A 56,073-nucleotide genomic window follows, 5' to 3' on the forward strand; every position below is an offset into this window, starting at 1 on the left:
GGGCCGCCAGCCGCTGCAGGTGCAGCCGGGGGCCCGCGTCAGGCTCCTCGGGCCGGCGAACGCCTGTACTGTTGCACAAATAGCGCAAAGCTGCCCGCGACCACACCCCAAAAGGCCGACCCCACTCCGGCTATGACCACGCCGCTCAGGGTGACCAGGAAGGTGATCAACGCCGCCTCGCGGTGCTCCTCGCTGCGAACGGCCACGGCCAGGCCATTGCCGATGGTGCCGAGCAGGGCCAGGCCTGCGATGGCCACGACCAATTCCTGGGGGAAGGCCGTCAGCAAGCCGGTGATCACCGCGCCGAACAGGCCGATGGCCACGTACAGTGCGCCGCACGACACGGCTGCGGTGTAGCGACGGCGGCGGTCTTCGTGCGCCTCGGGGCCCATGCACATGGCGGCGGTGATGGCGCTGAAGTTGAGGGCAAACGCGCCAAAGGGTGCGAGCACCAGGGTGGCCACGCCGGTCAGGGTGATCAACCGGGAGATGGGCAGGTCGTAGCCCGAAGCGCGTATCACCGCCACACCCGGCAGGTTTTGCGAGGCCATGGTCACCACGAACAGCGGAAGCGCCAGGCTGATGGCCGCAGGCAGACTGAACACTGGCGCAGTAAAAACCGGCAGGGCCAGCTCCAGGTGCACCGCAGACCAGGCCATCTGCCCCTGCAGCGCCACGAAGATCACCGCGATTGCGAGCGTGATCACCACCGCATAACGCGCAGCGAACTTGCGTGCAAACAGGTAGACGACCAGCATGGTCAGCACCAGCGGCAGCGCCGTCTGCGCCGCCGCAAAGGCCTGCAGGCCGAACCGCGCCAGCACACCCGCTAGCAGCGCCGCTGCGATCTCCATAGGAATGCGGTTCATGACCCGCTCGAACCAGCCCGTCATGCCGGCCAGCGCGACCAGCGTGGCACTGACCATGAAAGCACCCACCGCCTCGCCCATGCTGAAGCCGCCTGCGAGGCCGGCGGTGGCAAGTACCGCCGCACCGGGGGTGGACCAGGCAATCATCACGGGCTTGCGCAGCAGCAGCGAAGGCACCAGCGAACACAACCCCATGCCCAGCCCCAGCGCCCACATCCAGGACGTGATCTGCGCCGGTGTGGCACCAAAAGCCTGTGCCGCCTGGAACACGATGGCGACCGAACTGGTGAACCCCACCAGCACCGCGACGAAGCCCGCGGTAAACGACGACAGGCTCAGGTCTTTGAAAAATTGCATGGACTGGATTCTGGCACCCAGCCCTGCGCAGCACGAATGCTATGTTTTATATAGCTGGTAGCGCTTGTTGGACAGGCGGTAGAGGCCTAAAAGACTGAAAACTTGGCACACATCCGGCACATATCCGGTCGCGCCGCGATCAAATCTCGATCTTCGACCCCAGCTCGACCACCGCGTTGTTGGGCAGGTGCAGAAAGTCCGCCGCGCCGCTGGCGTTGTGGTGCATCTGGGCGAACAGCTTCTCGCGCCAGGGCGCCATGCCGCTGCCGATGGTGGGGATGACGGTGTCGCGCGACAGGAAGTAGCTGGTCGTCATGGGCTCCAGCTCGCAGCCGCGGCCGCGCAGCAGCTCAAGGGCCCGCGGCAGATCGGGGTCGTTCTTGAAGCCGTAGTGGATCACCACCTGCCAGCAGTCATGTCCCAGCGACTCGACCTGCAGGCGCTTGTCCAGGCCGATCCACGGCGTTTCGTGGTTGTGCACCGTGACGAACAGGTTCTGCTGGTGCAGCACCTTGTTGTGCTTGAGGTTGTGCAAGAGCGCATTGGGCACCGCACCCACCTCCGCCGTCAGAAACACCGCCGTGCCCTCCACCCGCGTGGGCGGGCTGATGAACACCGACTCCAGAAAATCCTTGAGATCGATGGCATCGGCGCGCAGCTTGTCGTTGAGCAGGCGGCGCCCTTCCTTCCAGGTCATCATGAAGGCGAACACGATGCCGCCGATCATGAGCGGGAACCAGCCGCCCTGAAAAAGCTTGAGCAGGTTGGATGCGAAGAACGCCAGGTCCACCACGAAGAAGCAGCCCGTGGCGGCGATGCACAGCGCCAGCGGGTAGCCCCAGCCGTAGCGAATCACGAAGAAGGTCAGGATGGTGGTGATCAGCATGTCCAGCGTGACGGCAATGCCATACGCGGCGGCCAGGTTGCTCGACGAGCGGAACATCACCACCGCCAGCACGATGGCCACGAACAGCCCCCAGTTCACCAGCGGCATGTAGATCTGGCCGGTGTCGCGCACGCTGGTGTGCTGGATGTTCAGGCGCGGCAGGTATCCGAGCTGGATGGCCTGCTTGGTCACGCTGAAGGCGCCGGTGATCAGCGCCTGCGACGCGATTACCGTCGCCATGGTGGCCATGATGACCAACGGGATCAGGGCCCAGTCGGGCGCCATCATGTAGAACGGGTTCTTGACGGCCTCGGGCTCCGCCAGCAGCAGCGCGCCCTGGCCGAAGTAGTTGAGCGTGAGCGCCGGCATCGCCACGCCGAACCACGCCAGACGGATGGGCCGTTTGCCGAAGTGCCCCAGGTCGGCGTACAGCGCCTCGGCGCCGGTCACGCACAGCACCACCGCGCCCAGGATGATGAAGCTGGTGCCCGGGTTGGCCCACATGAAGCCCAGGGCATGGTGCGGGCTCAGCGCCCACAGGATCTCAGGGTGCCCCACGATGTGCGAGACGCCCAGTGCCGCAATGGTGATGAACCAGATCAGCGTGATGGGCCCGAAGAACTTGCCGATGCCGCCCGTGCCGCGCTTTTGCACGACGAACAGGCAGAACAGCACGATCAGCGTGAGCGGGATCACATACTGCTTGAAGTGGGGCGAGACGACCTCCAGCCCCTCTACCGCCGACAGCACCGAGATGGCGGGCGTGATGACCCCGTCGCCATAGAACAGGGATGTGCCGAAGATGCCCACGCCCAGCAGCACCGAGCGCAGCCGGGGCTTGTCCTTGACGGCCTGCGAGGCCAGGGCCAGCATGGCGATGAGCCCGCCTTCACCGTGGTTGTCGGCCCGCAGCACCAGCACCACGTACTTGAGCGACACGATGACCGTGAGCGTCCAGAAGAAGATGGAGAGGACACCGTAGATGTTGTCCTGGGTGAACGGCACATGGCCGGACCCGAACACCTCCTTCATGGCGTACAGCACGCTGGTGCCGATATCGCCGTACACAACACCGATGGCGCCCAGCGTGAGCGCTGCGAGCGATGATTTGGAGCTTTGCACTGACCTACCCCACGCAGAGTCTGGCGGGGTTCCGTTACTTTTGGGAACGCTATTGTGCGCCTGTGCCCCCGGCCGCGTCTGGAGGGCTTGCACTATGTTGCAGCGCAGCAACTCGGCGGTGATTCACGGCTTGGCAGCGCACCGCAGACATGGCATGGCCGCCACGGCAGCGCCACGCAAGGCTTCGACAGGCTCAGCCCGACCGGTGTGAACGGTGTGGAGTTATTGCGTGCAAATCCGTCGCAGCGATCCATTGCGTTGCGCGCGCCACCCAGGTGCATAAACTGGCGCGGCCAAGGCCAGTGCACCCGTGGAACTGGCTTTGCCAGGCCACGGGGTGCGTCCCCCGTGGGGGAAGGCGCGCAGCGCCTCAGGGGGTCCATTCACCTCAGTCGTAGATCTCGGCGTCGGGGTTGGTGGCTTCCAGTTCGTAGCTGGCGGCCAGCATGGCCAGGCGCGCCACCACGCCGTACATGTAAAAGCGGTTGGGCGCGCTCACCCCGGGACGCACGCCGGGCTGGGGCATGTGCGTGCTGTGCTCGAAGGCCAGCGGCACGAAGCTCGCGCCCGGGGCGTTCAGGTTCTCGTCCACGCCGCGCTCGGCATGCATACGGTAGAAGCCACCCACCACATAGCGGTCCATCATGTAGACCACGGGTTCGGCCACGGCTTCATGCACACGCTCCTGCGTCAGCACGCCTTCCTGGATGATGAGGTCGTTGACCGGCTGGCCATCCTTGATGACGGCCATCTTGTTCTTGGTCTTGCGGTTGACCGCGTCCAGCTCCTTGGCATCGCGCACGGTCATGATGCCCATGCCGTAGGTGCCGTTGTTGGCCTTGACGATGACGAACGGCTTTTCGTTGATGCCGTATTCCTTGTACTTGCGGCGCACCTTGGTCAGCAGCGCGTCCACCGTGGTCTGCAGCTTGTCCATGCCTTTGTCTTCGGCAAAGTCCACGCCGTCGCACTGGCTGTACATGGGGTTCACGAGCCAGGGGTCGATGCCCAGCATCTTGCCGAAGCGCTTGGCCACCTCTTCGTAGTTCTTGAAGTGGGTGCTCTTCCTGCGCACGCTCCAGCCCGCGTGCAGCGGGGGCAACAGGTACTGCTCGTGGATGTCTTCCAGGATGCCCGGGGGCCCGGCCGACAGGTCGTTGTTCAGCAAAATGGTGCACGGGTCGAAGTTCTTGAGCCCCAGCCGGCCCTTGGTGCGCACCACGGGCTCCAGCGTCACCGTGTCGCCGTTGGGCAGCTCGATCAGCGTGGGCTTCTTGATCTCGGGGCTGATGGAGCCCACGCGCACGTTCAGGCCCGCCATGTTGAAGATGCGCTGCAGCTGCACCACGTTGGCCAGGTAGAAGGTGTTGCGCGTGTGGTTTTCCGGAATGATCAGGAGGTTGCGCGCCTCGGGGCAGATCTTCTCGATGGCGGCCATGGCGGCCTGAACGGCCAGGGGCAGCATCTCCTTGGTCAGGTTGTTCCAGCCGCCGGGGTACAGGTTGGTGTCCACGGGTGCGAGCTTGAAGCCCGCATTGCGGATGTCCACCGAGGTGTAGAACGGGGGCGTGTGCTCCATCCACTCCAGCCTGAACCAGCGTTCGATGGCGGGCATCGAGTCCAGGATGCGCTGTTCAAGTTCGTTGATCGGCCCGGTGAGGGCCGTGATGAGATGCGGAACCATAGGTGCCCTTGGGGAAGCAAATTGCGACGAATTGTAGGGATTTGGGGCCGCCTTCTCTTTTCGCAAGGCGGCGCGGCAGCCCGCGGGGTCAACGGCGCCAGAAAGCGGGCGTGAGCAGGGCCATGAAACTCAGGATCTCCAGCCGGCCCAGCAGCATGCCCAGCGTACACACCCAGATCTGAAAGTCGGTCAGCACCGCGTAGTTGGACGCCGGCCCCACCATGCCCAGCCCCGGCCCCGCGCAGTTCACGCTGGCCAGCACCACCGAGAACGCGGTCACCGGGTCCAGGTCGGTCAGCAGCATCACCATTGACAGGCCAAAGACCGTGCCGCCATACACCAGCATGAAGGCCAGCACCGAGAAAATCACCCGGTTGTCCACCACCGCGTCGCCCAGCCGCACCGGCTGCACCGCACGCGGGTGCACCAGGCGGTTCATCTCGCGGCGCGCCTGCTTGACGAGGATGAGCATGCGGACCATCTTGATGCCCCCGCCCGTGGACCCGGCACTGGTGGCCACGCCCGACAGCAGCAGCATGAACACCGGCGCGAACACCGGCCAGGCCAGGTAGTCCACCGTGGCGAACCCGGTCGTCGTGGCCATGGACACCAGGTTGAACATGCCGTGGCGCAGGGCCACGAGCGGCTCGTACACCCCCTTGGCCCACAGCAGCAGCGACACCAGCAGACCGCCGCCGACCAGGGTCAGCAGCGTGGCGCGCAGCTCCGGGTCTCCCCAGAAGCCGCTCCACTGCCCCTTGCGGATCGCGATGAAGTACAGCGCGAAGTTGCAGCTGGCCACAAGCATGAAGACGATGCAGATCGCCTCCAGCAGCGGCGACTGAAAGTACCCGAAGCTCGCGTCGTGCGACGAGAGCCCGCCCAGGCTCACCGTGGCGAACATGTGCATCAGCGCATCGAGCGGGCGCATGCCCCCCAGCCAGAACGCCAGCCCGCAGGCCACCGAGAACAGCGCATACACGCCCCACAGGCCCTTGGCCGTGCCGGTCATGCGTGGCGTGAGCTTAGTGTCTTTCAGCGGCCCCGCCGCCTCGGCCTTGAAGAGCTGGCTGCCGCCCACGCCCAGCAGTGGCAGCACGGCCACGGCCAGGATCAGGATGCCCATGCCGCCCATCCACTGCAAAAAGGTGCGCCACACGTTGACCGACACCGGCAGCGTATCGAGCCCCGCCAGCACCGTGGAGCCCGTGGTGGTCAACCCCGACACGGCCTCGAAGTACGCGTAGGTGAACGACATCGGCCGCCCGATGTGGTGCCCGGCCAGCATCAGCGGCACCGCAGCCGACAGCGGCAGCAGCAGCCAGACCAGCGACACCAGCATCACGCCATGGCGCGGCTGCAGCTCCTGGCGGAACAGGCGCAACCGCCACCACAGCCACGCACCCGCGGCCAGCGTGGCGGCCATGGCCATCGGGTACACGTGCCAGACCCCGTCCCGCGTCCACAGCGACACCGCCAGCGGCACGCCCATCGACAACGAGAAGATCATGATGAGGATGCCCAGCACGCGCAGGACGGGAAACATGTCCACCATGGGAAGTGCCTGCTTGTGGGTTGAAGACGGAGAGAGGGGACGCCGCGTCAGAAGAACGTCGCGCTCACGCGGAACAGCTTTTCCACGTCGCGCACCAGCCGCTTGTGCGGCAGGAAGAACACCACGTGGTCGTTGCTCTCTATCACGGTGGAGCTGCGCGGGATGATGACCTCGGGCTCGCGCAGGTCCTGCGGCGCCCCTTCGGCGGCGTCGTGGGCGTCGGGCAGGCCGCGCACGATCAGGCCCATGTGCACGTCGCGCGGCAGCTGCAGATCGCTCACCTTGCGGCCCACCACGCGCGAGCTCTTGCGGTCGCCGCGCACCACGATCTCCAGCGCCTCGGCCACGCCCCGGCGCAGGCTGTGCACCGCCTGCACATCGCCCTGGCGCACATAGGCCAGCAGCTCGCCCAGCATGGCCTGCGCGGGCGACAGCGCGATGTCGATCTGCGTGCCGTGCATCAGGTCGGCATAGCTGCGCCGGTTGATGAGCGCCAGCACCCGGCTGGCGCCCATGCGCTTGGCCAGCAGGCAGGACATGATGTTGTCCTCGTCGTCGTCGGTGAGCGCGAGGAACAGGTCTACCTCTTCGATGCCCTCATCGCCCAGCAGGTCCTCGTCGGTGGTGTCGCCCTGCAGCACCAGCACGTTGGTGGGCAGGGACGACGCCAGCTCCACGCAGCGCTCCGCGTGGTCCTCGATGATCTTGATGTTGAAGCGCCCCGGCGCCTGCGCCAGCTGCCGCGCCAGGCGCAGCCCTACCCGGCCGCCGCCGGCGATCATGATGCGGCGCACTGGCTTGGAGGGCTGGCCCTGCGGGCGGTGCAGGGCGCCCAGCACATCGGCAATGCGCTCCTGCGCGGCCAGCACGAAGACCTCGTCGCCGGGCTCGATGCGCGTGCGGCCATCGCAGGCGATGAAGCGGTCGGGCTCGTCCGGAAAGCGGCGGTAGATGGCCACCATGCGCATGGCCAGCTCGGGCGCCTTGTCGCGCAGGTCGCCGATGGTGTGGCCCACCATGGGCGCCCCCACGCGTGCGCGCACCGACACCAGGCAGGCCCGGCCCCCGGCGAATTCACGCACCTGCATGGCCTCGGGGTAGTCGATGAGCTTGGCGATGTAACGGGTGAGCGATTCTTCGGGGCAGATGATGCGGTCCACCGCAAAGCCCTCGGGGCCCACCAGGCGCTCTTCGCCTTCGAAGCCGGTGGACCGCACGCGAGCGATGCGCTTGGGGATGTTGAACATCAGCTGCGCGATCTTGCAGCACACCAGGTTGGTCTCGTCCTGCGCAGCGCAGGCGATCAGCAGGTCGGTGTCGTGCGCGCCGGCCTCGGCCAGCACGTTGGGCTCGATGCCGCTGCCCACCACGCCGCGCAGGTCGTAGCGCGACTCCAGGTCGCGCAGGCGCTCGGCATTGGTGTCGATGACGGTGATGTCGTTGCGCTCGGACACCAGGCTGTCGGCCACGCTCTGGCCTACGCGGCCCGCTCCGAGGATGATGATTTTCATGTGTTTTTGGCTCCTACCGCTTGATCAGCAAGCGCCAGCAGCTATCAAAACAAGAGCAAATCAAACGCGGACTTCGCCATCGCCCAGCACCACGTACTTGAGCGAGGTCAGCCCCTCCAGGCCCACCGGCCCACGCGCGTGGAATTTGTCGGTGCTGATGCCGATCTCGGCCCCCAGGCCGTACTCGAAGCCGTCGGCAAAGCGCGTGCTGGCGTTCACCATCACGCTGGCCGAATCCACCTCGCGCAGGAACCGCTGGGCGTGCAGGTGGTTGGTGGTCAGGATGGCGTCGGTGTGGTGGCTCGAGTAGTGGTTGATGTGGGCGATCGCCTCGTCCACGCCCGCCACGATCTTCACGCTGATGATGGGTGCGAGGTACTCCTCGCTCCAGTCCTGCTCCGTGGCCTGGGCCAGTTGGGCGCCGGCCACGTTCTTCAAGATGGCCAGCGACTCGGGGCAGCCGCGCATCTCCACGCCCTTTGCGGCATACACCGCGCCGATCTTGGGCAGGAAGTCGGCCGCCACACCGCGCGCCACCAGCAGGCCTTCGCTCGCGTTACAGGGGCTGTACTTGTTCGTCTTGGCGTTGTCGGCCACCTTCACCGCCATGGCGATGTCGCAGGGGTCGTCCACATAGGTGTGGCAGTTGCCGTCCAGGTGCTTGATGACGGGCACCTTGGCATCGCGGCTGATGCGCTCGATCAGGCCCTTGCCGCCACGCGGGATGATCACGTCCACGAACTGCGGCATGGCGATGAGCTGGCCCACGGCCTCGCGGTCGGTGGTCTGCACCAGCTGCACCGCGTCCTGCGGCAGGCCGGCCTCGGCCAGCGCCTGCTGCACCAGCTTGGCCAGCGCCTTGTTGGAATCGATGGCTTCGGAGCCGCCGCGCAGGATGCAGGCGTTGCCGCTCTTGATGGACAGCGACGCGGCCTCGATGGTCACGTTGGGCCGGCTCTCGTAGATCATGCCGAACACGCCGATCGGCACGCGCATCTGGCCCACGCGGATGCCGCTGGGCTGCTGTTTCATGCCCAGGATCTCGCCAATGATGTCGGGCATGGCCGCCAGCTGCTCGCAGCCTTCGGCGCAGGTCTCCAGCACCTTGGGGCTGAGTTTGAGGCGGTCCACCATCGGCTCGGCCAACCCGGCGGTGCGGGCACGGTCCAGGTCCCGGGCGTTGTCGACCTGTAGCGCCTCCACGTTTTCGCGCAGCAGGCGGGCCAGCGCCTTGAGCGCATTGTTTTTGATAGCTGCCGGCGCTTTGGCCATCAGCGCCGAGGCCGTTTTGGCCTGCAGGCCGAGGGTGTGCGTGTATTCAGCGACGTTGAGGGCGTTCATCCGGCGATTTTGCCGCAGATACCCTCTGTGCGGCCCATTGAGCGCCTGTTACCCTTGCCACCCCGCCCCCATCGCCCGCATCCAGAGCCGCCCATGACCCGCGCCCACCTGCTCCAACCTGTCCACGACGCCCTGGAAGCCTTCAGCCACGGCACGCTGTCGGCGTCCGCCCTGAGCACCACCGCCCGCGCCCAGACCGACCTGCTGGCCGCCTTGCCCCCGCGCTACGCCGAGGTGCTGCACGGCCTGCTCGACCGGCTGGAATCCAGCGCGCTGTTCTCGGAAGAAAGCTGCTCCTTCAGCCAGAAAGACCTGGTGGACAGCCTGCGGATGTGGGTGGAGAAGGCGCGGGCAGCCATCGCCTGAGCGCGGCAACGCGCTAGGGCAAGCAGAACCACTCCTGCTGAAGCCCGTCTGCCAGCAGCGATCGTTCGTCGATGATGGGCGCAAAAGGCAGCGCGCCCAACGCTGCCAGCCTGTCATGCAGTTCCTGCGCAAACCGGTGCGCATAGTCCTCTTTGGTGGCTCGGGTTTTTCCCTCCCAATCGGACACGCAAGACCGGTCGTGATCCACGTGATGGCCTATCTCATGGAACAAAGTGCGATACAGCACCGTGTTGCGCAACGAGGTGGGCGTCACCCGAATCTGAATGCCCTTGCGGATACGGTGAATGCCGTGCCCATCTCGGCGCAAGCGCTCGAGCTCACGCGCCCTTTCCGGGTCGACCGATTCGCTCCAATCAATGGGCGTCAGGTCTTGCGCCTCGATAACAATGGCCCGCCCCTGGTACCGATCCATATCGAACACAAAAATGGCGCGGCCCCACACAGGGCACAAAATTCGCTGCTTGCGCGTTGGCTGCCGCAACACGATGAAATCAAAGGCGTCGAGCACATCGGCAGGGCAACGCGCCAGGACCGCGCAAATATCATCGACTGTGCACGGATAAAACCAATCGGGCCGCGTCGGCTCTACAAAAAATCGAACTTCGCGCGCCCCGACCAGCCTCGTGACGACGGTGTACGAACTCAGTCTTTCCCAATAGCACTTGGAGTCATTCCAGGACTCCGGGATGGAGAACTCATTGTCCACCCCATGCCCATGCGCCTTGGTACCTGCATTTCTGTTTCGTCGAGCGGGGTTCCAACCTGGGCGCATAGGGCCTCCCACAAAGTTTGCAATCCTGATCCGCCAGTTCTAGCCAATCAACCCGGATTCGCGGCAATCGCTCACCGCGCCGCCTGCGTCAGCCGGCACACCTGAAACGCCAGCCGCTGCAGCGCTTGCCAGCCGTTCTGCGGCCAGTCGGGTACCTTCAGGCCCTTGACGATGCCGTCCACCGTGTGGGCCGACTGCAGCAGGCGTGCCAGGGCGGCGTCGCTGGCCTTGGGCAGGATGCGCTCATACAGCTTTTCCTTGGCTCCCCAGATGCGGTTCTCGCGCAGGGCCATGGGCAGGGGGCGGCCGGCGTTCATCGCGTCCTTCACGCGCTTGAGGGCGCGGATGTCCTCGGCCAGCGCCCAGTGCACCAGCACTTCTGCCTCGCCCTCGGCCTGGAGGCCGTCGAGCATGCGCTGCACGCGCGCGGTCTGGCCCGACAGCACGGACTCGGACAGCTTGAACACGTCGTAGCGCGCCACGTTAAGCACCGCTGCCTCGACCTGGGCCTGGCTCAGTTCACCCGCCGGGTGCAGCAGCGCCAGCTTGCTGATCTCCTGATGGGCGGCCAGCAGGTTGCCCTCAACACGGTCGGCAAAGAACTGCAGCGTGCGCTGGCCCTCCTCACCCGCCACCACGCGCTGGCCCTGCGCGGCCAGGCGCTGGGCGATCCACTGCGGCAGCATGCCGCGCTCGATGGTGTCGATCTGGATCGAGGTGCCGTTGGCCTCCAGCGCGGCAAACCAGGCGCCGCTGCGGGTGGCCTTGTCCAGGCGCGGCAGCATGACGAGCGTGAGCGTGCTGTCGTTGCCGCGCGCCGCGTCGGCCACCTGCTGCAGGGCCACGCTGCCGTCCTTGCCGGGCTTGCCCGACGGGATGCGGATCTCCACGATCTGCTTGTCGGCGAACAGGCTCAGACTGCCGCCCGCCGCCAGCACCGCGCTCCAGTCGAAGTGAGCGCCCGCCACCGTGTAGCTGCTGCGCTCGGTGTAGCCCTGCGCCCGTGCCGCGGCGCGGATGCTGTCGGCCGCCTCCTGCTGCAGCAGAGGTTCGTCGCCGTGCAGCACGTACAGCGGCGACAGGCCCTTTTGGAGGTGGTTGGAGAGTTGGGCCAGGGCGAGTTGCATGCGGCAAAGTTTATCGCCTCGGCTCTATGCCACGGACTGCGGACGCCTGCCAACGCGCCCATCAGCAGGCCCACACTGCGCAGATCGCCAGCGCCAGCCCGCATATTGCACAGCGCACGCGCCCGATGGAGCAGCTGTCTGACTGTTCATTGGCGCGCGCTGCGCAGACAATCCCGCCACCACGGCGCACCCCGACCCCGGATGCACCGCCCCCTTCAGCTCCCCACAAAGGCTTTTTCCATGACTCCCTCGCCCCATCCCACGGCGCCCGCCATCAGCCTCATCGGCGCCCCCACCGACGTCGGCGCTGGCGCGCGCGGCGCCTCCATGGGGCCTGAAGCCCTGCGGGTGGCAGGCCTGCAGCCCGCGCTGGAGAGCCATGGCCTGACCGTGGTCGACCGGGGCAACCTCAACGGCCCCGCCAACCCCTGGCAGCCGCCCGACGCCGGCTACCGGCACCTGGCCGAGGTGGTGGCGTGGAACCAGCATGTGTTCGATGCGGTGTACGCCGAGCTGCAGCAGGGCCACCTGCCCATCCTGATGGGCGGTGACCACTGCCTGGGCCTGGGCAGCATCAGCGCGGTGGCGCGCCACTGCCTCGACGTGGGCAAGACCCTGCGCGTGCTGTGGCTCGACGCGCATGCCGACTTCAACACCAGCGCCCTGACCCCCAGCGGCAACGTGCACGGCATGCCGGTGGCCTGCCTGTGCGGCTTTGGCCCGGCCGAGCTGACGCAACTGGCCGGCATGCCCGGCGGGCGCCCTGCCCTCACGCCCGGCCAGATCCGCCAGATCGGCATCCGCAGCGTGGATGCGGGCGAAAAACGGTTCGTGCACGAGCAGGGCCTGGAGGTCTTCGACATGCGCTACATCGACGAGATGGGCATGCGCGCCACCATGCAGCAGGCACTGGCGGGTGTGGACGACAACACCCACTTGCACGTGAGCTTCGACGTGGACTTTCTGGACCCGGAGATCGCGCCCGGCGTGGGCACGCTGGTGCCCGGCGGCCCGACCTACCGCGAGGCGCAGCTGTGCATGGAGATGATCGCCGACAGCGGGCGCCTGGCCTCGCTGGACATCGTGGAGGTCAACCCGGCGCTCGATGTGCGCAACCGCACGGCGGTGCTGGCGGTGGACCTGGTGGAGTCGTTGTTCGGAAAAAGCACGCTCATGAGGCGATCCCCCTGAGGCGCTGCGCGCCTCGGTGCTGGCCGCCAGAGGCGGCAGCTCTTCGGGCCGTCCAAGCCTGCGCAGGCAGGCTCGGAGCCGCGGCCCTCAGCCCCTTCTCTCGAATCGCTGCGCGATTCGGGAAGGGGGACGCAGCCAGCGCGGCGGGGCGGCCCTTGCGCGGCTGCTCTAGCTTTGGGGCGCGCCAGTATTGACCTGCAGCGGGCGAAAGACAGAAATCCACCCGGCAGCGCCCAGCGGGACGCGACCGTTCAAAAATCGATCAAAGCCTGACCACAGCCAAGCGCCGCAGCAGCTGCTGCACGATGTCCGTGCGCATGTTGCGGTACAGCAGCGCTTCTTCCGCTTCCTTGGCCAGGGCGATGGTTTCGTTGTAGCTGATGTCGCGCTGCTGCAGCAGCTCGGTTTCGGGGATCAGCTCCACGCCGGCGGGGGTGCGCAGGCGGAACTTCACGCGCAGGCGCAGTTGCAACTCGCGCACCTGGCCGGACGCGTTCAGGCCCACCACCACGCGCTCCTGTTGCTCTTGCACCAGGTCCATGATGGCCTGGGCGGTGGTCAGGCCGGTGGCCTCGCGCACCACCTGCAGCTTGCCGCCCGAGCCGGCCAGCGTGCGCTGCAGTTCGCGGGCCAGGGGCGAGGCCGCGGGCGCGGCGATGTAGAGCGTCTCGAAGCCGAACTCCGGCACGCCCCGCAGGCGAAAGCCGCATCCGACCAGCAAGGCGGCGGGGGCGAAGGTCAGCAGCGTACGTCTTTGCATATCAGTCATTCATTGAGGTCGCGCGACCAGAAGCGATCCACCCGGTGCGGCCCGGGCCTGCAGATGCGATGCGCACCAGGGAGTGGTCGCTTCATGGTCCAGTCAGTCAAATCACCACGTTCACGAGGCGGCCGGGCACGATGATCACGCGCTTGGGGGCCGCGCCTGCCGCTTGTGCGGTGAAGGCTTCGCTGGCCAGGGCCACGCGCTCGATCTCGGCCTTGTCGGCCTGGGCCGGCACGCGGATGGAGCCCCGCAGCTTGCCGTTGACCTGCAGCATGAGCTCGATCTCGTCCTGCACCAGCGCGCCCGCATCGACCTGCGGCCAGGCCGCGTCGAGCAGGTCGCCCAGGTGGTTGGCGTAGCCCAGGCTGCTCCACAGGGTGTGCGCGATGTGCGGCGTGGCGGGGTACAGCACGCGCAACAGAATGCCGAAGCCTTCGATCAGCGCGACCTGGGCACCGGCGGAGTCGGCGGCCTTGAAGTCCTCCAGCGCGTTGATCATCTTCATCGCGCCCGAGACCACGGTGTTGTACTGCATGCGCTGGTAGTCGTAATCCACCTGCTTGAGCACGTTGTGGATCTCCAGGCGCAGGGCCTTGGCCTCCTTGCCGAATTCGACGTCATTCAGGCTGCTAGCGCTTGCCACGCTTGCGGTAGCAGCTCCCATATCCATAGCAGACAGCTTGACACCGAAGTTCCACACGCGGCGCAGGAAGCGGTAGCTGCCTTCCACCGCGGCGTCGTTCCACTCCAGCGTGGCCTCGGGCGGGGCGGTGAACATGGTGTACAGGCGGGCCGTGTCGGCGCCGTACTTGGCGATCAAATCCTGCGGGTCGACACCGTTGCGCTCGGTCTTGCCCATCTTGCCGACGCCGCCGTATTCCAGCTGCAGGCCTTGCGGGTACTGGCCTTCGGCCTCGGTCAGCCGGCCACCCACGATGCGGCCTTGCGCATCGAGCACCTGCGTGACGGCTTCGGGCGGGAAGTAGTTCTTGCCGCCCTTTTCATCGCGCCAGTAGTAGATGTGGTTGAGCACCATGCCCTGCGTGAGCAGCTGCGCAAACGGCTCGTCCACCGTCACCAGGCCCAGGTCGCGCATGACCTTGGTCCAGAAGCGCGCGTACAGCAGGTGCAGGATGGCGTGCTCGATGCCGCCGATGTACTGGTCCATGCCGGCGCCGCCGGTGGCGGACTTCTGGTCGCGCATCCAATAGGCCGTGCCTTCGCCCACCATGGCGTCGTTGTTCTTCGGGTCGCAGTACCGCATGAAGTACCACGAGCTGTCCACGAAGGTGTCCATGGTGTCGGTCTCGCGGCGCGCGGCCTTGCCGCACACGGGGCAGGTCACGCCGGCGTGGAAGCCTTCGTGCTTGTGCAGCGGGTTGCCGGAGCCGTCGGGGATGCAGTCCTGCGGCAGCACCACGGGCAGATCCTTCTCAGGCACCGGCACGGCGCCGTGTTCCTCGCAGTGGATGATCGGGATCGGCGTGCCCCAGTAGCGCTGGCGGCTCACACCCCAGTCGCGCAGGCGCCAGGTGGTCTTCTTCTCGCCCAGGCCCTTTTGCTCCAGGGCATGGGCGACGGCGTTCACGGCGTCCTTAAAGGACAGGCCGCTGAAGCTGTCGGAGTTGATGGTCACGCCGTTCTGCTTGTCGCCGTACCAGTCTTGCCACTGGTGGTAGTTGAAGCTCTCGCCGTCGACCAGCACGACCTGCTTGATCTCGATGTCGTACTTGAGCGCAAAGGCGAAATCGCGCTCGTCGTGCGCGGGCACGCCCATCACGGCGCCGTCGCCGTAGCTCATCAGCACGTAGTTGCCGACCCAGACCTCGACCTGCTCTTCGGTCAGCGGGTGGGTGACGAACAGGCCGGTGCGCAGGCCCTTTTTCTCTTGCGTGGCGAGCTCGGCTTCGGTGGTGCCGCCGTTCTTGCATTCTTCGATGAAGGCTGCGAGCGCGGGGTTGCTCTTGGCGGCGTGGGCGGCGAGCGGGTGCTCGGGCGCCACGGCGCAGAAGGTCACGCCCATGATGGTGTCGGCGCGCGTGGTGAACACGTACATCTTGCCGTCGCCGATCAGCGCGCCGTCGTCGCCGCGGACGTCGTGCGTGAACGCAAAGCGCACGCCTTCGCTCTTGCCGATCCAGTTCTCTTGCATCAGCTTCACGCGCTCGGGCCAGCCGGCCAGCTTGTCGCCGGTCACGAAGTCGAGCAGTTCGTCTGCGTAGTCGGTGATCTTGAGGTAATAGCCCGGGATCTCGCGCTTTTCGACCGTGGCGCCGGTGCGCCAGCCCTTGCCGTCGATCACCTGCTCATTGGCCAGCACGGTCTGGTCCACCGGGTCCCAGTTCACGACCTGGGTCTTGCGGTAGGCAATGCCCTTGTCCAGCATCTTGAGGAACAGCCACTGGTTCCACTGGTAGTACTCGGGGTCGCAGGTGGCGATCTCGCGGCTCCAGTCGATGGCCAGGCCCATGGCCTGCATCTGCTGCTTCATGTACGCGATGTTCTCGTACGTCCACTTGGCGGGCGGCACGCCGTTCTTGAGCGCCGCGTTCTCGGCCGGCAGGCCGAAAGCGTCCCAGCCCATGGGCATGAGCACGTTGTGGCCGTTCATGCGCAGGTAGCGCGCCAGCATGTCGTTGATGGTGTAGTTACGCACATGGCCCATGTGCAGCTTGCCGCTGGGGTAGGGCAGCATCGAGCAGGCGTAGAACTTCTTCTTGCTCGTATCTTCCGTCACGCGGTAGGCGTCGGTGGCGGTCCAGTGGTCGTGCGCGGCGCGTTCGACGTCTTGGGGAGAATATTTGTCTTGCATGGGGGCTCGGGGTGAGAGGGGGGTGCAGCCGCGTGCGGTGCTGCGCTGGGCGGATTTTAGGCGGTCATGCGCCTGTCATTGCAGCACGCCATGGCCAACCCGGGCCGGCACGCCGTGCCGGGCGCGATTTCAGGGCGTGCGGGGCGGCTGCGAGGCGGTCGCGGGCGTGGAGGTTGGCCCGGCAGATGTCGCGGTAGATGGCCCGGCAGGTGGCGCCGGTTCGGCCACGAAACCGATGCGCTGCAGGCCCGCCAAGTGGGCCGCGCCCATGACCTCGACCACGCGGCCATAGGGTACGGCAGCGTCGGCGCGCAGCTGCACTTCGGTGTCGGGCTGCTCGGCGCCGATGCGGCGCAGGCGCTCGGCCAGCGCGGGCTGGCTCAGGGGCTGGTCGTCCAGATAGGCCTGGCCCTTGGCGTCCACCACCAGTGTGATGGCCTGGGGTGCGGAGCCCGGCGTGGCGCCTTCGCTGCGCGGCAGGTCGAGCCGGATGGAGCTGGCCAGCAGCGGGGCGGTCAGGATGAAGATGACCACCAGCACCAGCATCACGTCGACCAGCGGCGTCATGTTGATGTCGCTCATGGGCTGCGGGCCCGTGGTGCGTTCCAGCCGTCCGAAAGCCATGGCGGGGTGTCCTGGTGAAGGTGCCGGGGAGTGGCTCAGGCCGTGCCTGCGGCGGGCGCCAAAGCCCCCCGCGCCACCGCCTGGTCGATCAGCAGTTCGCGCAGATCGCGTGCGAAGCCTTCCAAATCGGCTTCGATGCGCCCGATCAGCCGGCCGAACACGTTGTAGGCTAGCACAGCGGGAATGGCCACGGCCAGTCCGGCGGCGGTCATGATCAGGGCCTCGCCCACCGGGCCGGCCACGCGGTCGATGGTGATCTGCCCGGCCCCAGCCATGGCGGTGAGCGCATGGTAGATGCCCCACACGGTGCCCAGCAGGCCGACGAAGGGCGCGGTGGAGCCCACGGTGGCCAGCATCACCTGGCCGAACTGCAGGCGCCCCAGCACCCCGTGCAGCGCGTCGCGCAGCACGCGGGTGAGCTGCGTGGCGAGGCTGCCCTGTGTGGCCAGGCTGGCCTGTGCGGCCGTGGAAGAGTTTGCTATGGAATTTGCAGCAACCACAAGAGGCAGGACCAGCGCTTCCCGGTCAAAAGCCTGCAAACGTTGCGATGCCAGGTCGAGCGATGGCGCCTGCCAGAAGGCGGCGGTGCTGCGCGCCACGTCGGCGCTGGCGCGGCGCATGAGCCGCAGCTTCCAGACGATGACGACCCAGCTCGCGACCGACATGGCCAGCAGCAGCAAGGCGGTGACCTGCGTCACCGCATCGCCCTGGCGCCACCAGTGCAGCGCGTCCATGGATCAGTGCAGATCGAGCACGTCGAACATGTCGAACATGCCCGTCTTGCGCTCTGCCAGGAAGCGCACGGCGCGCAGGCTGCCCTGGGCATAGCCGGCGCGGTTGGAGGACTTGTGCGAGATCTCGATGCGCTCGCCGATGCCCGCGAACAGCACCGTGTGGTCGCCCACGATATCGCCGCCGCGGATGGCCGCAAAGCCGATGCTCGACGGGTCGCGCTCGCCGGTCACGCCTTCGCGGGCGTAGACGGCGCAGTCCTTGAGGTCGCGGCCCAGGGCGTCGGCGATGACTTCGCCCATCTTGAGCGCGGTGCCCGAGGGCGCGTCCACCTTGTGGCGGTGGTGGGCCTCGATGATCTCGATGTCGTAGCCGGTGGCCATGGCCTTGGCGGCCATCTGCAGCAGCTTGAGCGTGACGTTGACGCCCACGCTCATGTTGGGCGCCATCACGATGGCGGTGTTCTGCGCGTGGGCAGCGATTTCGGCCTTTTGCTCGTCGGAGAAGCCCGTGGTGCCGATGACGGCCTTCACGCCCAGGCGGCTGCACACGGCCAGGTGGGCCAGCGTGCCTTCGGGGCGGGTGAAGTCGATCAGCACGTCGGCGTTTTTGAGGCCCGTGGCGATGTCGGCCGTGATGGCCACGCCGCTGGCGTGGCCGAGGAACGCCGTGGCGTCCGAGCCGATGCCGGGACTGGCCGGCACGTCGAGGGCGCCCGCCAGCACCAGATCGTCGGTGGCGCGGATGGCTTCGATGAGCATGCGGCCCATGCGGCCGGAGGCGCCTGCCACGGCCACGCGGCACGGAGCGGTGGCAGCGGGGGTTGATGTCCCTGTCATGAAAATCCTAATCGTTGGTGCAGCGCGGGCTGTGCGCGCTGCCGGTGCCGGTCTAGAACGTGGTCACGTTCGATCTCAGCGCGCAGGCGCTTCGAGCGGCGGGTAACTGACGGAGGCGGGCTCCAGAGGGGCCGCCGTGGGTGGCGTGGTGGGCCGCGCCGAGGCCGGGAAGCGCGCCAGCTGCTCGGGCGTGGCTTCGAGCACCGGCACCTTGCTCTTGGACCCTTTGGAGCCCAGCGTGGCCACGAATTCGGTCTCGGTGGGCATGGTGTCGCCCTCGGAGCGGTCCAGCACATCACCCTTGAAGAACACGGTCAGCTTGCGGGTCTGCACTTCTTCGCCAGGACGTTTGAGCGTGAACACGTACTCCCAGCGGTCTGCGTGGAACAGGCTGGTGAGCAGCGGCGTGCCCAGGATCTCGCGCACCTGCTGGCGGCTCATGCCGGGCTGCAGGGCTTCGACCTGCTCGCGCGAGACAAAATTGCCCTGGACGACGTCGATCTTGTAGGGGGTGACGATGTTGGCGATGCGGGTGCCGGCGCCGTTGAAGCTACCGCATCCGGCCAGGGTGGCCACGCCAGCACCGATCAAAAGGACCAGGACCAGGCGGGCGCTGCAAGTGGCTTTGACGGGCATGGATAAAAGGGCTGAGGATATGATCGCCCCATTGTAGCGGCAGGCCCCCGAACCCCGGGGCCCAGGCCGGTATCCCGAAAGACCATGCCATGACCAACATCGACGAACTCAAAAGCACGGGACTCAAGGCCACGCTGCCGCGCCTGAAGATTCTGGAGATTTTCCAGAAGGGCGCGCAGCGCCACATGACCGCCGAAGACGTGTTCCGCGTGCTGCTGGAAGAGCGCTCGGACATCGGCCTGGCCACGGTCTACCGCGTGCTCACCCAGTTCGAACAGGCCAGCATCCTGATCCGCAGCAATTTTGAGAGCGGCAAGGCGGTGTACGAGCTCAACGAAGGCCAGCACCACGACCACTTCGTGTGCACCTCGTGCGGCAAGGTCGAAGAGTTCTACGACCCCGAGATCGAAAAGCGCCAGCAGGCCGTGGCCAAGGCCAAGGGCTGGATCGTGCACGACCACACGATGGCCTTGTACGGCCAGTGCGCGGCATGTGCTAGCAAATAACGCCCCCCTGAGTCGCCTTCGGCGCCTTCCCCTCAAGGGGACGCACCCGGTGGCCCGGCGGAGCCGGTTCCACGGGTGCACTGGCGTTGGGGGAGCGCCAGTATTTACGGCCTCGGGGCGCAAATGGGTTGTGACGCTTGGGCACTCTGGGTGCTCTGGTGCTGGTGTCTTCGCGCTGGGGTGGGGATGTCCTGTTTCAGCGAATCCCGGAGCAACGGCTCGGTGGGCAAAAGCACTCTGACAGGCCCGATTTGAGCCAAAACAGGCTCTACCGTTTGTCCATCCAGCGCAAACAGCTACCAAATCAATAGCAGACTGACTTAGCCGCCGGTGTCGCGTTCCATGGCGCGGCGATGGCGCTCGACGAATTCCTGGTAGGTGTCGATGCCGCGCAGGTTCAGGATGGTGTTGCGCACGGCGGCTTCGACCAGCACGGCGATGTTGCGGCCGGCGACCACCTGGATCACGACCTTGAGCACGGGCACGCCCAGCACATCCTGCGTGAGCGGCTCGTACGGCAGGCGCTCGTATTCGCGCTCCAGCGTTTCCTTGCGCACCAGGTGCACGATGAGCTTCAAACGCATCTTGCGGCGCACCGCGGTCTCGCCAAAGATGGCGCGGATGTCCAAAAGGCCGATGCCGCGCACTTCCAGCAGGTTCTGCAGCAGCTCGGGGCACTTGCCTTCGATGGTGGTCTGGTTGATGCGGTAGAAGTCGACCGCGTCATCGGCCACCAGGCCGTTGCCGCGCGAGATCAGTTCCAGGCCCAGCTCGCTTTTGCCCAGGCCCGATTCGCCGGTGATGAGCACCCCCAGCCCCAGGATGTCCATGAACACGCCGTGCATCGTAGTGCGGTCGGCAAAGTGCTTGGACAGGTAGGCGCGCAGCACGTCGATGACGAACGCCGAGGACTCGTGCGTCGAGAACATCGGGATCTGCGCGCGCTCGCACATCGAGACCAGCGCGTCGGGCGCGGTCTGGTTGTCGGCCAGTACCAGCACTGGCGGCTCCAGGGTCACGATGCGGGCGATGCGGCGCTTGCAGTCGTCGGGCGATGCGCTGCTCAGATACGCGATTTCGCGCTCGCCCAGGATCTGCACGCGGTACGGGTGGATGTAGTTCAGGTAGCCGACGAGGTCAGCCCCGGAGCGCGCGGAGCGCACGGCCACTTCGTCAAAGCGGCGCTCGGAGGCGCCGAGCCCGGCGACCCATTCCCATTTCAGGGGCGCGCGGAATTCCTCGAAGAGAACATCGGCGCTGACAACATTGGGCTTCACAAGGTGCTGGCGGAGTGTTGTGTGCAGCGAGCGCCGGTACGGCTCAGGCGGCCTGCGTGGACTGCCAGCCTGCGATCATGCCGTGCAGCTCGGCCGCGTCGGTGCAGGACTTGAGCTTTTCGCGCAGTGCGGAGTCGCTCAGCAGCTCCGCGATCTCGGACAGAATTTCGAGGTGCTTCTGCGTCGCCGCTTCGGGCACCAGCAGAAAGATCAGAAGGCCCACCGGCTGCTCGTCCGGTGCATCGAAACCGATGGGGTGCAGCAGCTGGAACACGGCAGCCATCGGGGCCTTGAGGCCCTTGATGCGGCCGTGCGGGATGGCCACGCCATGGCCCAGTCCGGTCGAGCCCAGGCGCTCGCGCGCAAACAGGCTGTCGGTGATCAGCGCGCGCGACAGGCCGTGCTGGCTCTCGAACAGGAGACCCGCTTCTTCAAAAGCACGCTTCTTGCTCGTGGCGTCAACACTCACAAGCACTTGGGCGGAGGGCAGGATGGAGGCGAGTCGATTCATGGTCAAGGTAACAATTATGCACATCTTGGCGAAAACCCTGATCGCGAGGCGTCAGGCAACAAAAAAACCGCCCAGTGGGCGGCTGCTGTGCCAAGCTCAGGGCTGGCGCATTACGCGTGCAGTTCGCGCTTGGCGGCTTCGTGGTGGTGATCCTGCAGGCGGTCCTTGTGGCGCACGACCTGGCGATCCATCTTGTCGACCAGCTCATCCACCGCAGCGTACAGGTCGGAGTGCGAACTCTCGGCGAACAGGTCGTTGCCCTTCACGTGGATGTTGCATTCCGCTCGCTGCCTCTTTTCCTTTTCCTTTTGCTTCTCTACCGTCAGCAATACTTTGACATCGACAACCTGGTCAAAGTGGCGGGTGATCCTGTCCAGCTTGTTGGTGACGTAGCTGCGCAAGGCGGGAGTAACTTCGAGATGGTGACCGCTGATCGTCAAGTTCATAGATAAGTCTCCTGTAACACTCTCGGTGAAAGAATGCCGTCCTTGATCAGGGGAGCGGCTGGGGAACGAGGATGCATCCGTTGACGTGAGTTCACTATGCCCCTGCCCTCACCGAAAAGCAATCCCATACCGCCCTTGCCTGCTGGGTTATGGCGGTGAAGGTGCCAAGCGCCTCAAAAGCGCGCACAATGATCCGGTTGCCTTGCTGGCCCCCAGCACCGCGCCCTCTACGGCCCCACGCCCCGTTGACTCAGGGCACGCTCAGCGGGCCGACGGCGTCGCGCCATGCAGCGTGAGGCGCCCCACCACCACCATCGACAGCACACTGGCGGTGATGCCCACCGCGGCGGACATCCAGTAGTTCTGCACCAGCCCCTGCGCATCGCGGCTGATCAGCAGCCCGCCCAGAAACGATGCCACGCCCATGGCCGCAGACTGCACCGAAGCGTTGAGCGTCATGAACGTGCCCCGCAGCGACGGCTGCGCCGCCGACGAGATGATGGCCATGCCCGGGATCATGCGGCCGCTCATCAGCGCGAACATCAGCGTGGACACCGTGAGCACCCCCCACAGCGGCACGCCATGTACCAGGGTGATGCCCATCAGCGGAAACGCCCCGGCCACTGCCAGGCAGCGGAACACCACCACCTTGCCCCAGCGGTCGGTCAGCACGCCGAAGAGCCGGGCGGTGAACAGCGTGACCACGCCGCCGCACAGGTACACCAGCGGGACCTGGTCGGGCCGCACGCCGGCATTGGCCTGCAGGTAGATGGTGATGTAGGGGATCACCGTGAACCCGGTGAACATGATCAGCGCAGAGAACAGGAACGCCCAGCGGTGGTTGGCATCGCCCAGCACCTGGGCAATGCCGCCGAACGTGCTGCGGCGCTGCGCGGCCTGCAGGTGCGCCGTCATCGTCGGCATGGTGCGGGCCGCAAAAATGGCCAGCACGCCGACCAGCGCCGCGATGGCGATGAACGGCAGGTGCCAGCCGCCGTATTCGGCCAGCAGCAGCCCGAGCGGCACGCCCGCCACGGTGGACAGCGAGAAGGACGTCATCACGATGCCCATGGCCCGGCCGCGCCGCTCGAACGGCACCACGTCGGCCACGATGGTCTGCGACAGCGCCGACAGCACCCCGCCGAAGGCCCCCGCCAGGATGCGCGCCACCATCAACGAGCCGTAGGTGGGCGCGAGGCCGCAGGCCAGCGTGGCCAAGCCGAACAGCACGTACAGCGTGAGCAGCAGCCGCTTGCGGCCGAAACGGTCGATGTAGGTGGAGGCCAGCAGCCCCGACGCGCCCGCCGACAAGGTATAGGCCGACACCAGCAGCCCGAACTGCGCATCGGTGATGCCAAAAAGCCGCGTGAACTGCGGCCCGAGCGGCATCATGATCATGAAGTCCAGGATGTGGGTGAACTGGATGCCGGCGAGGGTGAGCAGCAGCCAGAACTCGCGCCGCGGCGTGAGTGCAGGGGCAGCAGCAGGCGCTGCGCCAGGTGAAGCAGGTGATGTGGGTGAAGGGGGTGGGGAGGACTGCACAGGAAAGTCGCGCGCGGGCGGCCAGTGGGGGAAGATGGAGGGGCGGCAGGAAACGACCGGACGGGGGCCGCACAGTGTGCCGCAACACAGTGCAACACGCGCGACATTCGGTGCGCAGGCAACGCCGTTGCCTGCGCGCGGCGGCGCCAGCGCCACGACGAAGCAGACCCGGGCGCGGCGCCCGGCTTTGCCCTGGCGCGTAAAATCAGCAGGTTGCGTGGAATGCTCCCGCATGTGTTTCCACGTTGTACGTTCACCAGCCTGCCCGCAGCGGACGCGACCCATCGACCGCCACACCGACACCATGACCCAGCCCAGCCCCACCGCCGCCGCCCTGCACACCTCTGCCCTCACGTCGCTGCCCCTGTTGGCCCGCGGCAAGGTACGCGACAACTACGCCGTGGGCGACGACCGCATCCTGATGGTGGCCAGCGACCGCCTGTCGGCGTTCGACGTAATCATGGGCGAGCCCATCCCCGGCAAGGGCGAGCTGCTCACGCAGATGGCGCTGTTCTGGTTCGACAAGCTGGGCTACATCTGCCCCAACCACCTGACGGGCGATGCCCCCGAGAGCGTGGTCAAGCCCGACGAAGTCGCGCAGGTGCGCGGCCGCTCCATGCTGGTCCAGCGCCTCAAACCCATTCCGGTCGAAGCCGTGGTGCGCGGCTACCTGGCCGGCAGCGGCTGGAAGGAATACCAGGAATCGCGCTCGGTCTGTGGCGTTCCGCTGCCCGAGGGCCTGACCAACGCCGCCAAGCTGCCCACGCCCATCTACACGCCCGCCGCCAAGGCCGCTGCGGGCGAGCACGACGAGAACATCACCTTCGAGCGCACGGTGGAGATGATCGGGCTGGACCTCGCCACCCGCATCCGCGACCTGAGCATCGCCATCTACCAGGCGGCGGCCGAAATCTCGCTGGCCAAGGGCATGATCATTGCCGACACGAAGTTCGAGTTCGGCCTCGCGCCGGACGGCACGCTGGTGCTGATGGACGAGGTGCTCACCCCCGACAGCTCGCGCTACTGGCCTGTCGAGGGCTATGCCGACGCGCTGGCCCGCGGCGAGAACCCACCCAGCTACGACAAACAGTTCGTGCGCGACTGGCTGGAACAGGCCCAGGTCAACGGCAAGCCCTGGGACAAGACCGCCCCGGCCCCGCGCCTGCCGCGCGACGTGATCGAGAAGACCGCCGCCAAGTACCGCGAAGCGCGGGAGCGGTTGACGGCGTGACAGCGTGAGGGCGTAGCGGCATGACGAACGGCTGCACGCCTTCCGCCACGGCCGGGGGCCCCGGTGCCGACGACCCGACGGGCGACCGGGCGTGCGGCCTACCGCTTCCAGCGCCTATTCCAGCAGCGTCTCGGCGGCCTCGAAGCCGAGCAGCGGCTTGCCCTGCGCGTCGCGCAACTGCAGGTGCGTGCCCTGCTGGCGAAAGCTCGCCACGCCTTCCAGGGCATTGAAGAACCGCGTCTCCAGCGCGCCGCGGTCCAGGCACAGGGCGATGTTGGACACCACCCGGCCGAAGAACAGCTGCGCGCCGTTGAGGTGGTAGTCGGTCAGGTACCGGTTGCAGCCGCCCGAGCCTGTGGCCCGCGCCTCGTCGGACTGCAGCACCAGGTGCGGCGGCGTGCCGCCCTGCGCGGGGCGGGGCACGGCCTCCTCCTCGATCGACACCAGGCGCCAGTACGTCAGCAGCAGCGGCACGCCGGCCTCCACCACGGCCGCCAGCGGGGGCTGGCGCCGCAGCTGCACGTCCACATGGCGGTAGGCCGCATCCTGCGGGACGGCGTGGCGCGCCTCGGAGGCCAGCAGCAGCCGGCCTTCCAGGGTGACGGCGGCGCGCACCTCGTAGCGCCCCTTGGGCACGAACCGCGAGGACGGGTACGCAATGGCCACTGCATAGGGCGGCTGGCCCGCCGGCTCGCGGCGCTGGCGCCCCAGGACCACCGGGGGCGCGTCGGGCTGGCTCACATCCAGCAGCGTGGCCTCGAAGACGGCCTCGGGGGGCAGCACGACGCGCTCTCGGGACAAGGCCACGCCCGTCACCACCGCATCCGGTGCCGGCGGCCGCGTGCCGCAGCCCGCAGCGAGCAGGCAAGCGGCCATGCACGCCAACAGGCGGCCCCGGCCTGCCCGGAGGCTGCGGTGGTGCCCCTGCCCGGCGCGCTGCACCGCCATCACCCCCGACCCGCCGCGTCCAGCCACCTGGCCGGAATCAGCTGAGCACCACGCTCGACAAACGGCGGCGGTAGGTGGCCACCACCGGGTCGTCGGGCGGGATCTGGCCGTCGGCCACCTTCACCTTGGGCGGCTCGATGATTTCAAGGATGGCGACATAGGTCTTGCGGGCGGCTTCTTCGCCCCAGGCCTTGTCGCGCATGAGGATTTCGAGCAATTCGTCCATCGCGTCGGTCCAGCGCTGGCGGGCCATGAGCCAGCGGGCGCGCGCGTAGCGGGTGTCGAAGTCGCGCTTGCTGGCGGCGATCTTGGCATCAAAATCGGCTCCAGCGCTCTCCCCATAAGCGCTCAAAGCTACGAAATCAATAGCATCCATCCAGGTCTTGAGGGCACCGAGCTTGCGCGAACCCGGGGCCTTGGCGATCACCGGGGCAAAGGCGACCTTGGCGTCGTCTTCGCGGCCCAGCTGCAGCAGCAGCTTGACGTAGTCGAAGCGGGCGTCGTCGTTGGCGGGGTCGGTCACGACGGCATGCTGCAGCTTCTCGAGCGCCGTGTCGGTGTCGCCTTCGGCCAGGGCTTCGAAGGCTTCTTCCTCTTCGGCTTCGGCCGTGAGCTGGTCTTCGGTGGGCACGTGCTTGTCGAGGAAGGCACGCACCTGACCCTCGGGCAATGCGCCCATGAAGCCGTCCACGGGCTGGCCGTTCATGAGCAGCACGCAGGTGGGAATGCTGCGGATGCCGAACATGCCCGCGAGCTGCTGCTCCTGGTCGGAGTCGATCTTGGCGAGCTTGAAGCGGCCGGCGTATTCGGTCTCGAGCTTTTCCAGCACCGGCCCGAGCGACTTGCAGGGGCCGCACCAGGGCGCCCAGAAGTCCACCAGGACGGGCACATCCATGGAGGCGGCAACCACCTCGGCTTCAAAGTTTTCTACGGTGACGTCAATCATGATGGGGGGCCGGGAGAGGCCGGCGCAGCTGGTGGGTTCGCGCTATTTTGGCCCATCGACATGCCCGGGCTCCGTGGAGGGAGGCGCAAAAAGTAAAATCGCGGGTTCTACCTACAGCCGAGCACCGGGCACCCGCCGCTGCCGCGCACCCCCTACCACCATGAAATCCATCCAGATCGGTGTGGTCATGGGCTCCAGCAGTGACTGGGACACCATGCAGCACGCAGTGCAGATTCTTGAACAGTTCGGCATCGAACACGAGGCCCGCGTGGTCTCGGCCCACCGCATGCCCGACGACATGTTCGCCTATGCCGAAGCCGCCGTGGGCCGGGGCCTCAAGGCCATCATCGCCGGTGCGGGCGGCGCAGCCCACCTGCCCGGCATGATCGCGGCCAAGACCACCGTGCCCGTGCTGGGCGTGCCGGTGGCCAGCCGCCACCTGCAGGGCGTGGATTCGCTGCACAGCATCGTGCAGATGCCCAAGGGCATCCCGGTGGCCACATTCGCCATCGGCACGGCCGGGGCCGCCAACGCGGCGCTGTTCGCCGTGGCGCTGCTGGCCAGCGAGAACTCCGAGCTGCGTGCGCGCCTGGAAGCCTTCCGCGCCGAGCAGACGGAGGTGGCGCGCAACATGACCCTGCCGCCTGCCGCATGACCGCTTCTACAACGCCTTTACTTCCTGGCGCGACTCTGGGCGTGCTGGGCGGTGGCCAGCTGGGCCGCATGTTCGTGCACGCGGCGCAGGCCATGGGCTACTTCACGGCCGTGCTCGATGCCGACCCCGACAGCCCCGCCGGCCTGGTGAGCCACCACCACATCCAGACCGGCTACGAAGACCCGGCGGGCTTGGCCGAGCTGGCCCGCGTGTCCGACGCGGTGACCACCGAGTTCGAGAACGTGCCCGCTGCCGCCCTGGCCACGCTGGCCGCGCAGCGCCCGGTGTCGCCCGCAGCCAGCGCCGTGTCGGTGGCGCAGGACCGGGCCCGTGAGAAGGCGCACTTCGTGGGCTGCGGCGTGCCCTGCGCGCCGTATGCGGTGATCGAGACGGCCGAGCAACTGGGCGCCGTGTCCGAAGACCTGCTTCCAGGAATTCTCAAAACCGCCCGCATGGGCTACGACGGCAAGGGCCAGGTGCGTGTGAAGACCGCCGCCGAGCTGGCCGCCGCCTGGGATGCCGTGGGCAAGGTCCCGTGCGTGCTGGAGAAGATGCTGCCGCTGGCGCTCGAATGCTCGGTGATCGTGGCGCGCGGGGCCGACGGCGCCATGGTGCACCTGCCGGTGCAGCGCAACCTGCACCGTGACGGCATCCTGGCTGTGACCGAGGTTCATGCACAGAATCTGCCCCCACCGCTTGCTGCACAAGCGGTAGCAGCTGCAAAATCTGTAGCAGAAGGCCTGCAGTACGTGGGCGTGCTGTGTGTCGAGTTCTTCGTGCTGCAGGACGGCAGCCTGGTGGTCAACGAGATCGCCCCGCGCCCGCACAACAGCGGCCACTACAGCCAGAACGCCTGTGACGTGTCGCAGTTCGAGCTGCAGGTGCGCACCATGGCGGGCCTGCCGCTGACCCCGCCGCGCCAGCACAGCCCCGCCGTGATGCTGAACCTGCTGGGCGACCTGTGGTTCGCGCACGGCGACGCCGCGCAGACCCCGCCCTGGGCCGAGGTGCTGGCCCTGCCCGGCACCCATCTGCACCTGTACGGCAAGCGCGACGCCAAGCGCGGCCGCAAGATGGGCCACCTGAACGTGACCGGCGCCACGCCCGAGGCCGCACGCGCCACGGCGCTGCAGGCGGCTGCACTTTTGGGCATAGGCCCGTTCTGACCACCATGATTCTTGACGGCAACGACCCCCTGGCAATCGCCACTGCGGCCCGCGCGGTGCGCAGTGGCGCGCTGCTCGGCCTGCCCACTGAAACCGTGTACGGCCTGGCCGCAGATGCGAGCAGCGATGCCGCCGTGGCGCAGATCTTTGCCGCCAAGGGTCGGCCCAGCGACCACCCGCTGATCGTGCACGTGGCCAATGCAGAGGGCATACGCCACTTTGCCAGCAGCGTGCCCCCGTTCGCCCAGGCGCTGGTCAACGCTTTCTGGCCCGGCCCGCTCACGCTCATCCTGCCGCGCCTGCCCGGCGTGGCCACCGCCGCCACCGGCGGCCAGGACAGCGTGGGGCTGCGCTGCCCGGCACACCCGGTAGCGCACGCCCTGCTCGTGGCCTGCGCGGCCCCGGGCGACGACGCCCAGGCCGGTGGACCGCCGGTGTGGGGGGTGGCGGCCCCCAGCGCCAACCGCTTTGGCCGCGTGAGTCCCACCACCGCACAGCATGTGCAGGACGAGCTGGGTGCCGACCTGCTGGTGCTCGACGGCGGCGCGTGCGCCGTGGGCATCGAGAGCACCATCGTGGACTGCACCCGCGGCGTGCCCGTGCTGCTGCGCCCCGGCGCCATCACCCGCGAGCAGATCGCCGCGGCCTGCGGCATGGCGCCCCTGTCCAAGGAAGACCTGCCCGACCACACGCCCCGCGCCTCCGGCACGCTGGAGGCCCACTACGCGCCCAACGCCAAGGTGCGCCTGATGGATGCCAAGGCGCTGCAGACCGGCCTGGACCTGCTGGGCGCCGAGGCCGCCAACATCGCGGTGTATGCCCGCGCGGTGCTGCGCACCAAGTCGTCGCGGCTGGTGATGCGCCGCATGCCCGCCGACGCCGCCGCCACCGCCCAGCAGCTGTTTGCCGTGCTGCGCGGCTTCGACGATGACGGCGTGAAGCTGATCTGGATCGAAACCCCGCCCCCCAGCCCCGACTGGGAAGGCGTGCGCGACCGCCTGCAGCGGGCTGCGGCTGCTTAGGCCGAGGACCTGGCCGCCAGCCACAGTCCTTGGCCGCTCCCGTGGCCTGGCACGCAAGAGTCCCACGCGCACCTTGAAACCATGTTCCGGCCAGCGCTTTACATGGTTTGACATTGCGCCGCTAAACTACCCCCCACTTTTCTGGAGAAATACATGGCAGCAAATTGGATGCGCCGCACCGTCATGGTCGCCGCATGTGCGTCGGCGGCGTTGCTCGCGGCCTGCGGTTCGAGTACCACCGAGTCGGCCATCACGCCCGAGCGCTTCATCGCGTTCGGCGATGCCTACAGCGACATCGGGCAAAAGGGTACGCGCTACACCGTCAATGACGGCAGCGTGAACAACTGGACCCTGCAGGTGGCGGCCAACTACGGCAAGCCCCTCACGGCCGCATCGGCAGGCGGCAAGAGCTACGCCGTGGGCAATGCCCGCGTCAAGGCCAAGCCCGACGCCGCCGGCAACGCCAGCACCCCGACCATCACCGAGCAGATCGACACCTTCCTGGCAGGCAATACCTTTGGCGCCAGCGATGTCGTGTTCGTGAGCGGCGGCGTGAGCGACGTGATCGCGGGCATGGCCGCCGTGCAGGCCGGCACCCAGACCGAAGCCGCCATGGTCGCAGCCGCCCGCAAGGCCGGTGAAGACCAGGCCGCGCAGGTGCGCCGCCTGGTCACGGCCGGTGCCAAGTACGTGGTGGTGACCGGCACCTACGACCTGAGCAAGACGCCCTGGGCCAAGTCCATCAACCGCGAAGCCCTGCTGGCTGACGCGAGCACCCGCTTCAACGACGGCCTGCTCGTGAACATCGTCGACCTGGGCGCCAACGTGCTCTACGTCGATTCGGCCTACTACGTGAACCTGTACACCGGCGTCCCTGCCAACTACGGCTTCAACAACGCCGTCGCGCCGATATGCACATCGGTGGATGCCAACAACGGCATCGGCATCGGCACGGGCAAGGTCAACTCCTCGCTGTGCAACACCTCCACGCTGGTGGCGGGCGCGAGCCAGGACTCCTTCGTGTTCGCGGACCAGGTGTACCTCACGCCGTCGGCGCAGCGCCAGTTCGGCACTTACGCGTACGACCGCCTGCGCGCACGCTGGTAATCGGTTCGTCCAACAGGACCGCGCACAAACACAAAGGCCGCCCTCGGGCGGCCTTTGTCATGGTGGCGGGCGGGACTCCGCCCTTCTTCAGAACTGGTAGCCCAGGCCCACGGCGATCACATCGGGGTTCAGTCGCTTGGAGATCGACTGGCCCGACGAGAGGTGCGAGGTGGTCTTGAGGAAGCTCTTGTAGTAGGCCGCGTCCACGAACCAGCGGTCGTTGATCTTCCACACGAAGCCGACCTGGGGCGTGACGCCCCACTTGTTGTCGACCGATGCCGTGGTCGGGTTCGCCGGCGTGCCGCCCGTCAGGCCGCTGAGCGTGGCCGTGGTGCGGGTCTTGAAGAACCGGCCGTAGGTCACGCCCAGGCCCACGTAGGGGCGAAACCGCGCCTCGGCCTCGCCAAAGCGGTACTGCGCAAACATCGTGACGGGCAGCACCTTGGTTTCGCCCAGCTTGCCCACGCCGGCGATGGCGCCGTCACCCACGATGTCGTGCTTGAACGGCAAGGCCAGCGGCACGTCCACCGCCCAGTGGTCGGTCACCATGTAGTTCACGCCGCCCGACAGCGACGTGGCGGCGTCCACGTCCACCTTGGTATTGGGGAACGCCGGGGCGCTGAGGTTGCCGCTCTTGACCTGTGGAGCGATGTGGGTGAGGCCCGCGCGGACGCTCAATGTACCGGCGACCTGCGCCATGGCGCCCGTGCCGATGAACAGCGCCGCTGCCGCCAGGCCAGCCTTGGAAAATGCGTGCATGAAGAACTCCTTGAATGGAAGCGAATGCAGCCGGCTTACAGCCAGCCAGCGCGGGACAGCGAGCGCGACACCAGTTGGCCCACCAGCTGGTGGCCGTACGGCGTGGGGTGGAAGCTGTCGGCAAAGCCATAGCTCTTCCACCAGTCGGCGCCGCCCGTAGCGCCTGCAGGTGGGGTCATGGCCGACAGCGCCGTGGCGGTGCAGGTGGGGAAGGTGTAGGTCGGCAGTCCATCCGCGCCCACGCCCGTGGCCGGGCAGGCCGGCGTGGTGGCGTTGGTGAGCTGGTACTGCGCAGGGTTGGTCGCCTGGTCCTTGAAGGAGGTGTAGAAGTCCACCAGCGCGATGCGGTTGTCGCCGGCCAGGCTGGTCGCCAACTGCGCGTTGTACGCCTGGATCCAGCCATCGAACAACGCCTCGGCCTGCGTGGCAGCGGCTGCGCCGCGGGTGGCGCTGATGGACGCCAGCACCAGGCGGAAGCGCGGCGTGAGCGTGACGCCGGGGGCATTGAGCACGGCCACGCGCGGTGCGTTCTTGGCGACCGTGTTGGCCTTGATGGTGTCGGCAAAGTTGCGGGCCAGGGCCTGCATGTAGGCGCCGCCCACTTGCGCGAGGCCATTGGCCCCGCCCGCCAGCGCGGCGCTGACGGTGGCCTGGGGCAGCACGCTGCTCAAGAGGGCCGCATAGGCCTGGCCGCTGTCGGTGGAGGCGCGCAAGTACGCGCCGATCAGGTCGGCCGCGTCGTTGCCGCCGCCGTCGATCAGCACCAGGTCGTTGGCGCTGTAGCCCCGCGCGCCCATGTCCTTGAGCTGCTGGGTGATCGACACTGGCGACGTGGGTGCGGTGGGGTTGTTGATGCGCCCGCCGCCAACCGCGTAGCTGGTACAGGCCGCATTGGTGCCGAAGGCCGAGCCATTGAACGCGTAGTGCGCGCACAGCGACTGGCCGTAGCTGGTGGCCACGCGCTCGGGCCAGATGGGCGTGGAGCCCACGCCGGTGGCGGCCGAGCCCTGGACGGTGAATTTATAGCCAAACGTTCCGCTGTCGGCGAGGCTGTCACCGGCCACCTTGACCGAGGTGACGGCTGCCGATGGTGCGGTGTCGGAACCACCGCCGCCACAGGCGGCCAGGAGGCAGGCCGCGACCAGGGCCGACAGGGAGGCTTTGCATTGTTGTGAATTCAAGGGATTCTCCAATGGGAAGTTGCAAAAACGAACGACCGTGCTTTTTTTCGCAACTCCATGGTACCCCTGAGTTCCCGCCTTGACCGCCCGGGAAACTACCGAGCCCCCGCCCCCTTTACAAGCACGCAAGAAAAAGCCGACCCGCAGGTCGGCTTGTGGAGGAGCGCAGGGTCTGCCTGCAGCGGCGGACGTTGGCCGCCTGCGCAGACCTGCGCTCATCCAGGCATCTACGTGTCGACGTGTCTACTTGACGGTATCGAACACCGCCCGCGCCTGCGCGTGGCAGAACGGTGGCTCGTACGTGCCGTGGTAGGAACCGTAGTAGGTGGCAAAGGCCGCAGACGCGGGGTCCGTGGGCGCCTTGCCGCCGATGCCGAAGGTGGCCTGGACGGCAGCATCCACATCCACCGACACCACATTGGTCACGCCACGGCTGTCGAAGTCGGCCTTCATGACCTGCTGGTGAACGGAGGGCGGCACCGTGGGGTCGCCCGCGCCGCCGCACAGCAGCACGCGCGCCTTGGGCGTCCAGCCCAGCAGGTCGTTCTTCTTGGCGGCCAGGTACAGCGGATGGGTGGTGCTGGTCTGCGAGCCCTTGATGAAGTCGGGCTGGAACAGCGCGTCGCGGGCCTGGTTGGGCGTGCCCGCCGGCAGCGTGCCGGAGGTGACCAAGGTGGTGTAGTTCATCGTGGGGTTGGGCAGCAGGGTCTCGATGTAGCCCGAGTACGGCGCCTTGAAGACCTGTTTCACGTCGGTGTAGACATCGCCGTAGACCTTCTGCCAGGCGGTGACGAGGTACGGCACGAAGAACTGCACGCCCGCGATCGCATCCGGAATGCGCAGCGAGCCGGACAGGTTGTACGGCCCGGCCAGGTGCGCGCCCGCGACGACGTTGAATTCGCTGCCGTAGTCGCGCTCTGCGCTGCGCTGCGCGGCCATCGACGAATGCCCGCCCTGCGAGTAGCCGGTGAACATGACCTTGCCCGACAGGTTGGCGCCCACTGTGCCTGCGGCGTTGCGCGCTGCGCGCACCGAATCGATCACCGAGGTGGCTTCCGAATCGGCATGCAGGTAGGGGTGGTAGCTGTAGCCCGACTTGGCAAAGCCCAGGTAGTCGGTGGCGACCACCGCATAGCCCTGCGCGGCGTACATCGCGGCGAGCAGGAAGGTCTCGCTGTCCTGCGGGTTGGCCAGGGTGCGGGGCTTTTGCACGTCGGTGCCCTTGGCATACGCCAGCAGCGGCGCCGCCGCGGTGCAGCTGCCGGCGGGCACCAGCATGACGCCCGAGGCGTTGGTCATCTCGCCGCCCTTGGCGCCTGCGGTGGCGTAGTTGAGCGACACCACCTTCACGTCGCACTTGGCCTTGCCGCTGATGGGCTGCAGGCCGCTGCTGGTCGTGCCGGCATCGATCTGCGCGGCCGTGAGCGTGGCGAGCACCGCCGGTGGGTCGATCAGGGCGCCGCGGGCGGGGTCGTCCGAGCCCCCGCAGGCCACAAGCAGGACCGCCGCAGCGGCAACACAGGTCAAGCGAAAATACGTCATGGGTGGAGACCTCCGGTGGGTAAGGAACGACGGATCGTGCGCTTACCTGCACTGCAGCAGCATCCGGGTTAACGAGAGCCCGGCGGGGCAGATTTGACACCTGGGCGACAGTGGCGACGGGCCCGCTCACAGCGGTAGTGCCCTGGGCGGGGCACTGCCGGATGCTCAGCGCCCGCCGCGGGTCCCGTACACCATCTTCATGCCCAGGATGGTGCCGGCCAGCGCGAGCGTGATCGCATTGGCCACCACGATGGGCCAGGCCCCGAGCACCAGCCCGTAGACCAGCCACAGCGCCACGCCCGCGGTGAACACGCTGTACATGCCCAGCGAAATGCCGCCCACATCCCGCGTGCGAAAAGTGTGCAAGGCCTGCGGCACGAAGCTGCAGGTGGTGAGGAACGCGGCCAGGTAGCCGATGAGCTCGGAGAGGGGCATGGTCAAAAGCGGCAGTGTCAGAAGGGCTGAGCCTTCCGGATTATTCATTGATCGCGCGCCGCCCAGTCCACCAGGCTGTCCAGCACCGGCCGGGCTGCTCCTGCGTTGGCATGGTTGACCACCGCCACCAGCACATAGCGCCGGCCGCTGGCGGCGTGCACGTAGCCCGCCACCGCCATCACGTCGCGCAGGCTGCCCGTCTTGAGGTGGGCGGACGCGCGGCTCTGGCTGCGGCGCAGCGTGCCGTCCACGCCCGATATTGGCAGCGACGCCACCAGGTCCGGCATGACGGGCGACTGCCAGGCCACCTGCAGCATGCGGGCCAGGGCCTGGGCCGTGAGGCGCGCGTCGCGGCTGAGCCCTGCGCCGTTGTCGGCCTGGGGCAGCTCGGCATCGCCCACACGCGCCTGCCACCACTGGCGCAGGGCCTCGCGCGCGCCGTCGAAGGTGGCCACGCCGTTCTTCTGCAGCGCCATCGTCAAAAACACATGCTGGGCCATCACGTTGTTGCTGTATTTGTTCACGTCGCGCACCACCTCGCCCAGCGCGGGCGATGTGGACACGAACGCGGGCTTGAGCCCCGCGGGTACTTTGCCGTCGCGCACGCTGCCGGTGAGCTTGCCGCCCAGCTCGCGCCACATGCCCTCCACGGCCCGCGCCGCAAAGCCGCGCGGGTCGGCCGCCGCCACGGGCCACACCCGCTCGCCACACGCGGCCGGGTACACGCCCTGGAATACCACCTTGGCCGGGTCGGCCAGCTCGGCCCGCAGCGCGCCGCGCCAGTCGCCGCAGTCGGCACCCGCCGCCGCCAGCGCCACGGTGGGCTGGCGCTGCACGCCGGCCAGGGGCGGGTCGTACTGGATGCGCGCCAGGCCCGCCGGTACGTCGGGCACAAACGTCATCACCGACGATTTGTAGTTGACCAGCAGCGCATCGGGCGACGCGTTGTAGGGCCGCAGCGGCTCGCCGTCGAAGCGGGCCGGATCGTGCTCGGGCACGTCGAACGCGGTGCGGTCCAGCACGATGTCGCCCACGATCACCTGGATGCCCTGGGCCTGCAGGCGCCGCATGAGCAGCCACAGGCGCTCCATCACCAGCTTAGGGTCGCCCTGGCCCTGGATGTAGACATTGCCGCGCAGGCTGCCGTCCTGCACGGTGCCCTGCACATACACCGGCGTGTTCCACACGTAGGCGGGGCCCAGTTGCTCCAGCGCCGCGTAAGTGGTCACCAGCTTCATGACCGAGGCGGGGTTCACGGCGACCTGCGCGCGGTGCGCTAGGCGGGGCTGCGTGCGCGCAGCGCCCTGGGCCTCGGTCACTACCACGCTGAGGGATTCGCGCGGCAGCTTGGCGCGGGCCAGCGCGGCTTCGACCTCGGGGGGCAGGGCCACAACAGGCGCTGGCGTGGTCTGGGCCTGCACGGGGATGGCAGCGACAGCGGCAGCGCACAACGCACCCGCCAGCCACACGGCCCGCCCCCATCGCAGGGGCAGGGGATTTGTCGATCGGTTCTTCATGCCGGAAGTCTAGAGGACGGCCGCACAGTTGCCGGCTCGCATCATTGGGCGGCTGGCGCACCTGCCGCGTGCGCACTCTGCAGCTTGCGTACTTACACTATGCAACATTGAACCCACGCACCGGGACAGTGCGGGCGCACCCCCAACGCGCTGAGGCACCGAGGATCTGCGCGGCAGGGCGGCCATCGCGGCCACGGTTGCCACCACAACGCTACACAACAAGGCATTTTTCTTATGAGCCGACTCTCCGATCTCTCCGTTGCCAAGCGCCTCGCGCTGGGATTTGCCCTGGTGCTCCTGCTGTTGATCGGCGCCATTGCGCTGAGCATCTCGCGCCTGAACGCGGTGGCCGATGCCACGCTGGAGATGGTGCAAAACCCCATCAAGACCGAGCGCCTGGTGAGTGACTGGTCCCGCAACCTGCGCACCGGCATCACGCGCACCGCTGCCGTGGCCCGCAGCAGCGACCCGGCGCTGGCGGACTTTTTTGCCGAGGACAGCAAGGCCTCGTCCAAGAGTTCGGGCGAGCTGCAAAAGGCCGTCGAGGCGCTGATGATCCTCGACTCCGAGAAAAAGACCTTTGCGGAAATCGGCGCGCTGCGCACGATCTACCTCAAGAACCGCGACGACATCTTTGCGCTCAAGAAAGAGGGCAAGGTGGACGAAGCGAATGCCATGCTGGTCAAGCAGTTCATGCCCGAGGCGGCCAACTACGCCGCCAAGATGGACGAGCTGCTGCGCAACCAGCGCGAGCAGGTGGATGCGCTGGGGCGGTCCGTGGAACAGAACCGCCAGACCAGCCGGCAATTGCTGCTGGCCCTGGGCGCACTGAGTGTGGCGGTGGCCGTGCTCTTTTCGTGGATCCTGGCCCGCTCCATCACCGTGCCGCTGTCGCAGGCCTCCGACCTTGCCAAGCAGGTGGCCGCCGGCAACCTGACCGCCACCGTGCCGCAGCATGGCAAGGATGAAGTGGGCGAGCTCATGTCGTCCCTCGCGCTCATGCAGACCAACCTGGCCAGCGTGGTGAACAACGTCCGGCACGGCGCCGAGTCCGTCTCCAATGCCAGCTCCGAGATCGCCCAGGGCAATACGGACCTGAGCTCCCGCACCGAACACCAGGCGAGCGCGCTGCAGCAGACAGCCGCCAGCATGGAACAGCTGAACTCCGCCGTGCGCAACAACGCCGACAACGCCCGCCAGGCCAACCAGCTGGCGATGACGGCCTCCAGCGTGGCCGCCCAGGGCGGCGCTGTGGTGGGCGACGTGGTCGAGACCATGAAGGGCATCAACGACGCCAGCCGCAAGATCAGCGACATCATCAGCGTGATCGACGGCATTGCCTTCCAGACCAACATCCTCGCGCTGAACGCCGCGGTGGAAGCCGCCCGCGCGGGCGAACAGGGCCGCGGGTTTGCCGTGGTGGCATCGGAAGTGCGCAGCCTGGCCGGCCGCAGCGCCGAGGCCGCCAAGGAGATCAAGAACCTCATCCAGGCCAGCGTGGACCGTGTGGAGCACGGCACGGCGCTGGTCGACAAGGCGGGCGAGACCATGAGCGAAGTGGTGAGCAGCATCCGCCGCGTCACGGACATCATGGGCGAGATCAGCGCGGCCAGCGGTGAGCAGAGCGCCGGGGTCGCCCAGGTGGGCGAGGCCGTCACCTCCATGGACCAGGCCACGCAACAAAACGCCGCGCTGGTCGAAGAAATGGCCGCAGCCGCCAGCAGCCTGCGCAACCAGGCGCACGACCTGGTGCAGGTGGTGGCGGTGTTCAAGCTCTCTGGCGACCAGACCCGCCCTGCTGCAGCGCCCGCACGTGCGCCCGCCCCCATCCCGCAAAGCCGCCCCGCGCCTGCACGGCCTGTGGCCCTGGCCAAACCCGCCAACCCGGCAAAACCCGCCATCGCCCGGGCCCCATCGTCCACGCCCACGCCCACGCCTGCAGCGCGCAAGCCTGCGGCCCCGGCCCCTGCCCTGGCGCCATCCGCCGCCCCGCGGCCCGATCCGCGCAGCGCGCAAAAGGGCGGCGATGACGACTGGGAATCCTTCTGAGCACCTGGGGCGACGGTCGGATGCGCTGACCGGCGGCACACGCGCCGTGGGCTGAACCTGGCCCGGGCCCGCGCCGCCGGATAATCCCCACCATGCGCTTTTCTCCCCGTGCCATGGGCCTGCTGGCGGCTGTCGTGACGGTCACCATCTGGACGGGCTTCATCGTCATCGCCCGAGCGTCGGCACAGCGCACCCTCACACCCTTCGACATCGCTCTCCTGCGCATCGCGGGCGCCAGCCTGATCCTGCTGCCCTGGGGCTGGTGGATGGTACGGCGGCGCAAAGCCGCTCTGGGCAGCGCAGCACCACCATCGAGCCTCGCGAGCATCTCCCCCCTGCCCCTGCGCACCACGGTACTGCTGGGCACGCTGGGCGGGCTGCTGTACGCCATGCTGGCGTATGCGGGCTTCTTCCACGCACCGGCCACGCATGCGGCGGTGCTCATGCCCGGCAGCCTGCCGCTGTGGACGGCCCTGCTGGCCGCCGTGGTGCTGCGCGACCGCATCACGCCGCAGCGCGCCGCGGGGCTCGCGCTGATCGTGGCAGGCGACCTGCTGGTGGGTGGCAGCAGCCTGCTGGCCGCCTTTGCGGGCGGAGACGTCTGGAAGGGCGACCTGCTGTTCATGTCCGCCGCTGCCTGCTGGGCCGCCTACAGCGTGATGGCGCGGCGCCACGCGGTGGACGCAGTGCAGGCCACCATCGCCATCACCGCCTTTGCCTGCCTGGTGTACGTGCCGTCGTATGCGCTGCTGGTGGGCCTGGGCGCGGTCGCCAGCCGCTTGGCACAGGCGCCGTGGAGCGAGATCCTGTTCCAGCTGGCGTTCCAGGGCGGGGGCTCGGTGGTGATCTCGGGCATTGCCTTCACGCGCATGATCCAGCACTTCGGCCCGGTGCGCTCGACGATGATCACGGCGTTGGTGCCGGGGCTGTCGGCCATCGGCGCGGTGATGTTCCTGGGCGAGCCCCTGCACTGGAACCTGGTGACCGGGCTGCTGCTGGTGACCGGGGGTATCCTGCTGGGGGTGCTGCGCCGGGCCCCGCCAGCGGCGGCGGCCTCACCGGTACCCTCCACTGCTTCCGCACCGGGCCGAACGGCCCCGTAACCCGATTTTTATCCCCTCGCGCGACCGGCCCCAGCTCCATGAATTTGCTTGCTTTCGACACCAGCACCGACGTCATCTCCATCGCCGTGCAGCACGGCGATGCCGTGTGGCTGCACCACGGTCCGGGCGGCCCGCAGGCCTCGGCCACGCTGATCCCTGCCGTTCGCAGCCTGCTGGCGCAGGCGGGCCTGACGTTCGACACGCTGGACGCGCTGGTCTTCAGCCGCGGGCCGGGCTCGTTCACTGGCCTGCGCACGGCGTGTGCCGTGGCCCAGGGGCTGGCCTTTGGCGCACGCGGCGGCCAGGGGATTCCGGTGCTGCCGGTGGACACACTGCTGGCTGTGGCCGAGGAGGCCCGGGCGCAGCACGGCTGCACCCAGGTGGTGGCCGTGCTGGATGCGCGCATGGACGAGGTCTACCACGCCCGCTGCGAGTGGCTGGCCGCCGAAGGCCGCTGGCACGCCGACGCCGACTTCGGCCTGGGCGCGCCCGAAACCGTGCAGGCCCCGCCTGGCTGGACCGTGGCGGGCAACGCCCGGGCCCCCTACGGCGAGCGCCTGGCACCAGGCGCACCGCACGTCGCGGCCCTGCCCACCGCCGCCGCCCTGCTGCGCCTGGCCCCTGCCCTGCTGGCCGCTGGCGGCGCGGTGCCCGCCAGCGATGCCCTGCCGCGCTACATCCGCGATAAAGTGGCAAAAACCACGGCCGAACGCGCTGCAGAGCGCGTGGCGGCCACCCCGACCACCACGCCACCATGAGCGCCCTGCCCACCCCCCCTACATCCGCGCTGGAGGCGCGCTTTGAAAACCTCACGCTCGCGCGGCTGGACGCCGTGCTGGCGGTGGAGGCGCGCGCGTACACCCACCCCTGGACGCGCGGCAATTTCACCGACGCCCTGGCCTCGGGCTACCAGGCCCAGGTGCTGATGGCCGGCGACCACCTGCTGGGCTACTTTGTCGCCATGCTGGGGGTGGACGAAGTGCACCTGCTGAACATCACCGTCGCGCCCGAATACCAGCGCCAGGGCTGGGCGCGCGTGCTGCTCGATGCGCTGGCCCTGTGGTCGCGCGGGCGCGGCGCGCAGTGGCTGTGGCTGGAGGTGCGCACCAGCAACCTGCGCGCCCACGGCATCTATCTGGCCTATGGCTTTCGCCGCGTGGGCGAACGCAAGCGCTACTACCCCGCCTTCGACGGCCAACGCGAAGACGCGGTGGTCATGAGCTTTGCGCTATGAACATGGGCACCTTGCGCCTTTACTTCTTATGAGTCTTCACCTCGATGCGCGCCAGCGCGCCATGCTGCAGGAAATGGGCGTCACCGTGTGGGGCCGGTCCGAAGCGGCCGATACGGCACCCGCGCGCGCAGGGGCTGCGGCAGCCGTGCCTGCACCCGTCGCGCCATCCTCTGAGGCGTCGGCACTGCAGCCGCCAGCCCCGCGGGCCGCGCCTGCAGCCGTTGCACCGCCCTTGGCGGCGCCGACGGCAGCGCCGGTCTCTTCACGTGCGGCTGTAGCTGCACCCGCACCTGCGTCGGCGATGCCCAGCCCGGCGTCTCCGGGCGGCGCAGGCGCCCCGGCGCTGCGGCTGCATGCAGCGCAGGCGCTCTACCCGCAGGCCGACCCCGCCCAGGCCCCCGCCGAGCTGGGCGCGGGCTGGCTCATCGTGACCGAGAGCACCACCCCCACTGACCCGCTGGCAGGCGACGCGGGCAAGCTGCTCGACAACATGCTGCGGGCCATGCAGTTGCACAAGCACCCCCGCGTGTTCATCGCCGCGCTGGAACGCTCTGCCGCCGGCGCCCCCGGCACCGACGCCATCCCTGACGCCCTAGCCGACACGGTGGCCCGGCTGCAGCCCGCCATGGTGCTCGTGCTGGGCCATGTGGCCGCCCGCGCAGCCCTGGGCCGCACCGAGCCCCTGGGCCGTCTGCGCGCCGAGCTGCACCAGCTGGCGGGCTGCCCGGCGGTGGTGTCGTACGACCCGGCCTTTTTGCTGCGCTCGCAGGAGCCCAAGGCGGCGGCCTGGGCAGACCTGTGCCGGGCACTGGCCACCGTGCGGGCCCGCCTGAACGGCTGAGCGTTCCTCCCTGGCCCGCTGGACGCGTCCCCGCCGCCCCTCGGGGTCTCCGTCGTCATCGACCTCCTTGCAGGGACGCGAGCTTTCTGGCGTGGCATTCAAGCGGTCTTGGGGGCCGTCCTTCGGGGGAACTCGGCCGTGCTGCACGGAGTCTTCCCACAGGCGCTGCACAGCGCCTCACACAAAGCGCGCAACGAACGCATTCAGCCCCGCCACGGCCCGGACAGGCACAAGGTCCGGTGCCATAATCCGCCGCTTGTCCATTTCTTACTGATTGACGGAGAAAGCTCCTTGGAAACCTACCCCAGTTGGTAGCTTTCAGCTCCCCGGCCTGCTGCCGTGGGGTCTGAAAGCACCCCATGACCCCCCACCGCCGCAGATGCCACATAACAAGGGAGTGAGCCCATGCTCAACATCTTTTCGCTCGCCAATGGCCGGCTCGTTCAGGAAGAAATCGAATCCCTGGAAGAGCTGACCCGCTTCCAGCCGATCTGGGTGGACCTGGAAGCCCCCACCCTCGAAGAAAAGCGCTGGATCAAGCAGCACTACGGCCTGTCCATCCCCGAGGATGCGATGGACGAGGACATCGAGGAATCCGCCCGCTTCTACGAAGAAGACAACGGCGAGCTGCACATCCGCAGCGACTTCTTGATCGACGACGATGAAGACCCCCGCTCGGTGCGCGTGGCCTTCATCCTGAACCAGCACAACGCCAACCTCAAGAGCCGGGGCGTGCTGTTTTCCATCCACGACGAAGACGTGCCGGTGTTCCGCCTGCTGCGCATGCGCGCACGCCGTGCACCGGGGCTGATCGAAGACGCCAAGGAAGTGCTGCTCAAGCTGTTCGACGCCGACGCCGAATACTCGGCCGACACGCTCGAGAACATCTATGACGAGCTCGAAAAGGTGAGCAAGCAGGTGCTGGCCGGCGACGTGACCGACGCCTTGGCTGGTGAAGTGCTGGGCGCCATCGCGCGCCAGGAAGACTTGAACGGGCGTATCCGCCGCAACGTGATGGACACCCGCCGCGCGGTGAGCTTCATGATGCGCAGCAAGATGCTCAACTCCGACCAGTTCGAAGAGGCCCGCCAGATCCTGCGCGACATCGAGTCGCTGGACAACCACACGGCGTTCCTGTTCGACAAGATCAACTTCTTGATGGACGCCACGGTCGGTTTCATCAACATCAACCAGAACAAGATCATCAAGATCTTCTCGGTGGCCAGCGTGGCCCTGCTGCCGCCGACGCTGATCGCCAGCGTCTACGGCATGAACATGAAGTTCCCTGAGCTGGAGCTGCTGGGGCCGGCGGCCTATCCGTATGTGATCGGGCTCATGCTGGCGAGTGCGCTCGGGCCCATGTGGTACTTCCGCAAACGAGGCTGGTTGAAGTAGCCCCCCTGTGGCGCTGCGCGCCTTCCCCCCTAGGGGGGGACGCCTCCGGTGGACCGGCGAAGGTTCTATGGTTCGAGTCAAGCGCTTGGGGTGATGCGATGAGCATCAAACGGCTTGCCCGATCGCCACACAGCAAAGGCAATGCGCAGCAGCTTGCGCGCCAGCACGACCAGAGCCTCGGTGCTCTTGAGCCCCCGGGCGCGCAACGCCTGGTAGGTCGCCGCAAACGTGACCGTGTGGCACGCCGACATCGCCGCCATGAACATCTGGTGGCGCAGCGCCGGATTCCCTCGCTTGGACAAGTGCCTGCGCCCCCTGCTACGCCCAGAGTCGTGGGCCCGGGGATCCAGCCCGCTGTAGGCCACCAGCGCATCACAGCTGCAAAACGCCACGCGATCGAGCACGGTGACCAGCAACGCGCTCGATTGGGGACCGATGCCCACGATGCTTTGCAGCAACGTGCGAGCGCGGTGCAACTGCTCTTGCTCTTTGATCAACTGCGTAATGCGCCCATCGATGGTGTGCAGCAAGGTGCCAAAGGCGTCCTCCAGCCCCGCGGCCGCCTGCGCGATGCTCGTGCTGCAGCCGCGCAGCGACTGACGCAGCGCGGTGCGCTTGGTCACCGCCGTCCAGCGCTGGCCCAGCAACTGCTCCAGTTCGGCCTGACAGGCGCTGGGGACACGGTGCGGGTGCAGCCGCTCGTGGTGCTCGGCCAGGTAGCGGGCAATGATCCGGGCATCCACCCGGTCGGTCTTGCCGCGCGCGCCCAGGCCCTTGGCGTAGAAGTACACATCGCGGGCGTTGAGCACGAACACCGTCAAACCCATGCCGGCGGCCAGGGTGGCCAGCAGCTGGTGAAAGCGGCCGGTGGACTCCATGGCCAGGAGCGCGCCAGGGGGCAGGGTGTGCAACCACTGCACGATGGCAGTGGACTCGTTAGCGACGGCAAGGCAAGCGTCCTGGCCGTGGGTGGCCACGACCAGCTCAGCCTTGGAGACGTCCACGCCGATGAAACAAAGGGGTACTTGCATGATGAGATTCCTCCAATGAACAATGACGATCGTTGGGGTGGAATCCCGCCACAGGCGTTAGCTTGCTTACAGATCGGCGCTGAGGTGCGGCTCAGTTCCTTATCGACGCTCAGGGGCGGGGTGGGGGCTATCTTTGCCAGTCGGTCAAAGCCGATAGCCGGTACTCAGGCCCTCCACCCCAACACCTCCACCATACAAGCCGGATCCACGGTGGCGCTGGCGTTGAGGGCGGGGGGTGATTGGTGGCGCGCCCTTTGTCAGCGGAGCGCCATTCGCTACGCTCTGGCTGGGGTACCGGCGCTAGGGCACCTTCTGCGGGCGGGCTAACTGTGGTCTTGGGTGAGCTGGGTCGGAGGCTACTGGATGGAGGCGGCGGCGCACCCCTCATGAAAATACTCAGCTTCTAAGCCAAAACACCCTCTACCGCTTTTCTATAAAGCGCCAGTAGCTAGATATTTCATAGCAACTGCAACAACTTGCCGACGATGCCCTCTGCGTACCGGCTCGCCACGGTTTGGATGAACTGGGGGAAGTCGACGTGGGCGGTGTCGTCGGCGCGGTCGGAGATGGTGCGCATGGCGGCGAAGGGCACGTTGTAGTCCAGGCAGACCTGGGCCACGGCGGCGCCTTCCATTTCGACGGCGAGGACCTGGTGGCCGGCGGCGCGCAGGGCGTCGCGCAGGCGCTGCGACTCCTGGGCGCTGGAGACGAAGCGGTCGCCGCTGGCGATCAGGCCCTGGTGCACGCTGCGGACCTCGGATTGCGAAGAAAAATGGCCGCTACCGCCCATCAGGCAATCGCGAGCAGCTATCAAAAGCAGAGCAGACAATGGTGCATCGCACTCCAGCACCGCGCGTGCATAGCCGGGCAGCTCCCAGCGCGGGAACAACGGGGATGCGTCCATGTCGTGCTGCAGGTAGCTCTGCGCCACCACCACGTCGCCCACGTTCACGCCGTCACCCAGGCCGCCCGCCACGCCGGTGAACACGATGCGCGCGACGCCGAAGTGCTCGATGAGCGCCGTGGCCGTGGTGGCCGCCGCCACCTTGCCGATGCCCGAGAGCGCCAGCACGACAGACCGCCCGTGCAGTTCACCGCGCCAGAACGCGCGGCCAGCGTGGGTGATGCGCTGGGGACGCTCGAGCGCGTGGACCAGGCCGGCCTGTTCTTCGGGGAGGGCGCTGAGGATGGCGGTGGTCATGCGGTGTGAGAAATGACAGAAGAACTCAAGAACGATGGACGGACGCCAGTGGCACCCTAGCTGCCCTAGCTGCCCTAGCAGGCAGCACCGCCGGGAGCACGCGCGCCAAGGACGGCCGCTGGGGGCATGGAGACGGGACGATTATCCCGCCGCACAGACCGCCAGGCTGTGGTGGCCGGCAGCGGCCATGGTGGTGACGGGATGCGGCAGCAGCGTGATCGGCGCCCAATCGCGCAGCACATCGGCCGCATGCTCCCCTTGCCCGAGCGCGCCGGACTCGACGCGGCCAAAACCGTGCACCCCGCCCGCTGCGTCCAGCGCGAAGCCATGGCGGTCGCCGAGGAAAAAGTCCACGAACAGGTCGAGGTCCGTTTGGCGGCGCGGCACGCGGGGCGGCTCTCCGACGCTGCCAGGGTACATGTCGCGCAGCCCCACGCCGCAAGCCCAGGTGGAGCCGTCGTCCAGCCGATACACGGCCACGCCATGGCCCACCCAGACGCTGCGCACGGGGCCCGGCAACCCACCCACGGGCACAGGTGCCATCACCCGCCAGGTGTTCTTGCGCAGGGCTTCAAAACCAAGCCCGCTTTCGGTAGAGCCCCAGCCGAACACCCGACCATCGGTCAGAACCGCCAGGGCGGCAAAGCCCAGCGCGTGGATGGAGCGCACCGGCGCCAGCCCGGTGATGGGCGCAGGCACCGGGTCCGTGCGCCGCTTTCCCTGGTCCAACTCGCCTTCGTATCCATTGCCCCAAGACCACACCACACCCTGCGCATCCAGCGCATACACGGCGTCGCCTGTGGGGTGTGCGACTATGGCCAGCACCGGCGGCAAGCCAGCCACCTGCACCGGCGTTGGTGCCGGCTCTGGCAGCGCCAGGCCCTTGGGCACAGGAGTGCCCATGCGCCCGCCAGCGCCCCAGGCCCAGACGGCACCGTTGTCGTCCAGGGCAAAACCGTTGTCACTGCCCATTGCGATTTGGCGCACCGGCGGCAAGCCGGAGAGCAGCCCGGGAGTGCACACGCCCTCCATCACGGGCACAGGCGAGATGTGGACTGGAATGCTGGCCAGGAAGGCCTGCAGCTCCGCGTCGAACGCAGCGTCAGTGCCCTCGTCGGCGCCCCCGTCGGCACCCTCTTCCGCGCTCTCACAGTGCTCTTGTGCCGGTGTGAGGGTCAAGCCCGGCGTGTTGGGCGGGTTGCCTGCGGGGGCGATGCCGGGGTGGCCCCTGTCACGCAGCGCGGTGGGGAGCCAGTGGGCTTTCTCGTCCGCCGGGCGACCGCGGCCCAGCATGCCGCCCGTGTTCCAACCCCAACTCCAGACGCGACACTGCCCATCCAGCGCCAGCACGGCGGATGCGTTGGCGCACACGGACCGCACCTGGGGCACGCCGGGCACGGGCTGGGGCGTCCACTGGTCAGGGCCCGGGCCGCACCCCATCTGCCCGAGATGGTTGGCACCCCAGGCCCACAGCGTGCCGGGCTGCGCCGCGGGGACCGGGACGGTCACTTCTTGTCGCGCAGCTCGCGTCGCAGGATCTTGCCCACGGGGGTCTTGGGCAGCTCGGTGCGGAACTCGATCACGCGGGGCTGCTTGTAGCCGGTGAGCTCGGCGCGGCAGAACTCCTTGACCTGGGCTTCGGTGAGCGTGGGGTCGCGCTTGACGATGACGAGCTTGACGGCTTCGCCGGTCTTCTCGTCGGGCACGCCCACCACCGCGCATTCGAGCACGCCGGGCATCTGCGCGACCACGTCCTCGACCTCGTTGGGGTACACGTTGAAGCCCGAGACCAGCACCATGTCCTTCTTGCGGTCCACGACCTTGAAGTAGCCGCGGGCGTCCATCACGCCGATGTCGCCGGACTTGAAGTAGCCATCCTCGGTCATGACCTTGGCCGTCTCGTCCGGGCGCTGCCAGTAGCCGGCCATCACCTGCGGGCCCTTGATGGCGATCTCGCCGGGCTGGCCGAGCGTGGTGACCTCGCGGCCTTCGTCGTCCAGCAGCTTCATCCAGGTGCCGGGGATGGGCACGCCGATGGTGCCGGTGTACTCGGTGCTGGTGGTCGGGTTGCAGCTGGCCGATGGGCTGGTCTCCGACAGGCCGTAGCCTTCGCAGATGGGGCAGCCGGTCTTCTCCAGCCACAGCTTGGCCACGGCGCCCTGCACGGCCATGCCGCCGCCCACGGACACCTTGAGGTTCTTCCAGTTGACGGTGTTGAAGTCCGGGTGGTTGGCCAGGCCGTTGAACAGCGTGTTCACGGCCGGGAAGCTGTGGAACGTGTGCTTGGACAGCTCCTTGAGCACCGCGGGCAGGTCGCGTGGGTTCGGGATCAGGATGGTCTTGCCGCCCGTGCGCATGCTCAGCATCATGTTCACGGTGAACGCGAAGATGTGGTACAGCGGCAGCGCGCAGATGCTGGTGGGCTGCTCGCCGGCCGGCACCTTTTTCATGACCGGGTCGTTCCAGGCCTCGGACTGCAGCACGTTGGCGATCACGTTGCGCTGCAGCAGCACCGCGCCCTTGCTCACGCCCGTGGTGCCACCGGTGTACTGCAGCAGTGCGATGTCGTCGGGCTTGATGTCGGGCTTCTTCAGCGTGCCGCGCGTGCCCTGGGCCACCGCGTCATTGAAGCGCACGGCACCAGGCAGGTTGTAGGCGGGCACCATCTTCTTGACGTTGCGCACCACGTAGTTGACCAGCGCGCCCTTGAGCAGGCCCAGCTGGTCGCCCATGGCGCACAGCACCACGTGCTTGACGGGGGTGTTGGCAATGCAGTTCTGCAGCGTGGTCGCAAAGTTCTCGATGATGACGATGGCCTTGGAGCCGGAGTCCTTGAGCTGGTGCTCCAGCTCGCGCGGGGTGTACAGCGGGTTCACGTTGACCACCACGAAGCCGGCGCGCAGGATGGCCGCCACGGTGACGGGGTACTGCGGCACGTTGGGCATCATGATGGCCACACGGTCGCCCTTGACCAGGCCCAGGCCCTGCAGGTAGGCCGCAAACGCGCTCGACAGAGAGTCGGTCTGGGCATAGGTCACGTCCTTGCCCATGAAGCTGTAGGCCACGCGGTCGGCGTACTTGGAGAACGCTTCGTCCATGAGCGCCACGAGGGACGGGTATTGCGAGGGGTCGATATCTGCAGGCACGCCTTGCGGATAGGCGGCCAGCCAGGGGCGGTCGGTCATGGTGTCTGTCTCTCCAAACTCTTTTGAAACTGAATGCAATGAAACCCCGGCATTGTCCCTGCCGGTGCGGGTTTCGGGGGTGTGTGGTTTCCCTAGGCGCAAAGGGCTTTGCGGGTCGCCCTGCCGCCAGGGGCGCGGGAAACCGCGCGGGGTCTATTCGATGGCCTTGCCGATGTCCTCGACCACCTTCTTGGCGTCGCCAAAGACCATCATGGTCTTGTCCATGTAGAACAGTTCGTTGTCCAGGCCCGCGTAGCCCGCGGCCATGGAGCGCTTGTTCACGATCACCGTCTTGGCCTTGTAGGCCTCCAGGATGGGCATGCCGTAGATGGGGCTGCCCTTGGTGTGCGCGGCGGGGTTCACCACGTCGTTGGCACCGAGGATGATGGCCACGTCGGCCTGGCCGAACTCGCCGTTGATGTCTTCCATCTCGAACACCTGGTCGTAGGGCACCTCGGCCTCGGCCAGCAGCACGTTCATGTGGCCGGGCATGCGGCCCGCCACGGGGTGGATGGCGTACTTGACGGTGATGCCCTTTTCGGTGAGCTTGGCGGCCAGCTCCTTGACCGCATGCTGGGCGCGCGCCACGGCCAGGCCGTAGCCGGGCACGATGACCACGGTCTCGGCATTGCCCAGCACGAAGGCCGCATCGTCCGAGCTGCCGGTCTTGACGGGCCGCTGCTCCTTGGCGCCCGAAGCGGCGCTTGTCGCCTCGCCGCCGAAGCCGCCCAGGATCACGTTGAAGAACGAGCGGTTCATGGCCTTGCACATGATGTAGCTCAGGATCGCACCCGAGCTGCCCACCAGCGACCCGGCAATGATCAGCATGCTGTTGTTGAGCGAAAAGCCGATGCCCGCCGCGGCCCAGCCCGAGTAGCTGTTGAGCATGGACACCACCACCGGCATGTCGGCCCCGCCGATGGGAATGATGATGAGCACGCCCAGCACGAACGACAGCGCCAGCATGGCGAAGAAGGCCGTCCAGTTCTCGGTGAACATGAACACCAGGCCCAGCCCCACGGTGGCCAGACCCAGCACGAGGTTAAGCATGTGCTGGCCCGCGAACTGCACCGGCGCGCCCTGGAACAGGCGGAACTTGTACTTGCCCGACAGCTTGCCGAACGCGATGACCGAGCCGCTGAACGTGATGGCACCGATGGCCGCGCCCAGGAACAGCTCGAGCCGGTTGCCCGCCGGGATGGGCTGGCCCTTGGCCACGATCTGGAACGCCCAGGGTTCGGCCACGGCCGCGACCGCGATGAACACGGCGGCCAGGCCGATCATGCTGTGCATGAAGGCCACGAGCTCGGGCATCTTGGTCATCTCGACCCGCTGGGCCATGAAGGCGCCTGCAGCGCCGCCCACCACCAGCGCCCCCAGCACGTACACCATGCCCTGGGCCTTGCCGCCCGACAGCTCGACGATGAGCGCAGCGGTGGTCAGGATGGCGATCGCCATGCCCGCCATGCCGAACGCATTGCCGCGGATGGAGGTGGTGGGATGCGAGAGCCCCTTGAGCGCCTGGATGAAGCAGACGCTGGCCACCAGGTACAGCAGCGTGACGAGGTTCATGCTCATGCCTGGCCTCCTTCAGCCTTGGGGGCAGCAACCTTCTTTTCTTTTTTCTTGAACATCTCCAGCATGCGCCGCGTGACGAGGAAGCCCCCGAATACGTTGACCGCCGCCAGCGCCACCGCCAGCACCCCCATGCTCTTGCCCAGCGTGGTCTCGGTGAGCGCGGCGGCCAGCATGGCCCCCACGATCACGATGGCCGAGATGGCGTTCGTCACCGCCATCAGCGGCGTGTGCAACGCGGGCGTCACCGTCCAGACCACGTGGTAGCCCACGTAGATGGCCAGCACGAAGATAATGAGGTTGATGAGGGTGGGCGAGACGGCGTCCATGGAGAGTCCTTCGTTCAGTGCGTTTTCAGGAAGACCAGGGGCCAGAAGACGCTTTCTTCTTGGCAAAGTAAGCATCCACCGCGTCGATGAGCTGCTGCTGTGCAGCGTTGGCGGGCGGCTCGATCTGTGCGGCCGCGCGCATCACGGCCTGCAGTGTCTGCACGTGGTAGTCGGTGAACTTGTCGGCGCTGCGTTCGAACAGCACCGGCAGCTCGCGCACCTCCAGAGCCCGGCTGCGCAGCAGATGCGCGCTGGCCACCCAGAGGTTGGCGGCATCCGATTCACTGAGCTGCAGGTGTTCGCGCAGCAGGGCCTGTACGCCGGCCTTTTGCTGCACCGTGATCGCGCCGGTGGTCTGCACCGTGGCCAGGGCCATCACGGCGACGACGTCCACCGGGTGGTCCAGCGCATACAGCGGCGGCGTCTGCACTTTCTTGCGCCAGGCGCGGCGGTGAAAAAAGGTCAACGGATTGAGCCAGCCCACATCGATGCCGAAGCGGCGCAAGGCCTCCATCGCCATGGTGAACGTGATGACCAGGCCCAGAATCTGCAGAACGACACCCATGTTGAGAACTCCAGTCGGTGGGCGGTGGGAAGGCGGTAAGTGGGGGCTTGCTGCGTGCTCAGTTCGGCACGGCAAAGGGAAACGGCGGCACGGGGAAGAAGCCATCGGCCATGCCGGTGCTCACGCGAGCGGCCTCGGCCACCTTGTGGCTCCATTCCTGGGCCGGGTAGCCCGCGCGCAGGAACTCTTCGTTGTTGCTCGTCTTCGGCCGCAGCAGGCGCTGGTCGACCATCGCGTTGATCTCGACATACGAGCCGCCTTGCGTTGCAAAGCGGTAGTTCAGGTGCGAATACGGCTGCAGCGGCGTGGCCTTGTGCTCAGCCATCCAGCGCACCACACCAGGGTGGTTCTTGTCCATCCAGTCGGCATTGTTGGCCCACCGCTTGAAGCGCAGGCAGTCGATGCGCACGGGGCTGCCCTTGGCGGCGTCTTCCACGGTCATGCCTTGCTGCAGGGGGCAGCTGCCCGTCCAGAGCGTAGCGTCGCGCGGGATGTCCGTGCGGTTGGTCTGCACCAGCATCACGGCCAGCAGCTCACGGTTGGCGCCGCGCAGCGCCACAGCGCGCGTCTGCAGCGGAAACGCGCCGGGCAGCGGGTGCAGCGGGAAGGCCTCGTTCGTGGCGCCCAGGTCTTCCCACGCCACAGACGGCAGCACCACGCGCGTTCGGCCGGCGCTGTACTCGGTGGGGCCCGCGGGTATGGGTGCACAGCCGCTCACGGCCAGCACGCCACAGGCGGCCAGCAGCCAGCCACTGCGGCGGGGCGTGGCGGACAACATCTCTTGCAAATTCTTCAGCAGGCTCATGCGCGCTTTACCGTGCCCTCGTGTGCCATGAGGCAGGCGGCAACAATGTCGTCCTGCAAGTCCATGTGCAGAGCACCTTCCTTGTTGATGATGAGTTTGAGAAAGTCGAGCACGTTGCGCGCATAGAGCGCGGACGCATCGGCGGCGACGAGCGCCGGCAGATTCGTCTCGCCCACCAGCGTGACGCCGTGCTTGACCACTGTCTGGCCCGCTTCGGTGAGCGGGCAGTTGCCGCCCTGGGGGGCGGCCAAATCCACGATGACGGAACCGGCCTTCATCGACCGGACCATGTCTTCGGTCACCAGGACCGGCGCGGCGCGGCCCGGGATCAGCGCGGTGGTGATGACCACATCGGCCTGGGCCACGCGCTTGGCCACTTCGGCCTTCTGGCGGTCGAGCCAGCTTTGCGGCATGGGCCGCGCATAGCCGCCCACACCCTCGGCCGCGTCTTTTTCTTCCTGCGTCTCGTAGGGCACGTCGATGAACTTGGCGCCCAGCGATTCGACCTGTTCCTTCACGCTGGGGCGAACGTCCGATGCCTCGATGACAGCCCCCAACCGCTTGGCGGTGGCGATCGCCTGCAAGCCCGCCACGCCCACGCCCAGGATCACGACACGCGCGGCCTTGACGGTGCCAGCCGCGGTCATGAGCATGGGGAAGAAGCGCTGGTAGCGGTCGGCCGCAATGATCACGGCCTTGTAGCCGGCGATGTTGGCCTGGGAGGACAACACGTCCATGCTTTGCGCCCGGGTGGTGCGCGGTGCGGCCTCCAGGGCGTAGGCGGTGACGCCCGCGCTGGCCAGCCGCTGCAGGCCCGCGGCGTCGAAGGGGTTGAGCATGCCCACCACGGTGGCGCCCGCACGCAGGCGGGGAGCTTCGGCGTCCGAGGGGGTGCGCACCTTGAGCACCAGGTCGGCGCCCCAGGCGCCAGCCGCGTCGGAGATTTCAGCGCCGGCGGCTTCGTAGGCGGCGTCCGTGACGCTGGCGGCCACACCCGCACCCGACTCGATGCGCAGGGTGTGGCCCTGCGCCTTCAGCTTCTTGACCGTCTCGGGCGTCACGGCGACCCGGGTCTCTCCTGCCATCGATTCCGCAGGCACACCAATCAGCATGTCATCTCCTCGGTGAGGGTCAGTGGAATTACTTACTGACCACGAGCTTACATGAAGAATTTCTCATGACTGTCGCCTTTGTCTGATGTAGAGGGAACTCCCCACCCCTGCAAAGGATCGCGTGCCACGCAAGGTGCCGAGTGTGCACGCTAATTCGCGACAGCCTGCCGTTGGCGTCCAGGGAACAGACCGCACAGGCCGTAAAAAAGCCCGGCCGCCTTGTGTGCAACCGGGCTCCCAGGCGGCAGTCAGTACCGCGCGCCGTCGGTCAGTTCACCACCTGCGCCAGCGCGCCGGATGCGTACTGACGGGCCACGTCCTGCAGGCTGTGGCCCTTGATCTTGGGGCCCTGGCCTTCGCAGCCGAACTCGAGGTAGCGCGCCTTGCAGACCTGCTTGGCGGCTTCGCGGGCGGGCTTGAGCCATTCGCGCGCGTCGAACTTGTCGGGGTTCTCGGCCAGGAACTTGCGCACCGCGCCGGTCATGGCCAGGCGGATGTCGGTGTCGATGTTGATCTTGCGCACGCCGAACTTGATGGCTTCCTGGATCTCCTCGACCGGCACGCCGTAGGTTTCCTTCATCTTGCCGCCGTACTGGTTGATGATGGCCAGCAGCTCCGCAGGCACCGACGACGAGCCGTGCATCACCAGGTGGGTGTTGGGAATGCGCTGGTGGATTTCCTTCACGCGGCTGATGGCCAGGATGTCGCCGGTGGGCTTGCGGCTGAACTTGTAGGCGCCGTGGCTGGTGCCGATGGCAATGGCCAGGGCATCGAGCTGCGTGGCCTTGACGAACGTGGCTGCCTCTTCGGGGTCGGTCAGCATCTGGCTGTGGTCGAGCTTCACGTCGGCGCCGATGCCGTCTTCCTCGCCGGCTTCACCGGTTTCGAGGTTGCCCAGGCAACCCAGCTCGCCCTCCACCGTCACGCCCACCTTGTGGGCCATCTCGACGACCTTGCGGGTCACTTCCACGTTGTATTCGAAGGACGAAGGCGTCTTGCCGTCTTCCATCAACGAGCCGTCCATCATCACCGAGCCGAAGCCCAGGTCGATGGCGCCGGAGCAGATCTTGGGCGAGGTGCCGTGGTCCTGGTGCATCACCAGCGGGATGTGCGGAAAGGCCTCGACTGCAGCCTGGATCAGGTGCTTGATGAAGGGCTCGCCGGCGTATTTGCGGGCACCGGCACTGGCCTGCAGGATGACCGGCGCGCCCACTTCGTCGGCGGCGGCCATCACGGCCTGGACCTGCTCCAGGTTGTTGACGTTGAAGGCAGGGATGCCGTAGCTGTGGGCGGCGGCATGGTCGAGCAGTTCGCGCATCGAAACGAGGGGCATGGTCGTGATGTCCGTTCAAGTGGGTGAGAGTTCGCAGTCGGCCTGGTGGGGCCAGACGGGGACCTGGGCGGTGGTAACCGCTTGGTAACTCGCAATTTTAACCGGCGAGCATGACGGCGGCTTCGGGCAAATCCAACCGGTAGCAGGTGGTAAAGGGCGCATGGGCCTCGGCCTTGCCGAAGTGACCGCCATGGATGTCCGCCACACGCCGCAGGATTTCATGGCCCAGGTGCAGGCTGTCCCGCTGCGCCGCTGGTGCTGCGCCGTCACCGTCACTGCGGCTGCGCGCACCGTCATCGCTGATCTGCAGCCAGGCGCCGCCCGCGCCATCGGCCACCCCCAGCTGCACCGCAATGCTGGTGCCCTCGGGCGTGTGCTTGAGCGCGTTTTCCACCAGGTTGCGCAGCGCCATCTCCAGCAGCACCGCGTGGCCGGGCACCACCAGCGACGGAGGGGCCGACAGCGCGATCTCGTCGCCGCGCTGCCAGGCGGCCTGCGCATAGTCGGCGCACACGGCGCGCGCCAGCGCACTCACATCCACCGGGGCCTTCACCTCGTGCAGCTCTGCGCGGCTTGCGCGTGCCAGGGCCAGCAACTGGTTGAGCACGTGGCCGGCCCGGAGGGCATCTTCGCCAATGCGCGCAACCGCCTGCTGCCGCGCCGCATCGTCCAGGTCTCCGCCCAGGGCACTGGCCTGCAGCGCGATGGATGACAGCGGCGTGCGCAGTTCGTGGGCCACCTCGTTGGCCAGGCGCCGCTCGCGCACCATCGCGGCCTGCTGGCGGTCCAGCAGGGTGTTGATGGAAGCCACCACCGATTCGAACTCGCTCCACGCGTGGCGCGACGCCAGGCGCTGCGTGCTGGCCGGGTCAAGCGCCGCCACATCGGCGGACAGCGCATACAGGGGCCGCAAGCCCCGCCACAGCGCAAGGCCGAGTGCCAGCGACACCACGGGCAGCAGCCACAGGCCGGGCTCGATCATCTGCTCGGCGATGTCTTCGGCCAGCTCGTCGCGCTCGCGCAACTCCAGCAGCACCGTGATCCGGCGGGTGCGCGCCGCGTCCCATTGAGAAAAGCTGCGCCACACGGCACCGTCGGGGCCGAGGGTCATGCTGGCAAAACCGTCGTCGCCGCGAAACGATGGCAGCGGCGCCGCGCCCGTGTGGTGCAGCAATCGGCCCTGCGCATCCCATTGCACGACGCTCAGCGACTGCTGGTAGTCGTGCGACTTGAGCCAGGGGGTGGCCGCGCGCGGGGTGATCTGCGGCTCTTCCATGGCCTCGGATGCCCGCAGGTTCAGCAGCAGGGCGGCCACGCTGGCCAGATGCCCGTCGGTCAGCTCGTCGGCCTCGTGCACACCCGTCTGGTAGCCGATCAGCACGAAGCTGGCCCACACCAGCGCCAACGCGCCCAGCGACCACAGCAGCAGCTGGCGGGTCAGCGACGCACGGCGAACGGAGGCCACCGGGCTGGCAGATGCAGATGCAGATGCAGGTGCAGGTGCAGGTGCAGGTGCGTTCGTCATGCGGCGTCCTGGGGCATGAAGTAGCCCACGCCGCGCATGGTCTGGATGCAGGTGCTGCCCAGCTTGCGGCGCAGGTGGTGGATGTGGACCTCCACCGCATTGCTCTCGATGGCCGCGTCCCAGCTGTACAGCCGCTCTTCGATCTGCGGGCGCGACAGCACGCGGCCGCGCGCCTGCAGCAGCACCAGCAGCACCGAGAACTCCCGCGGCGACATCTCCACCGGCTTGCCGTCCCGGCGCACCGAGCGCGCCGCGGGGTCCACCTCGATATCGCCATAGCGGATGGTGGGCGACGCGCGGCCCACGGCCCGGCGCAGCAGTGCACGCAGCCGGGCATCGAGTTCGTCCACGTCGAAAGGCTTGGCCAGGTAATCGTCGGCCCCCAGGTCCAGCCCTGCGATGCGCTCATGCACCTGGTCGCGCGCGGTGACGATCAGCACCGGGGTGGCCGGGTCCGGCAGCACGGCGGGCGCGGAGCTGTCGGCCACCGGGCTCAGGCGCAGGCGCCGCAGCAGCTCGCTGCCGTCGCCGTCCTTCAGGCCCAGGTCCAGCAGCACGGCGTCGAACCGCTCGGCGCGCAAGGCGCTCCACGCGCTGGCCACGCCGTCGCACACGTCCACCGCATAGCCGCGCTGCTGAAGGTTGGTGCGCAGGCCACTGGCAATGCCTGCATCGTCTTCGACCACAAGGATTCGCATGCCGGCATTGTCGCCGGGCTGGCCGGCTTTGCGAGCGGCGTCATTAAGACGGCGTTAAGTGCGGCCGCTTAAGGTCCGCCCATGTTTCGT

At 67.5% G+C, this 56,073-nt stretch carries 52 protein-coding genes (1 of these 52 cut by a window edge); 15 read left to right on the plus strand and 37 right to left on the minus strand.

The window, feature by feature from the left end; all coding sequences use genetic code 11:
• Nucleotides 1–38: 38 nt before the first annotated feature.
• The 6 genes from ACSQ3N_RS24415 to ACSQ3N_RS24440 all read right to left on the minus strand — a co-directional run bounded on the left by ACSQ3N_RS24415 (nt 39) and on the right by ACSQ3N_RS24440 (nt 9,325).
• Complete coding sequence (locus ACSQ3N_RS24415; protein WP_436147694.1) at nt 39–1,226, minus strand: benzoate/H(+) symporter BenE family transporter; 1,188 nt, start codon at nt 1,224–1,226, stop codon at nt 39–41.
• Nucleotides 1,227–1,365: 139 nt separating this feature from the next.
• Entirely contained in the window at nt 1,366–3,234 is a 1,869-nt protein-coding gene (locus ACSQ3N_RS24420) for a potassium transporter Kup (RefSeq protein WP_436147695.1), read from the minus strand.
• Nucleotides 3,235–3,622: 388 nt separating this feature from the next.
• Nucleotides 3,623–4,918 carry a glutamate--cysteine ligase gene (gene gshA, locus ACSQ3N_RS24425; RefSeq protein WP_056166816.1) on the minus strand — a complete coding sequence of 432 codons (1,296 nt, stop codon included), beginning with the start codon at nt 4,916–4,918 and terminating at the stop codon, nt 3,623–3,625.
• Between the two features lie 88 nt (nt 4,919–5,006).
• Entirely contained in the window at nt 5,007–6,473 is a 1,467-nt protein-coding gene (locus tag ACSQ3N_RS24430; protein ID WP_436147696.1) for a TrkH family potassium uptake protein, read from the minus strand.
• A gap of 47 nt (nt 6,474–6,520) precedes the next feature.
• Nucleotides 6,521–7,984, minus strand: coding sequence for a Trk system potassium transporter TrkA (trkA, locus tag ACSQ3N_RS24435; protein WP_436147697.1), 1,464 nt, complete (start codon nt 7,982–7,984; stop codon nt 6,521–6,523).
• Nucleotides 7,985–8,044: 60 nt separating this feature from the next.
• Nucleotides 8,045–9,325 (minus strand): glutamate-5-semialdehyde dehydrogenase, encoded by a 1,281-nt coding sequence (locus ACSQ3N_RS24440; RefSeq protein WP_436147698.1) that lies wholly within the window; start codon nt 9,323–9,325, stop codon nt 8,045–8,047.
• A 93-nt stretch (nt 9,326–9,418) separates the two neighbouring features.
• Between ACSQ3N_RS24440 and ACSQ3N_RS24445 the strand changes: the two genes are divergently transcribed.
• Nucleotides 9,419–9,691 (plus strand): hypothetical protein, encoded by a 273-nt coding sequence (locus tag ACSQ3N_RS24445; RefSeq protein WP_056411454.1) that lies wholly within the window; start codon nt 9,419–9,421, stop codon nt 9,689–9,691.
• Between the two features lie 13 nt (nt 9,692–9,704).
• Here the strand turns inward: ACSQ3N_RS24445 and ACSQ3N_RS24450 are convergent, their stop codons facing one another.
• Both ACSQ3N_RS24450 and holA read right to left on the minus strand, forming a co-directional pair.
• A complete protein-coding gene (locus ACSQ3N_RS24450) occupies nt 9,705–10,418 on the minus strand; it encodes an ImmA/IrrE family metallo-endopeptidase (protein WP_436147699.1) in 714 nt (237 codons plus the stop codon).
• 137 nt (nt 10,419–10,555) lie between these two features.
• Nucleotides 10,556–11,611, minus strand: a complete 1,056-nt coding sequence (gene holA, locus ACSQ3N_RS24455; protein ID WP_436147700.1) for a DNA polymerase III subunit delta — start codon at nt 11,609–11,611, stop codon at nt 10,556–10,558.
• A 240-nt stretch (nt 11,612–11,851) separates the two neighbouring features.
• On the opposite strand from holA, the gene rocF reads away from it, so the two are divergent.
• Nucleotides 11,852–12,802 carry an arginase gene (gene rocF, locus ACSQ3N_RS24460; protein ID WP_436147701.1) on the plus strand — a complete coding sequence of 317 codons (951 nt, stop codon included), beginning with the start codon at nt 11,852–11,854 and terminating at the stop codon, nt 12,800–12,802.
• A 262-nt stretch (nt 12,803–13,064) separates the two neighbouring features.
• On the opposite strand, the gene ACSQ3N_RS24465 is transcribed toward rocF, so the two are convergent.
• The 6 genes from ACSQ3N_RS24465 to ACSQ3N_RS24490 all read right to left on the minus strand — a co-directional run bounded on the left by ACSQ3N_RS24465 (nt 13,065) and on the right by ACSQ3N_RS24490 (nt 19,211).
• Complete coding sequence (locus ACSQ3N_RS24465; protein ID WP_056166793.1) at nt 13,065–13,562, minus strand: LPS-assembly lipoprotein LptE; 498 nt, start codon at nt 13,560–13,562, stop codon at nt 13,065–13,067.
• A 106-nt stretch (nt 13,563–13,668) separates the two neighbouring features.
• Nucleotides 13,669–16,380 (minus strand): leucine--tRNA ligase, encoded by a 2,712-nt coding sequence (gene leuS / locus ACSQ3N_RS24470; RefSeq protein WP_436147702.1) that lies wholly within the window; start codon nt 16,378–16,380, stop codon nt 13,669–13,671.
• A 129-nt stretch (nt 16,381–16,509) separates the two neighbouring features.
• Nucleotides 16,510–17,004: an ExbD/TolR family protein gene (locus ACSQ3N_RS24475; protein WP_436147703.1), complete on the minus strand. Its 495-nt coding sequence runs from the start codon at nt 17,002–17,004 to the stop codon at nt 16,510–16,512.
• Nucleotides 17,005–17,039: 35 nt separating this feature from the next.
• Complete coding sequence (locus ACSQ3N_RS24480; protein WP_436147704.1) at nt 17,040–17,738, minus strand: MotA/TolQ/ExbB proton channel family protein; 699 nt, start codon at nt 17,736–17,738, stop codon at nt 17,040–17,042.
• A 3-nt stretch (nt 17,739–17,741) separates the two neighbouring features.
• Nucleotides 17,742–18,575, minus strand: coding sequence for a 4-hydroxy-tetrahydrodipicolinate reductase (gene dapB / locus ACSQ3N_RS24485; protein WP_436147705.1), 834 nt, complete (start codon nt 18,573–18,575; stop codon nt 17,742–17,744).
• Nucleotides 18,576–18,650: 75 nt separating this feature from the next.
• A complete protein-coding gene (locus ACSQ3N_RS24490) occupies nt 18,651–19,211 on the minus strand; it encodes an outer membrane protein assembly factor BamE (protein ID WP_436147706.1) in 561 nt (186 codons plus the stop codon).
• Nucleotides 19,212–19,300: 89 nt separating this feature from the next.
• Between ACSQ3N_RS24490 and fur the strand changes: the two genes are divergently transcribed.
• Nucleotides 19,301–19,717: a ferric iron uptake transcriptional regulator gene (gene fur, locus ACSQ3N_RS24495; RefSeq protein ID WP_436147707.1), complete on the plus strand. Its 417-nt coding sequence runs from the start codon at nt 19,301–19,303 to the stop codon at nt 19,715–19,717.
• 320 nt (nt 19,718–20,037) lie between these two features.
• On the opposite strand, the gene hprK is transcribed toward fur, so the two are convergent.
• The 4 genes from hprK to ACSQ3N_RS24515 all read right to left on the minus strand — a co-directional run bounded on the left by hprK (nt 20,038) and on the right by ACSQ3N_RS24515 (nt 23,397).
• Entirely contained in the window at nt 20,038–20,994 is a 957-nt protein-coding gene (gene hprK, locus ACSQ3N_RS24500; protein WP_056166774.1) for an HPr(Ser) kinase/phosphatase, read from the minus strand.
• Nucleotides 20,995–21,037: 43 nt separating this feature from the next.
• Nucleotides 21,038–21,505 (minus strand): PTS sugar transporter subunit IIA, encoded by a 468-nt coding sequence (locus tag ACSQ3N_RS24505; protein WP_056166771.1) that lies wholly within the window; start codon nt 21,503–21,505, stop codon nt 21,038–21,040.
• Nucleotides 21,506–21,615: 110 nt separating this feature from the next.
• A complete protein-coding gene (gene hpf, locus ACSQ3N_RS24510) occupies nt 21,616–21,951 on the minus strand; it encodes a ribosome hibernation-promoting factor, HPF/YfiA family (RefSeq protein WP_056166769.1) in 336 nt (111 codons plus the stop codon).
• A gap of 261 nt (nt 21,952–22,212) precedes the next feature.
• Nucleotides 22,213–23,397 carry an MFS transporter gene (locus tag ACSQ3N_RS24515; RefSeq protein ID WP_056166830.1) on the minus strand — a complete coding sequence of 395 codons (1,185 nt, stop codon included), beginning with the start codon at nt 23,395–23,397 and terminating at the stop codon, nt 22,213–22,215.
• A gap of 400 nt (nt 23,398–23,797) precedes the next feature.
• Here ACSQ3N_RS24515 and ACSQ3N_RS24520 point away from each other — a divergent pair, with 400 nt between their 5' ends.
• A complete protein-coding gene (locus ACSQ3N_RS24520; protein ID WP_436147708.1) occupies nt 23,798–24,724 on the plus strand; it encodes a phosphoribosylaminoimidazolesuccinocarboxamide synthase in 927 nt (308 codons plus the stop codon).
• Between the two features lie 114 nt (nt 24,725–24,838).
• Here the strand turns inward: ACSQ3N_RS24520 and ACSQ3N_RS24525 are convergent, their stop codons facing one another.
• Entirely contained in the window at nt 24,839–25,600 is a 762-nt protein-coding gene (locus ACSQ3N_RS24525; protein WP_235507343.1) for an META domain-containing protein, read from the minus strand.
• A 109-nt stretch (nt 25,601–25,709) separates the two neighbouring features.
• Nucleotides 25,710–26,618 carry a thioredoxin gene (gene trxA, locus ACSQ3N_RS24530; protein ID WP_056166764.1) on the minus strand — a complete coding sequence of 303 codons (909 nt, stop codon included), beginning with the start codon at nt 26,616–26,618 and terminating at the stop codon, nt 25,710–25,712.
• 160 nt (nt 26,619–26,778) lie between these two features.
• On the opposite strand from trxA, the gene purE reads away from it, so the two are divergent.
• The 4 genes from purE (at nt 26,779) to ACSQ3N_RS24550 (ending at nt 30,568) form a co-directional block, all read left to right on the plus strand.
• Entirely contained in the window at nt 26,779–27,273 is a 495-nt protein-coding gene (gene purE, locus ACSQ3N_RS24535) for a 5-(carboxyamino)imidazole ribonucleotide mutase (RefSeq protein ID WP_436147709.1), read from the plus strand.
• Nucleotides 27,270–28,439, plus strand: a complete 1,170-nt coding sequence (locus ACSQ3N_RS24540; RefSeq protein ID WP_436147710.1) for a 5-(carboxyamino)imidazole ribonucleotide synthase — start codon at nt 27,270–27,272, stop codon at nt 28,437–28,439. The genes purE and ACSQ3N_RS24540 overlap by 4 nt, the downstream gene beginning before the upstream one ends.
• Before the next feature lie 5 nt (nt 28,440–28,444).
• The gene (locus ACSQ3N_RS24545) at nt 28,445–29,461 is read left to right on the plus strand and encodes an L-threonylcarbamoyladenylate synthase (RefSeq protein ID WP_436147711.1); all 1,017 of its coding nucleotides are present in this window, start codon (nt 28,445–28,447) and stop codon (nt 29,459–29,461) included.
• 153 nt (nt 29,462–29,614) lie between these two features.
• On the plus strand, nt 29,615–30,568 hold the full coding sequence (locus ACSQ3N_RS24550) for an SGNH/GDSL hydrolase family protein (protein WP_056166750.1): 954 nt from the start codon (nt 29,615–29,617) through the stop codon (nt 30,566–30,568).
• Between the two features lie 87 nt (nt 30,569–30,655).
• Here ACSQ3N_RS24550 and ACSQ3N_RS24555 read toward each other — a convergent pair whose 3' ends face one another.
• From ACSQ3N_RS24555 to dacB, 5 genes are all read right to left on the minus strand, one after another.
• The gene (locus ACSQ3N_RS24555; RefSeq protein WP_056166747.1) at nt 30,656–31,327 is read right to left on the minus strand and encodes an OmpW/AlkL family protein; all 672 of its coding nucleotides are present in this window, start codon (nt 31,325–31,327) and stop codon (nt 30,656–30,658) included.
• A 35-nt stretch (nt 31,328–31,362) separates the two neighbouring features.
• Entirely contained in the window at nt 31,363–32,508 is a 1,146-nt protein-coding gene (locus ACSQ3N_RS24560; protein ID WP_436147712.1) for an SGNH/GDSL hydrolase family protein, read from the minus strand.
• Between the two features lie 243 nt (nt 32,509–32,751).
• Nucleotides 32,752–34,050: a lipase family protein gene (locus ACSQ3N_RS24565; RefSeq protein WP_436147713.1), complete on the minus strand. Its 1,299-nt coding sequence runs from the start codon at nt 34,048–34,050 to the stop codon at nt 32,752–32,754.
• A 165-nt stretch (nt 34,051–34,215) separates the two neighbouring features.
• Entirely contained in the window at nt 34,216–34,485 is a 270-nt protein-coding gene (locus ACSQ3N_RS24570) for a SemiSWEET transporter (RefSeq protein WP_056166741.1), read from the minus strand.
• 44 nt (nt 34,486–34,529) lie between these two features.
• Nucleotides 34,530–36,002, minus strand: a complete 1,473-nt coding sequence (dacB, locus tag ACSQ3N_RS24575) for a D-alanyl-D-alanine carboxypeptidase/D-alanyl-D-alanine endopeptidase (protein ID WP_436147714.1) — start codon at nt 36,000–36,002, stop codon at nt 34,530–34,532.
• A 234-nt stretch (nt 36,003–36,236) separates the two neighbouring features.
• Here dacB and ACSQ3N_RS24580 point away from each other — a divergent pair, with 234 nt between their 5' ends.
• From ACSQ3N_RS24580 to corA, 6 genes are all read left to right on the plus strand, one after another.
• Entirely contained in the window at nt 36,237–38,051 is a 1,815-nt protein-coding gene (locus tag ACSQ3N_RS24580; protein WP_436147715.1) for a methyl-accepting chemotaxis protein, read from the plus strand.
• Nucleotides 38,052–38,143: 92 nt separating this feature from the next.
• Entirely contained in the window at nt 38,144–39,154 is a 1,011-nt protein-coding gene (locus ACSQ3N_RS24585) for a DMT family transporter (protein WP_436147716.1), read from the plus strand.
• 38 nt (nt 39,155–39,192) lie between these two features.
• Nucleotides 39,193–39,912 (plus strand): tRNA (adenosine(37)-N6)-threonylcarbamoyltransferase complex dimerization subunit type 1 TsaB, encoded by a 720-nt coding sequence (gene tsaB / locus ACSQ3N_RS24590; RefSeq protein ID WP_056166729.1) that lies wholly within the window; start codon nt 39,193–39,195, stop codon nt 39,910–39,912.
• Nucleotides 39,909–40,388 carry a ribosomal protein S18-alanine N-acetyltransferase gene (gene rimI, locus ACSQ3N_RS24595; RefSeq protein ID WP_436147717.1) on the plus strand — a complete coding sequence of 160 codons (480 nt, stop codon included), beginning with the start codon at nt 39,909–39,911 and terminating at the stop codon, nt 40,386–40,388. Before tsaB ends, rimI begins: the two co-directional genes overlap by 4 nt.
• Nucleotides 40,389–40,416: 28 nt before the next feature.
• Entirely contained in the window at nt 40,417–41,229 is an 813-nt protein-coding gene (locus tag ACSQ3N_RS24600) for a uracil-DNA glycosylase family protein (protein WP_436147718.1), read from the plus strand.
• Nucleotides 41,230–41,634: 405 nt separating this feature from the next.
• Nucleotides 41,635–42,624 (plus strand): magnesium/cobalt transporter CorA, encoded by a 990-nt coding sequence (gene corA / locus ACSQ3N_RS24605; RefSeq protein ID WP_056166718.1) that lies wholly within the window; start codon nt 41,635–41,637, stop codon nt 42,622–42,624.
• A 77-nt stretch (nt 42,625–42,701) separates the two neighbouring features.
• Here the strand turns inward: corA and ACSQ3N_RS24610 are convergent, their stop codons facing one another.
• The 12 genes from ACSQ3N_RS24610 to ACSQ3N_RS24665 all read right to left on the minus strand — a co-directional run bounded on the left by ACSQ3N_RS24610 (nt 42,702) and on the right by ACSQ3N_RS24665 (nt 55,983).
• The gene (locus ACSQ3N_RS24610; RefSeq protein ID WP_436147515.1) at nt 42,702–43,655 is read right to left on the minus strand and encodes an IS110 family transposase; all 954 of its coding nucleotides are present in this window, start codon (nt 43,653–43,655) and stop codon (nt 42,702–42,704) included.
• Between the two features lie 457 nt (nt 43,656–44,112).
• Complete coding sequence (locus ACSQ3N_RS24615) at nt 44,113–44,856, minus strand: 5'-methylthioadenosine/adenosylhomocysteine nucleosidase (RefSeq protein WP_056170825.1); 744 nt, start codon at nt 44,854–44,856, stop codon at nt 44,113–44,115.
• Between the two features lie 141 nt (nt 44,857–44,997).
• The gene (locus tag ACSQ3N_RS24620) at nt 44,998–46,365 is read right to left on the minus strand and encodes an RCC1 domain-containing protein (protein ID WP_436147719.1); all 1,368 of its coding nucleotides are present in this window, start codon (nt 46,363–46,365) and stop codon (nt 44,998–45,000) included.
• Nucleotides 46,362–48,041 carry a long-chain-fatty-acid--CoA ligase gene (locus tag ACSQ3N_RS24625; protein WP_056170830.1) on the minus strand — a complete coding sequence of 560 codons (1,680 nt, stop codon included), beginning with the start codon at nt 48,039–48,041 and terminating at the stop codon, nt 46,362–46,364. Before ACSQ3N_RS24625 ends, ACSQ3N_RS24620 begins: the two co-directional genes overlap by 4 nt.
• Nucleotides 48,042–48,194: 153 nt before the next feature.
• Nucleotides 48,195–49,619 (minus strand): NAD(P)(+) transhydrogenase (Re/Si-specific) subunit beta, encoded by a 1,425-nt coding sequence (locus ACSQ3N_RS24630; RefSeq protein ID WP_056170832.1) that lies wholly within the window; start codon nt 49,617–49,619, stop codon nt 48,195–48,197.
• On the minus strand, nt 49,616–49,945 hold the full coding sequence (locus ACSQ3N_RS24635) for an NAD(P) transhydrogenase subunit alpha (RefSeq protein WP_056170836.1): 330 nt from the start codon (nt 49,943–49,945) through the stop codon (nt 49,616–49,618). Before ACSQ3N_RS24635 ends, ACSQ3N_RS24630 begins: the two co-directional genes overlap by 4 nt.
• Before the next feature lie 25 nt (nt 49,946–49,970).
• Nucleotides 49,971–50,510: a hypothetical protein gene (locus ACSQ3N_RS24640; RefSeq protein WP_056170839.1), complete on the minus strand. Its 540-nt coding sequence runs from the start codon at nt 50,508–50,510 to the stop codon at nt 49,971–49,973.
• Between the two features lie 58 nt (nt 50,511–50,568).
• Complete coding sequence (locus ACSQ3N_RS24645; RefSeq protein ID WP_235507436.1) at nt 50,569–51,315, minus strand: hypothetical protein; 747 nt, start codon at nt 51,313–51,315, stop codon at nt 50,569–50,571.
• Nucleotides 51,312–52,427, minus strand: coding sequence for a Re/Si-specific NAD(P)(+) transhydrogenase subunit alpha (locus ACSQ3N_RS24650; RefSeq protein WP_056170843.1), 1,116 nt, complete (start codon nt 52,425–52,427; stop codon nt 51,312–51,314). The genes ACSQ3N_RS24645 and ACSQ3N_RS24650 overlap by 4 nt, the downstream gene beginning before the upstream one ends.
• Nucleotides 52,428–52,695: 268 nt before the next feature.
• On the minus strand, nt 52,696–53,760 hold the full coding sequence (gene fba, locus ACSQ3N_RS24655; protein ID WP_056170846.1) for a class II fructose-bisphosphate aldolase: 1,065 nt from the start codon (nt 53,758–53,760) through the stop codon (nt 52,696–52,698).
• A 97-nt stretch (nt 53,761–53,857) separates the two neighbouring features.
• Nucleotides 53,858–55,285 carry a histidine kinase dimerization/phospho-acceptor domain-containing protein gene (locus tag ACSQ3N_RS24660; RefSeq protein WP_436147720.1) on the minus strand — a complete coding sequence of 476 codons (1,428 nt, stop codon included), beginning with the start codon at nt 55,283–55,285 and terminating at the stop codon, nt 53,858–53,860.
• Nucleotides 55,282–55,983, minus strand: coding sequence for a response regulator (locus ACSQ3N_RS24665; protein WP_056171671.1), 702 nt, complete (start codon nt 55,981–55,983; stop codon nt 55,282–55,284). Before ACSQ3N_RS24665 ends, ACSQ3N_RS24660 begins: the two co-directional genes overlap by 4 nt.
• An 81-nt stretch (nt 55,984–56,064) precedes the next feature.
• Here ACSQ3N_RS24665 and ACSQ3N_RS24670 point away from each other — a divergent pair, with 81 nt between their 5' ends.
• On the plus strand, nt 56,065–56,073 hold the 5' end (the start) of the coding sequence (locus ACSQ3N_RS24670; protein WP_436147721.1) for a phosphatase PAP2 family protein. Its footprint extends 756 nt past the window's final position; the window shows 9 of its 765 coding nt (coding positions 1–9); it begins with the start codon at nt 56,065–56,067; its stop codon lies beyond the right edge, outside the window.

It is taken from the genome of Acidovorax sp. LjRoot194, assembly GCF_964253015.1.
GTDB lineage: Bacteria > Pseudomonadota > Gammaproteobacteria > Burkholderiales > Burkholderiaceae_C > Acidovorax.

Excerpts from the sequence above, each read along its gene's own strand:
- ACSQ3N_RS24415 (WP_436147694.1), bottom strand. The coding sequence starts at position 1,226 with ATGCAATTTTTCAAAGACCTGAGCCTGTCGTCGTTTACCGCGGGCTTC.
- gshA (WP_056166816.1), bottom strand. The coding sequence starts at position 4,918 with ATGGTTCCGCATCTCATCACGGCCCTCACCGGGCCGATCAACGAACTT.
- ACSQ3N_RS24430 (WP_436147696.1), bottom strand. The coding sequence starts at position 6,473 with ATGGTGGACATGTTTCCCGTCCTGCGCGTGCTGGGCATCCTCATCATG.
- trkA (WP_436147697.1), bottom strand. The coding sequence starts at position 7,984 with ATGAAAATCATCATCCTCGGAGCGGGCCGCGTAGGCCAGAGCGTGGCC.
- ACSQ3N_RS24440 (WP_436147698.1), bottom strand. The coding sequence starts at position 9,325 with ATGAACGCCCTCAACGTCGCTGAATACACGCACACCCTCGGCCTGCAG.
- ACSQ3N_RS24445 (WP_056411454.1), top strand. The coding sequence starts at position 9,419 with ATGACCCGCGCCCACCTGCTCCAACCTGTCCACGACGCCCTGGAAGCC.
- holA (WP_436147700.1), bottom strand. The coding sequence starts at position 11,611 with ATGCAACTCGCCCTGGCCCAACTCTCCAACCACCTCCAAAAGGGCCTG.
- rocF (WP_436147701.1), top strand. The coding sequence starts at position 11,852 with ATGACTCCCTCGCCCCATCCCACGGCGCCCGCCATCAGCCTCATCGGC.
- ACSQ3N_RS24465 (WP_056166793.1), bottom strand. The coding sequence starts at position 13,562 with ATGCAAAGACGTACGCTGCTGACCTTCGCCCCCGCCGCCTTGCTGGTC.
- leuS (WP_436147702.1), bottom strand. The coding sequence starts at position 16,380 with ATGCAAGACAAATATTCTCCCCAAGACGTCGAACGCGCCGCGCACGAC.
- ACSQ3N_RS24475 (WP_436147703.1), bottom strand. The coding sequence starts at position 17,004 with ATGGCTTTCGGACGGCTGGAACGCACCACGGGCCCGCAGCCCATGAGC.
- ACSQ3N_RS24480 (WP_436147704.1), bottom strand. The coding sequence starts at position 17,738 with ATGGACGCGCTGCACTGGTGGCGCCAGGGCGATGCGGTGACGCAGGTC.
- dapB (WP_436147705.1), bottom strand. The coding sequence starts at position 18,575 with ATGACAGGGACATCAACCCCCGCTGCCACCGCTCCGTGCCGCGTGGCC.
- ACSQ3N_RS24490 (WP_436147706.1), bottom strand. The coding sequence starts at position 19,211 with ATGCCCGTCAAAGCCACTTGCAGCGCCCGCCTGGTCCTGGTCCTTTTG.
- fur (WP_436147707.1), top strand. The coding sequence starts at position 19,301 with ATGACCAACATCGACGAACTCAAAAGCACGGGACTCAAGGCCACGCTG.
- ACSQ3N_RS24505 (WP_056166771.1), bottom strand. The coding sequence starts at position 21,505 with ATGAATCGACTCGCCTCCATCCTGCCCTCCGCCCAAGTGCTTGTGAGT.
- hpf (WP_056166769.1), bottom strand. The coding sequence starts at position 21,951 with ATGAACTTGACGATCAGCGGTCACCATCTCGAAGTTACTCCCGCCTTG.
- ACSQ3N_RS24520 (WP_436147708.1), top strand. The coding sequence starts at position 23,798 with ATGACCCAGCCCAGCCCCACCGCCGCCGCCCTGCACACCTCTGCCCTC.
- ACSQ3N_RS24525 (WP_235507343.1), bottom strand. The coding sequence starts at position 25,600 with ATGGCCGCTTGCCTGCTCGCTGCGGGCTGCGGCACGCGGCCGCCGGCA.
- trxA (WP_056166764.1), bottom strand. The coding sequence starts at position 26,618 with ATGATTGACGTCACCGTAGAAAACTTTGAAGCCGAGGTGGTTGCCGCC.
- purE (WP_436147709.1), top strand. The coding sequence starts at position 26,779 with ATGAAATCCATCCAGATCGGTGTGGTCATGGGCTCCAGCAGTGACTGG.
- ACSQ3N_RS24540 (WP_436147710.1), top strand. The coding sequence starts at position 27,270 with ATGACCGCTTCTACAACGCCTTTACTTCCTGGCGCGACTCTGGGCGTG.
- ACSQ3N_RS24545 (WP_436147711.1), top strand. The coding sequence starts at position 28,445 with ATGATTCTTGACGGCAACGACCCCCTGGCAATCGCCACTGCGGCCCGC.
- ACSQ3N_RS24550 (WP_056166750.1), top strand. The coding sequence starts at position 29,615 with ATGGCAGCAAATTGGATGCGCCGCACCGTCATGGTCGCCGCATGTGCG.
- ACSQ3N_RS24555 (WP_056166747.1), bottom strand. The coding sequence starts at position 31,327 with ATGCACGCATTTTCCAAGGCTGGCCTGGCGGCAGCGGCGCTGTTCATC.
- ACSQ3N_RS24565 (WP_436147713.1), bottom strand. The coding sequence starts at position 34,050 with ATGACGTATTTTCGCTTGACCTGTGTTGCCGCTGCGGCGGTCCTGCTT.
- ACSQ3N_RS24570 (WP_056166741.1), bottom strand. The coding sequence starts at position 34,485 with ATGCCCCTCTCCGAGCTCATCGGCTACCTGGCCGCGTTCCTCACCACC.
- dacB (WP_436147714.1), bottom strand. The coding sequence starts at position 36,002 with ATGAAGAACCGATCGACAAATCCCCTGCCCCTGCGATGGGGGCGGGCC.
- ACSQ3N_RS24580 (WP_436147715.1), top strand. The coding sequence starts at position 36,237 with ATGAGCCGACTCTCCGATCTCTCCGTTGCCAAGCGCCTCGCGCTGGGA.
- ACSQ3N_RS24585 (WP_436147716.1), top strand. The coding sequence starts at position 38,144 with ATGCGCTTTTCTCCCCGTGCCATGGGCCTGCTGGCGGCTGTCGTGACG.
- tsaB (WP_056166729.1), top strand. The coding sequence starts at position 39,193 with ATGAATTTGCTTGCTTTCGACACCAGCACCGACGTCATCTCCATCGCC.
- rimI (WP_436147717.1), top strand. The coding sequence starts at position 39,909 with ATGAGCGCCCTGCCCACCCCCCCTACATCCGCGCTGGAGGCGCGCTTT.
- ACSQ3N_RS24600 (WP_436147718.1), top strand. The coding sequence starts at position 40,417 with ATGAGTCTTCACCTCGATGCGCGCCAGCGCGCCATGCTGCAGGAAATG.
- corA (WP_056166718.1), top strand. The coding sequence starts at position 41,635 with ATGCTCAACATCTTTTCGCTCGCCAATGGCCGGCTCGTTCAGGAAGAA.
- ACSQ3N_RS24610 (WP_436147515.1), bottom strand. The coding sequence starts at position 43,655 with ATGCAAGTACCCCTTTGTTTCATCGGCGTGGACGTCTCCAAGGCTGAG.
- ACSQ3N_RS24615 (WP_056170825.1), bottom strand. The coding sequence starts at position 44,856 with ATGACCACCGCCATCCTCAGCGCCCTCCCCGAAGAACAGGCCGGCCTG.
- ACSQ3N_RS24625 (WP_056170830.1), bottom strand. The coding sequence starts at position 48,041 with ATGACCGACCGCCCCTGGCTGGCCGCCTATCCGCAAGGCGTGCCTGCA.
- ACSQ3N_RS24630 (WP_056170832.1), bottom strand. The coding sequence starts at position 49,619 with ATGAGCATGAACCTCGTCACGCTGCTGTACCTGGTGGCCAGCGTCTGC.
- ACSQ3N_RS24635 (WP_056170836.1), bottom strand. The coding sequence starts at position 49,945 with ATGGACGCCGTCTCGCCCACCCTCATCAACCTCATTATCTTCGTGCTG.
- ACSQ3N_RS24640 (WP_056170839.1), bottom strand. The coding sequence starts at position 50,510 with ATGGGTGTCGTTCTGCAGATTCTGGGCCTGGTCATCACGTTCACCATG.
- ACSQ3N_RS24645 (WP_235507436.1), bottom strand. The coding sequence starts at position 51,315 with ATGAGCCTGCTGAAGAATTTGCAAGAGATGTTGTCCGCCACGCCCCGC.
- ACSQ3N_RS24650 (WP_056170843.1), bottom strand. The coding sequence starts at position 52,427 with ATGCTGATTGGTGTGCCTGCGGAATCGATGGCAGGAGAGACCCGGGTC.
- fba (WP_056170846.1), bottom strand. The coding sequence starts at position 53,760 with ATGCCCCTCGTTTCGATGCGCGAACTGCTCGACCATGCCGCCGCCCAC.
- ACSQ3N_RS24660 (WP_436147720.1), bottom strand. The coding sequence starts at position 55,285 with ATGACGAACGCACCTGCACCTGCACCTGCACCTGCATCTGCATCTGCA.
- ACSQ3N_RS24665 (WP_056171671.1), bottom strand. The coding sequence starts at position 55,983 with ATGCGAATCCTTGTGGTCGAAGACGATGCAGGCATTGCCAGTGGCCTG.